Raw genomic sequence first — 44,597 nt, forward strand, 5'->3', positions numbered from 1 at the left:
CCAGAGGTCCTGGAGCGGGTCGTGGGTCACGACCGCTCATGATCGTCGAGCTGGTGACCCTCCGTGGCTCTGGCACCAAATGTGATCCAGAACCACTTTTCAGCCGTCGCCGACAGACGATCCGTCAGAACTACTGTGGCGAGAGCGACAGCAGGACCCCTGAAGAACGCTACTGGCCGCGAACCATGCCGTGACAGGGGGAACACCCGACAGGTCATGTTGACGCGTGCCTGTCCGGCGGGCTTCGGTGTCGCACGTCGGCGCCGGCCCGCCCACCCCCGAGGCGAAACGGATCTCGCCCACCTTCGCCGCCAGCAGCGCCCCAGCCGGGCGGTGTCAGCCGTGTGGCGCCTCGTGTCAGCGACGGGGCCGGGGGGGTGTCGCCTCGTGCCAGTGAGCCGCTCACGGAGGCGCACAGGGGCCGGGCGGGTTCCCTACGGAGGTCCCGGCCCAGCCTATTACCCATGCTGCCGCGGCTACCAGCGCATACCGAGAGCGTCGAGTTCCGCACGCCGTTCCGCGCCGAGTTTGTCGGCCCGGCGGCGGGCGTTGTCCACGAACAGGCCCAGCTTGACCTCTGTCACCGACCCGTCGGGCTCAGCGAGCCGCTCAACGTGCCCCCTGCCAGCCTGGAGGCTTCCCTCGCGGGCGTGGAACTGCCTCGCGGCCCGAATGCTGACCGCCCACTTGTCCGCCCGCGTACGGGGCGCCGAAGGCGCCTCGTCAGGCTCTGCCGGCTCCAGGTGGAGCATGTTCTCCAGCATCCAGACCTGCGCGGGCAGCAGCCCATCCCAGCCCAGGCGCTGCGCCTGGACCCACGCGCCCAGGTCCTCGCCCTGGACGGTGCCCTGCCCCGGAGCGGGCAGTGCCTGGCCTGCCTCGATGAGCCTGCGGCACGGCCGGTAGCAGCGCTGCCAAGCCACCGGCCAGGCCGGGCACCAGGACGCGTCGATCGCCTCCAGCGCATCGCGGCGCTCCTCTGACAGCGCGCCAGCGGTGGAACCGACCGGCAGCCCCGCCTCGCGCCGCTGCGCGATGGCATCCGCGAGCCGTCCGGCGGTCCGCTGATTCTTCGCCCAGGTGTGAGGTCTCAACTTTTCATGGGGGTGACGGCAGCGGCGGGCTTGCGGTGAGCAAGGCCGCGGCGTGAGAAGCGCGGCCAGCAGATCTCGCTGTAGACCGCCGAGAGTGCGGTAAGGCAGCGACAGCCAACCTGGGGTGGTTTGCATGCTTCCGGCCGAACCTCTTCAACCGCCTCGACAGAGGCAGTCACGTCGCTCATCAGGTGCTACTTCCTTGATCGAGAGTTACACCGAAGACCGTACAGGCCCCGGCCTGACGTGCACGGATGAGAATTTCGACAAGGGCACGCCCCGAGTGCTACTGCCACCGCCAGATGCTCGGCGCGATCCGGTGCCTGGTCGACAACGGCGTGAAGTGGCGGAACCTGCCCGCGGACTTCCCGCCCTGGAAACGCGTGTACGCGTTCTTCCGCCGCTGGCGGGACAACCGTCTGATCCGCGAGCTCCACGACCGGCTACGTGACCCGGTAAGGAAAACGGAAGGCCGGAACACCGAGCCGACCGCGGCCGTGGTGGACTTGCAGTCGGTGAAGGCCGACGCCACCGTCAGGAACGACTCACGCGGCTTCGACGGCGGCAAGAAAATCAACGGGCGCAAGCGCCACCTGATCGTGGACTGCCTCGGGCTGCTGCTGACGGTGCTGGTCACGCCGGCTTCCACGACCGACCAGGAGGCCGACGCGACGATACTCCCCGTCCTGCGGGAAGGCTTCCGGAAACTGCGGCTGGTCTGGGCCGACAGCGGCGATGCCCCCATCCGTATGTCGGCATTGACGATCACGGCCGACCCGGGTGGGCTTGGCCGGAGCCTGCCCCGGGACGGGCGGTCGGATCCTCGACCGCGGAGTGCAGGGCGCGGAGTTGCAACGGCCGGGCGGGTCACGCCACGCCCGGCTCGGGTACCGCGGCCTCCCGGGCGCGGGCGACCAGGCGGGCGGCGCCGACAAGGCCGGCGGCACCGGCCAGGCCGCGCTCGAGCACCTCGGAGGGGTCGTCTCCGCCCGCGCCGCGCACGGCGTCGGCGAAGTGGTGCATGTCCTTCTCCATGAGCAGGTGAACGTGCTCGGCCAGCTCCGGGGTGATGTCGCCGCCGAGGGCTCGCAGCGCCGAGCTGCCGCCGCTGCTGGTGTTGATCACGTCGATCAGGGCGGGGAGGTTCAGGCCGACCCGCGACGCCAGACCGAGGACGTCCTCGGCGTTCTTCATGTTGGTGATGGTCAGCGCGTTGTTGAACAGCTTGGTGAACTGCCCGGCGCCGACAGGGCCCATCAGCGTGACGGTGCCGCTGAACGTGTCGAACACCGGTCGGGCCCTGTCGAACACGTCCTGGGTTCCTCCGGTGAAGGTGGTGAGGGTGCGGGCGCGGGCGCCGGGGCTGCCGCCGCTGACGGGCGCGTCGAGGTAGCCACCTCCGGCCCGCGCCACGTGTTCGGCGATACGGACCGCCTCGGCGGGGTCGCCGGTGCCGTGGTTGACGATGATCGTTCCGGGGGCGATCGCGGCCAGCAACCCCTGACCGTCCAAAATTTCCCAGATGTCCGCGTCGTCGCGCAGACACAGCCCGATCAGCTCGGCGGACGCCCCCAGATCCGCCACGCTGCCGTGAACGGTGTGCGGGACCCTCTCCACCGCCGCCAAGGAGGCGGAACGCCGCGCCCACACGTGCAGCTCGAAGCCATGCTCGCCGATGGCTTCCGCCATCGGGCCACCCTGGTCACCGAGACCGATGAAACCGACCCTGCTTATTGTCGCCGTCATCACTCACTTCTTTCGTTGTTTTCAATGGTTCAGGTGAGGCACGGGGGGGGTGGGGGGATCCCGTGGTGCTCAGCGGACGATGTCGCTCGCCAGCTCCCAGAGGCGCTGGGCGTTCTCCGGGTCCAGCGCATAGGCGGCCACGCCGGGGACGCCGAATTCGGTGGGCCGGGCGAGGACGACGGGCGCCTCGTTGACGTCCTCGAAGTAACGGCCGCCGACGCCTTCGACCAGCGGGGAAGCGGCGAGGAACACGGTGGTTGCGGCGCCCTGCCCGATCGTCTTGCGGTAGGGCTCGGGGGCCCGCAGACCCCCGGTGTGGCGCTGGAGGTTGGTGGCGATCGCACCGGGGTGCAGAGAATTGGCCGTGATGCCGTCGCCGGACCAGCGGCGCTGCGCCTCGACGGCCAGGAGGACATCGGCAGTCTTGGACTGGCCGTAGGCGGCGAGCGCGTCGTACGGGCGGAAGCGGAAGTCGATGTCGTCGAAGACGACGGGGGAGAAGAGATGGCCGCTTGAGGAGACCGAGACCAGGCGCGCGCCGTCGCCGTCGGCGAGGGCGCGGTGCAGCCCCAGGGCCAGGGCGAAGTGCCCCAGGTAGTTGGTGGCGAACTGCTGCTCGTGGCCGCCGATGCCCCGCTCGAGCTCCGGCGGCATCATGATGCCGGCGTTGTTGATCAGGATGTGCAGCGGACCCTGCCAGGCGGCCGTGAACGCCCGCACCGACTCCAGGTCGGCCACGTCCAGGCGCGCGACATGGATTGCCTCGTTCCCGGTGGCCCTGCGCAGGTCGGCCGCGACCCGCTCGCCGGCCTCCGGACGGCGGACGGCGAGCGTGACCTCGGCGCCGTTGGCCGCCAGAGCGCGGGCGGTCTCCACGCCGATGCCCGAGCCGGCCCCCGTGACGATCGCCCGCCTGCCTGACAGGTCCACGCCTTCGATCACCTCCGAGGCGGTGCTGTCGCGGTCGTACGGGGTCGTGAAGAGCTGAGACATGTGAAGCATTCCTCCGGTCGTTCCGAACGTGCACCCTCAGCCTGCGCCGAACGCCGTGGGACGCACCAGGACGGGCTGAGACTGGGACTGACAGGGCCACTCACGAGCCCGGAGCGCGCTCGTAAGCTGGAACGATGACAGCCGCCGCAGACGCCAACGCACTGGGCCGGTATCTGCGCGCCCGCAGGGAGCTGGTCCGGCCCGACGAGGCCTGGGATCAGGGTCACCGGCGCGTCCCGGGGCTGCGGCGCGAGGAGGTCGCCTTCCTCGCGGGGATCAGCTCCGATTACTACAACCGCTTGGAGCAGGGCCGCGACAAGAACCCCTCGGAGCAGGTCCTGCGCAGCATCGCCCGCGCCCTGCAGCTGGACGAGGAGGCGACGACCTACCTTTTGGAGATCGCCACACGCAAGAGCCCCCGGCGCAAGCGTCCCCGCAAGCCCGAAAAGGTCGGCGACGGCATCCGCGCGCTCATCGACTCCTGGCCACTCACCCCGGCGTACGTCCACGGCAAGTACATGGACGTCCTGGCCGCCAATAGCCTCGCCATCGTGCTCTCACCGTTCAACGCGCCCGGGCGCAACGGCATTCTGGCCGCGTTCCTCGAGCGGGAGATGCGGGAACTCCACCGGGACTGGGAGGACATGACCGCCCGGGTCGTCCCGTACCTGCGCTCGGTCGTCGGCGCGGACATCGAAGACCCGCGTCTTGTCGAGATCGTCGGAGAGCTCTCCCTGCGCAGCGAGCGCTTCCGCACTCTCTGGGCCCGGCAGGATGTCAAGCACAAGACCACCGGCACCAGCCTCCTCCAGCACCCGCAGGTAGGCGCTCTGGAACTGCACTACGAAAAGCTGCTGGTCCCGGGCACTGATGGGCAAACGCTGGTCACCTACCACGCGCAGCAGGGCAGCCCCTCCGAGGAATGCCTGCGCCTGCTCGCCAGCATGAACGCCCCTGACCATGTCAGCGGTACAGGGGCCGCAACCGACGGGACCCGAGGGCCTGGGCGCACCATGCCCTGACAGGGCCGCTCCCGGGTGTCTCTGCCGGTGTATGCATCCCTCCGGCAATCGGACCCGCGAGACCGGGATGCAACATGCACTCGGGCGGGATTGCCACTCGGTGCTCATCGACCCGGATACGCGACCCGGCTCCAGGACCGCACGGGGCATTTCGTATTCCGGATGATTCCCCGTAGATAACCGTGTTTCCCTTGGACGGCGTCGACGTCCTACGGTCGATGACGTGAACAATGAGCTCTTTCAGCGTGGCCACTGATTCCCAATCACGATGTCAAGTCGCTGTGTGTCTGGTTCATGCGGCCATGGAAGTGGGTCGAGGCGCGACGGTTTCGAAGGTGCGGTGGTCGCGTATCAGCGCCCACAGAACGTTCAGGCGTCGGCGGGCGAGCGCGAGCACGGCCTGCTTGTGGGTCTTCCCTTCGTCTCGTTTGCGCTGGTAGAACGCTTTGGACTCCGGGCAGTGGGTGGCTGCGACCTGTGCGGAGAGGTAGAACATCCGCAGCAGGCGCCGGCTGTAGCGGCGCGGGCGGCGCAGGTTGCCGCTGACCTTTCCCGAGTCGCGGGGGATGGGCGCGAGGCCGGCGACGCCGGCGAGGCGGTCGGGACTGCCGAAAGCCGTCATGTCACCGCCGGTGGCGGCGATGAACTCGGCGCCGAGCGTGGTGCCGATGCCGGGCATGCTTGTGATCACTGTCGCATCGGGATGCTCACGAAACCGGCTCTCGATCAGGGCCTCGAGTTCCGCGATCTCCTGGTCGAGGGCCATCATCTCCCTGGCCAGGGTGTGGACTATCTTTGCGCTGGTCTTCTCTCCGGGGACGGCGGTGTGCTGGGCCTCGGCGGCGGTGACCGCGGCGTCGGCGGCGCTCTTGGCGTAGCTGCTCACACGGACGCCGTGGTTCTTGAGCCAGGCCGCCAGGCGACTCCGGCCGATTCGCCGCAGTGCGGCCGGCGTCTGGTAGCCGGTCAGCAGGATGAGGGCCGTCTTGGATGTGCTGTAGTCGAAGGCCCGCTCCAGGGCAGGGAAGTATTCCAGTATCTGCGCGCGGAGCCGGTTGATCGCGCGGGTGCGGTCGGCGGACAGGTCCATGCGGCGGGCGGTGAGGATCTTCAGGTCGACCGCGATCTCACTGGTCTCGGCCAGGGGGTGGAGGTCGCGGCGCATCCTGGCCTGGTCAGCGATGACGAAGCCGTCCTTCGCATCGCTCTTCCCGTCGCCTTTGTAGGCGGCAGAGGCGTGATGGATGGTGCGTCCGGGGATGTAGACCAGCTGCTGCCCATGGCTGACCAGCAGAGTGATCCATAAGGCAGCTCCGCCCGCGTTGAGGTCTACCGCCCAGGTCACCGGACCGCCATCGGCCAAATCCAGGACGTCGCCCAGTAGTTGCAACAGGTCTGCCTCGTCGTTCTGGACTCGACGGGAGAGGAGCTTCCTCCCCTCAGCATCGAGTGCCGTGCAGTGGTGCTCGGCCTTGCCCGCGTCCGTCCCCGCCCACAGTTGCGGCACCCGGTCCTCCTTCGTCGTGGGGGTGTGCCCAGCAGACGACCTCGCCGACGCATCCATACGAGCGATTCAGTTCGCGTATCCCAATCAGCGGCCGAGTCGTCGCGGGGTGCTGGGCGGCCAATCAGTGGAAGCCACAACCACGGCTATCGGGTGACAGCCATACCCAGCACCCCTGGGTGTCCTGATCGTACGAGTGACCCGGATCAGCCCACGAAGAAAGGTATGGATCGGGTGACGGGATCGATGCCCGCAACGCACGAGGCTCCTGTGCCGTTGGGGGAGGTGTTCGAAGTCTCAACCCACCGGCACAGGAGCCGCGTTGGTTCCGTATTCTGCCGCACTCGACCTGCCCCACGCCTTGGTCGAGTGAGTCTCAATGATGGTGTCAAGCCGATTGGGTGGCTGGTGGGGTGAGCGTGAAGTGCCTCCTGTCACGGAGCATGGCCCAGAGGACGTCGACTCGGCGGCGTGCTAGGGCGAGCAGCGCCTGAGTGTGGATCAGTCCTTCGGCGCGCTTTTTGAGGTAATAGTTCCGGGATGGGCCGGGGCGCATCATGGCGGTTTGGGCGGCCATGTAGAAGACGTGCCGCAGACGGCGGTGGTAGCGCTTGGGCCGGTGGTGGTTGCCGGTCCGGCGGCCGGAGTCGCGCGGCACCGGGGCCAGTCCCGCGTGAGCGGCCAGCCGGCCGGCGTCTGCGTAGCTGGACAGGTCTCCGACGATGGCGAGAAGCTCGGCCCCGAGGACGGGCCCCATGCCCGGCAGGGATTCGATCACTTCGGCGCGCTCGTCGAGGCGGAACGCCTCGCGGATCTCCCGGTCGGTGTCTTTGATCAGTTCGTCGAGCATGAGGAGCTGGTGGGCGAGGTCGCTCACGAGTTTGACGGCTCGCTTTTCGCCCGGCAGAGCTGTCACCTGGGATTGGGCAGCTTCGAGCGCACGGGCAGCGACCTCGTCTGCACCACGGACCGCACGTCGTGCCAGCCAGTCCGCGAGCTGCCTGACGCCGGCTCGTTGCAGGGCGGCCGGGGTCTGGTACTCAGTCAGCATGACGACCGGTCCCCTGGCCGCTGAGTAGTCGAAGGCCCGCTCCAGAGCGGGGCAGATGCCAACCAGGGCATCGCGCAGGCGGTTGATCAGTCGCACCCGGTCGGCGATCAGATCGGCTCGATGCGCGGTGAGTAACTGGAGATCAGCCACGGTCTCGTTCGGCAGGCTCAGGAATGCGAAGTCCCGGCGCATGCGCGCGGTGTCGGCGATGACCAGGGCGTCCTTGGCGTCGGTCTTCCCTTCGCCGCGGTAGGCGCCGGACATGCGGTTGACCGTGCGTCCAGGCACGTACACCACGCTTTGGCCGTTGGCGATCAACAATGCAAGCAGCAAGGTTGAGGCCCGGCCGCAGATGTCGACCGCCCATCGAACCTCGTTGGCCATCTCGCATGCTGCGACGATCAGGTCCAGGATCTCGTCTTCGCCATTGACGACCTTCCTTGAAAGCACCTTCTCTCCGGTGGCGTTGACTCCGACAGCCCAGTGATGGGCCTTGCCCGCGTCGATGCCGATCCATACTTGCTCATGACGTTCAGTCACCGTCGTCGCTCCGTTCCCCAGGAAGCAGCACCTTCAGGGTCCGGGAACACTCCGCCGCCAAGCCCTTAACCAGCGATGACCGCAGTTCTCAATCAGCAGCCGGAGCGTCCCGGAGGACCGGGCAGCCACTCACTCGGAGCCATCAACGGCAGGTCACCATCAGCTACACCCAGTCCTCCCGGACCGCCACCATTCTTAAGGGGTCACCATGCTCATCGTCACCCGTGAGGGTGACCGCCGCTGCAAGCTCCCACCGCACCAGCGTGCCCTGGTCGGCCTGGTATACCTGCGCCGACACGACACCCTCGCCCAGCTCGCTGCCGGGTTCGGCATCTCCGTCGGCACCGCCCACGCCTACACGACAGCCGTCGTCGACCTGCTCGCCGACCGCGCACCCGGTCTGCTGCGCGCCCTGCGCGAGGCTAACCCGGACTACGTCCTCCTCGACGGCACCCTCGCGGAGTGCGACCGGGTCGGCGACAGCCGGGCCGATTTCTCCCACAAGCACCGCCGACACGGGGTAAACGTGCAGGTGGTGACCGACCCGGTCGGCCAGTTGCTGTGGATCTCGCCGACGCTGCCCGGCCGCGCACACGATCTCACCGCGGCCCGCGCCCATCGGATCATCCGGATCTGCGAACGACAGGGCGTTCCCATCCTTGCCGACCGCGCCTACATGGGAGCCGGCCCCTGGGTGACGACGCCCCTCAGACGCCCACCGGGACGCGACCTCACACCGACCCAGCAATCCGTCAACCGAGCGCTGTCCACAGCACGGGCGCCGGTCGAGCGTGGCATCGCACGACTGAAGTCGTGGCGGATCTTCCGCAGGTCCCGGTGCAGCCCGAATCGAATGACGTCCATCGCCGCGGCCGTCCTCACCCTGGAGCGGCACCGCTGAAAGAGCTCCCTGACCAGCAGATCCGTCGCGATCACCGAGGTTCTCTCGCCGCGCACAAACCGCTCGCCGGCCTCGTACGGGATCCGCTCCCGAAACCGCCGGCGCTGCGCGGTCAGCCCACCGCCCTGTGCGTACCGCATGCCACCGGCCTACCGCAGGGATCAGCACACATCACTCCCGACAACAACCCGAAGAGATCAGTAGGCGTTGGCGCTGGCGTGCCCATGGGTCGATGACGATCCGCAGTGCATGGCGCAATCCTGCGCCTGCCTTGATCGGTGCGTGCCTGCGATCGGCTGACCGCAGGCACGGCCCGCCCCTGCCGACTGTGCCGGGGCTGCCTCGGAGCAGATCAGCGCGCTTCCGAGCCTTTTGGGGCTACTGGAACGTGCCGCCGGTGACCAGGAGGCTCTGTCCGCTGACCCATGCCGTCAGGTCGGATGCGAAGTACTCGGCGGCGTCCGCGACGTCGTCGACGGAGCCCATCCGGCGGCCGATGCGGCCGGACTGGGCGACGAACTTGCGCACCGGGTGGTCGGGGTCGAACGCCGTGAAGACGCCCGCGGCCTCGATGGCTGTTGGAAGGACCGAGTTGACGGTCACGCCCCGGTCTGCCAGCTCTTGTGCCAGGACTCCCACGGCGTAGCACGGGGCGGTCTTGCTCGAGCCGTAGAGGCCTTCGCGGGCCACCGGCACCGCAGTGGTGCTCGACCCGACGTAGATGATCCTGCCGTTGTCCGCGACGGTGCGGGCGGCGGCCTGGAGCGTGAAGAAGGCTCCCTTGGTGTTGATGGTGAACAGCCGGTCGAAGTCCTCTTCGGTGATGTCGACGAAGTCGATGCCGATCTTCTCGACGCCTGCGTTGGCGACGGCGATGTCGATCTGCCCGAACCGTGCGACGGCCTCGTCGAAGAGTTGCCGGATGTCGGCGACGGAGGACACGTCCGCCTGGACGGTGATGGCCTGCCGGCCGAGATTCTCGATCTCGGCGGCGGTGGCCTGTGCCGAGTCCTTGTCGGAGGAGTAGTTGACCACGATGTTCGCGCCGAGGCTGGCGTAGCGCAGGGCGATGGCCCGGCCGATGCCTCGTGCGGAGCCTGTGATCACTGCGGTCTTTCCCGTCAGATCGGTCATGGGAATCGTGCCTTTCCGGGACGCGTGTGGATGATGGTGCGACTGCTTCGTGGCCCTGAGAGGGGCTCGGGGTGGCAAGAAGGAAGGGAGTTGCTGCGTGGCTGGTGTGCCGGGCGCGACGTCTGCGGCGCGGGCTGGTGGGCGCTGACTGGTGGGTGGCCGGTCAGCCCTGTGCGATGCGTGAGATGTGCTGCCAGTCGGCCCAGGTCTTGAGCCGCTGTGCGTACAGCGGCTCGACGATCTCGAGGGGCTCCGTGCCGAAGAACACCCGCAGCGGCGGGTTGTCGGCGTCGACGACCTGCAGCAGGGCGGCTGCCGCGTCGGCAGGGTCGCTGTAGCGGGCGTCGCCGAGTCGGGTTGCGATGGCCGCGCGGATCTGGTCGTAGGCGGAAAGCTGTGCGGCGTGCGTCGCGGAGGAACCGGCCCAGTCGGTGGTGAAGCCGCCGGGCTCGACGATGGTGACGTGGATGCCGAGGCCTGCGACCTCCTGGGCGAGGGACTCGCTGAAGCCTTCGAGCGCCCACTTGGAGGCGTGGTAACCGCCCAGCGAAGGGAACGCGGCGACACCTCCGGCCGAGGACACCTGCACGATGTGGCCGCTGCCCTGTTCGCGCAGGGTCGGCAGCACGGCCTGGGTCACCCAGAACGCGCCGAACAGGTTGGTCTCCAGTTGGTCGCGCAACTGCTGCTCGGTGATCTCCTCGACCATGCCGAACAGGCCATAACCTGCGTTGTTGACGACGATGTCGAGACGGTCGAACGTCTCGACGGCGGCGGTCACGGCGGCGGTGACGGCTGCCTTGTCCGTGACGTCCAGCGCCAGCGGCAGTACCCGATCGGCGCCGTACTTACCGACGAGGTCCGCCAGCGAGTCGATGTTCCTGGCCGTCGCTGCGACCTTGTCGCCGCGTTCCAGCGCGGCCTCGGCGAAGGCACGGCCCAAGCCGCGCGACGTACCGGTGATGAACCAGACCTTGCTCATGATGTCTCTGCATATCCATGTTTGATGGTCCGGGCGGGCTGTGCCGCCCGGGTCGAATCCCCCCGCGGCTGTTCCTGGGGCCCGCAGGCCCGAGGAACAGCTCTGCCTGTCGCGGGCGCGGCCGGTGCGGACACCGGCGCGCCGGGGAGAGGTGCGGCGGATGTCACCGCTCTTGGATGAAGTGCTCGGACACCGTCCACAGGCGTGCTGCGTTGTCCGGGTCCAGGGCGTACGGCGCGACGCCGGCGACGTTGGTGCCGCGCTCCGTGACGGGCCGCGCCTCCGCACAGTCCTCGTAGTAGCGGCCGGTGACCCCGGCCACGGTCGGTGAGGCGGCCATCAGAACCGAGGTCGCGGCGCCCTGTTCGACCGTCTTGCCGGGCGGGAAGGCGAGCTCGCCGGCGGCGAGCAGGCCCGCCACGGCCTCCATGTCCGTGTTCCGGGCCAGTCCGGTGTCGCCGACGTTGCCCGGCATCACCGCGTTGGCGGTGATGCCGTCGCCGGCCCACCGCTTGGCGGCCTCGACGGCGAAGAGGGTCACGGCGGTCTTGGACTGCCCGTATGAGGTCCACGGGTCGTAGGGGCGGTAGCGGTAGTCGAGGTCGTCGAAGACGACCGGCGAGAACTGGTGGCCGATGGAGCTCACCGCGACGATGCGGGCGTCGCCCGCGGCGGCGAGCGCCGGGTGCAGGCCGGTGGCGAGCGCGAAGTGGCCCAGGTGGTTGACGCCGAACTGCCATTCCCGGCCCTCGGGCGTCCGGGTGATCTGCGGCGGGGACATCACGCCCGCGTTGTTGACCAGGATGTGCAGCGGGCCGTCCCAGTCCGCGACGAACTGCGCGATCGAGCTGCGGTCGGACAGTTCAAGCCGACCGACGGACAGCTTCCCCGCACCGTCGGGCAGGTCCGCCGCGATGCGGGCCGCCACCGCGGCGCCCGCGTCAGCGTCTCGGACGGCCAGGGTGACGTCAGCACCAGCCGTGGCGAGTGCGCGAACGGTCTCCACTCCGATGCCGGAACTCGCGCCGGTCACGACGGCCCGACGGCCGTGCAGATCGACACCGTCGATGACCTCGGCGGCCCTCGTGGTCGCTCCGAACGTCTGCGCTGTGGACATGGGGTTCTCCTGTCGGGAAGGGCCGAGGACCACCGGGGCGGCTCACTTGCCGCGCTGATGCGACACCTCGGCGAGGGTGGGTGTTCGTAGCGGTCGCGCCGCTGCTCGGATGGATCGGTCAGACGGGAGGCAAGCGAGCCGACGGGGACCGCCCGCGCGCCCTACCTGCAGAAACCTCGCGTTCTGCCGTCCATCTCCTCCATAACTAACTGGATAGATACCCAGACCGTAGGGACCGTCGCCCACCTTTGTCAATAACTAGATAGTTACTTGCTAGACTGAAGGCATGCCACGGGACTCCAGCCTCACCCGGGCGCGCCTGCTCGACGCCGCCTTCGCCGAATTCGCCGCTTACGGCATCGCCGGTGCTCGGGTGGATCGGATTGCCGAGAGTGCCGGAGCGAACAAGCGGCTCATCTACGTCTACTTCGGGAACAAGGAACAGCTCTTCGACGAGGTGCTGCAACGAGCCATGGCCGAGGGAGCCGAGTCGGTGCCGTTCGACGTCGACGACCTGCCCGGTTACGCCGGCGCCATCTTCGACCACCTGGTCGAACGGCCGGAACTGATGCGCCTTCGACTATGGAAACAGCTGGAACGCCCCACCGCCGCTTCACTGGAACCTGAGGCATTTCGACAGAAAAGTGCCGAGGTGGGCGCCGCGCAGCAGCGCGGCGACGTAGCCCAGGGCATGGCGCCCGAGGACCTACTCACCATGGTGCTCGCGGTCGCCCAGGCCTGGTTCCTGGCCGCCGAAGGTGACGGCGCGGACACCAGCGGCAACCAGACCTGGTCGGACGAACGACTGGCCACGCACCGTGCTGCAGTGGTCGAGGCCGCGCGCCGCATCAGCAAACCGAAGGGCACTGCGGCGTAACGCCATCTCCACACCGAAACACCCCCGCACCCGACAGTCCGCAAGGAGGGCAACCTCACCGTCGGGACGCCACCGAGCCCGACGACCGCTCCGGCCCCGCAACGCCAGTTCTGTGGAGCCAGGCCTGCGTTCGATCCGACAGATCGAACGTTTCTCGCCGCGCTGCCGACGCCGCCAGGTGCGACGTCACGCGCGGACGCTGCCCGCTCGGTTTCGGGCCGGGCGGCGTCCGCGCTGTGGTGTGTCAGGAGATGGCCTTGATGCCGTCGGCGGCGCAGGAGGCGTCGATGTCGCCCGTGGGGGACCCGGAGACGCCGATCCCGGCGACAACGCCACCGTCGAGGGAGATGGGCAGACCTCCGGGGAGGATGTTGAAGCCCTGGATGGAGACCGCTCCGGGGTTGCAGCCCGAATCGAACGACGTCAATCGCAGCAGCGGTCCTCACCCTGGAGCGGCAACGCTGAAAGACCTCAATGATCGCCGTGATCCGCTGTGGCCGGGAACAGCGGCCGTCGCCCGGCCGCTCGTGCCCCGCCCCGGCCTGGATGACATCGGATTGCTCCTCGGGGACATATCACGGGGAACGCCCATCGAGGTGGCCGACGGCACGGTATCGGCCGTCGAGGACATCACCGCCGGCCACAAGGTCGCGCTGCGGGACATTCCCATGGGCGCTCCTGTCCGCAAGTACGGCGAAATCATCGGCGTGGCGCTGGCCGACATCCCCGCTGGCAGGCACGTCCACGTGCACAACCTGGGAATCGGCCGGTGGGAGGAACCACGAGCGAGTACATCGCCGACGCGTACGCGACCTCTCGGTGCGGCTCCCACCCGAGACCATTTCCTCGGATACCGCCGTGTGGACGGCCGCGCGGCGACCCGGAACTACATCGTCGTCGTCCCGACCGTAAACTGCTCCGCCACAGTGGCCGGGATGATCGCGCGGCGGGCCGACGACCTGCACAAGGGGACACCGGGCCTCGACGGCATCATCGCGCTCCCGCACGACCTCGGCTGCGGCATGGGAAAGGGCACTTTGGGGGACGACATCCTGCGGCGGACTCTGCGCGGTCACCTCGGACATGCCAAAGTCGCCGCGGCCCTCGTGATCAGTCTCGGCTGCGAGGTGAATCAGCCGGAGAATCTCCTCGCGGGCGACGACGCGGGGGTCGAGACGCTCACTCGTCGCATGAAACCCGGTGTTCACTCCCGGGGATCAACCTCACTTCCTGAACTCCTCCGGATACGGAGACTGGCGTCCCACCTGGACATCCCTCCCTGGACCATCAAGATCCATTGTCAGGGTGTCCACTCCAAAGGATCAGCCTCATAACGACTTGGTCCGGTACCATGTCCCCGGCCCCGGCTGTGACGTCTCGGGCAACGGCAGCGACGAACGCCTCCGCGCTCCTGGCCGCGAACGGCCCGCTTCAACACTGTTCAGGGACGTCCTCGGCAGCGCCGCAGTGCGGGGCGCCGTCTCCCGCCCGGCGTATTAGTTCGGCGATGCAGGCGAAGGGCACCAGGACCAGCCGCGTGTCACGCGACAGCGCCGCGAGCCTTGGTCGCAGCTCGACCGCTGCAGGGTCGAAGGCGCCACGGCGCCCCCTCAGATCCGTCGTGTCGCCTGCTGGGAAACCATGCCCCGCCACACATGGGCGGCAACCCCGGCGCCCTTCATCGGGCTCGAGCAGTTCCCTGCGGGCGCACAGATACCGGCCCAGTGCGTTGGGCGTCTGCGGCGGCCTCCGCGACCGCCGGGTGTCCGGCCCCTGACCCCGACGTCAGCCTGGGACGGCGCCGGGCTCGCTCCAGTTGCCGACCCGGACCGCAATCGCGGGGGCGCCGACCTGTGTGGCCGCGTCATTGCGCGGCGTGGACGCCGTCGAAAGCGATGGCGAGGACGCGGTCGCGCTGGGCGTCATCGAGGAAGTTGGTGGCGGTGATCCCGGCGACCATCCGCAGCAGGTCGTCGAAGCCCATGTCCGTACGCGCCTGCCCGGCCTTCTGCGCCCGCTCGAGCAGCGGGCCGCCCGCCTGGTACATCGAGTCCTGGCAGGCCAGGAAGACCTCCGACTCGTTGCTGAGCGCGTCGCGGATGGCCCGCTGGGTCACTCTGTAGTCCACGAACCGGCGCAGCCACGAGGTCAACGCCTCCCACGGTTCCAGCGCGGCGACGTCCTGCGCCATCCGGCACAGGGCGTTCACCTCGTCCGCGTAGACGCTCTCGAAGAGATGGCGGCGGGTGGGGAAGTTCCGGTAGAGCGTGCCGATGCCGACGCCCGCACAACGGGCGATGTCTTCCAGAGAGGCCTCGGCGCCGTTCTTGGCGAACGCCTCGCGCGCGGCGGCCAGCAGGGCGTCGTAGTTGCGTGCGGCGTCCCTGCGGTGCGGGCGCTGCGACGCCACGATCTCGCTGAGGGGGAACGGCTGGTCCGTCACTGCTGCCTCCCTGGCCGGAACATGGCCGCGACCGTCCCGCTCGTCACGTGGGTGACCTCCGGACGCAGGTTCTCGATGTGACCCGATACCTCGCGCAACTCCCCAGCGTGGCGCCGCTAGTGACGTCCAGCGGGACGGCGTGGCTGTCGTCGTATGTGGCGCCCCGGCCCCCGCCCGAACTGGGCATGCCGGCACAGGGTGGGTGGGGAGGCACCAAACGGCGGGGCGGGCTGCCGCATGGATGAGTGTGGTGCGGTAGTGGACGGCCGCCGGCAGCACCTGCTCGGCCGGCGGCCGCTGCCGCGGACGACCTCACCCACAGTTTCACCGCCCCGGTCCCGGACCGTCTTCGACAACCGACCGAACCGATCAAAGCGCAACCCTCGAACCATGACCGGATGTCGAACATGCAATCGACATCCGGGCCCGCCCGGCCACCGGCCGTCATGTCACGGAATGAGCAGCAGCTTGCCCACGGTCCCCTGGGATTCGAGGTCACTGTGCGTTTGGGCGGCGTCCTCCAAGGGGTACGTCCGGTCGATCAGGACGTCGAGTGTGCCGTCGCTGACCCACTGCATCACCTGGGATGCGCGCTGCCGCCACTGGTCGGTGGACTCGTGGGGGGCATCGCCGCGGACGTGGACCAGACGAACTCAACCAGCGCAGCCCGTACCGGGTCGCCGAGACCTTCGTCCAGTTGAACGCCATGTTCCCGGGGCGGATCGACCTCGGTCTCGGCCGAGCCACGGCCGGTCCGCTGCTCGACCTCGCGCTGCAGAGTTCCCGCCAGGCGGTCGCCACGCCCGAGCCCTACGACGACAAGGTCGTCGAACTACTGCACTGGTTCGACGGCTTCGAAGACGGCCACCCGTTCGCGCAGGTGCCGTTCTTCGACGGCGTCGCCGGTCGGCCGCAGACATGGATCCTCGGCTCCAGCCCCGCCAGTGCGGTCGTCGCCGCTCGCCTGGGCCTGCCATACACGTTCGCGGCATTCCTCAACCCCGCCGCGGCGCACATCGCCATCGCGACCTATCGCACATGCCCGAGCGGCGCACCCACGACTACGTGCGCAACGGCCTGACCACGCTGTTCGCCGCGTTCGATGTCGCCACGGGTGAAGTCATCACGGCCCTGCACCGCCGGCACCGGGCCGTGGAGTTCAAGAAGTTCCTGATCCGGATCGACAAAGAGGTGCCCGCTCACCTGCAGATCCACCTGATCGTCGATAACTACGGCACCCACAAGACACCGGCGATCAAGGCCTGGCTGGCCAAACACCCGCGGTTCGAGCTGCACTTCACCCTGACCGGCTCCTCGTGGATCAACCAGGTCGAGCGGTGGTTCGGCTACCTCGCCCACCAGATGATCCGCCGCGGCGCACACAAGACCATCCACGCCCTGGAAGCCGACATCCGGGCATGGGTCAAAGCCTGGAACGAAGACCCCAAGCCGTTCATCTGGACCAAGACCGCCGAAGAAATCCTCGACTCACTCGCCCGCTTCTGCCGACGGATCTCCGGCGCAGGACACTAGATGCCGTGCGCGGTGCGATCACCATGCTGGTGATTCACAGGGCCTTGAGGAGCGTGGCGTTGGCCAGCCCACCGGCCCAAGACGTTGCCCTGGCCCTCTTTGTCGGTTGGGCCAGCGGGACGCAGGCGGCTCTGACCACTGCGGCCCTTGGGCTCGTTCTGCTCGGCGCCGTGCTGCAAGTCCAGGGCAGAGCGACCGCGCGAGCCCGTCGCCATGACAGCGAGGCCTGGCGGAGACAGCGCCATTGTGTGCCCCTCGCGTGCCCGATAGGGCGGGAAATCACGGGGACTGGCGGCGAATCACGGGCGCCACGCCACAGAGCGGCAGGTCGGCCATGTCCCAGGTCAGGCCGCATCCGCATACGCGGTCTTCCAAACTGGGGCTCTGGGTGAGTGGGGCCGGAGGGTCCTTCCGCGGCTGGCTTGGGGGGCCGTATAGAGGGTGTGGGGACGCGGGCGCCGTCATGTGCGTTGGATGACCAGCACGGCCACGTCGTCGAGGTGGTCTACCGCGACCGCGGCGTCGAGGATGCGGTCGGCGGTCTCCTCGGCCTTCAGTCCGTCATAAAGGGCCGCGCCGGCCACTGTTCCGGCTCGCTCCAGTCCGGCTTCCAACGTCAGGCCCGGTCCTTCGACCACGCCGTCGGTGACCATGACCAGGGCACTGCCCTCGTCCAGGGTGAAGGTCTCCTCGCGATACTCGGTGTCGGGCACGACTCCCAGGACCGGCCCGCCCGGCAGCTCGCGGACGCTGTGGCTGCCGTCCTCGCGCGCGCACAGCAACGGCACATGGCCGGCGCTGGCGCCGGTGACCCGTCCGTCGCGCGGGTCGAGATGCAGCATGGTGCAGCTGGCGAATCGTGCCGCATCCATCGTGACGAGCAGCTCATTGGTGCGCGTCAGCACGGTTGCCGGATCCGGTTCGTGGGCGGCGATCGCGCGCATGGACAAGCGCACCTGTCCCATGAAGGCGGCGGCGTCCACGTCGTGCCCTTGGGCATCGCCGATCTCTATTCCGATGGCGCCGTCGGGCATCATGAAGGCGTCGTACCAGTCTCCGCCGATATCCAGCCCGTCCCGGCTGGGCCGGTAGCGGGCGGCGACCTCCAGACCCGGGAGGTGGGCGGGCAGCGTGGGGAGCATGGTCTTCTGCAGCGCGGTGGCCAGCTCGACTCGGGCCTGTTGCAACCTGATGCGCCTCAGTGCCTGGCCTGCCAGGTCGGCCAGCGTGCCCATGAGGGTCTGCTCCTCCAGGGACGGCCGGTGTCCGCTTCGATAGGTCATCTGCCACGCCCCGAGGGGTTGGTTGCCGGTCTCGCTGAGGGGGGTGATGGAGATGGTGTAGTCGAAGCCGAGCCGGGCGAACCACGGCAAGAGGACCCCATGCGGCCAGCGGCGGATGTACTCCTCCTGGTCGGGGATGAACTGCGGCTTGCCGCTGCGGATGGCCTCGGGTAGCGCGCTCGGTTGGTCCAGCGGCATCCCGTGCAGGGCCTCGGCCTCCCACATGCCTATCCCGGCATCGGTGGAGACGCGCAGGCGGCCTTCGTCGACGAGTGCGAGCAGGGCACCGCTTGCGCCGAAGGTCGCGGCGAGCCGGGTCAGGACGACCTGTCGCAGCTCCTGCTCCGTGGCCGCAGTGATCAAGGCGGAGGAGAAGTCGGCGATGTCCTTGGCGCGCTGCCGCTCGGCAGTCAGCGCGGCCCGCGCCTTCTTCTTGCGCTTCTCCTGCTTGGTGTCGTCGCGGACCACCCCGAAGATCCGCTCGGGGCCGCCATACCCCAACTGGATCCGACGGGTCTGGGCGGCCAGTTGGTGCCAGCCCTCGTGCTGGGTGAGGTACCGCACACTCACCCAGGGGGACTGGTCGGGGGGCGGGCGCAGGAGCTGCCGGAAGGCCTCCCGGTCGTCGGGATGCACTGCCGAGATCACACTGGAAAGCAACGTAGTGGGAACCGGCAAGAGTGCGGCCAGGGCGGGTGCGCCACCGAGCCATTCCATACTGTGGTCATAGGACGAATACATCCACAGTCCGAGGTCGGCGGCCTCGGTGGCCAGCCGGAACGGGATCAGCAGGCTGGCCAGGTCGTTTCGCGCATCCAGTGCGTGCACCCAGACCAGCTGCTCGTCACCGGCGGGATCCTTCACCTGCCGCGCCTCGATCAAGCAGGCAACGGACGCTCCGCCCGGCCCGGGGAACTCCAGCACCCGCATCGCGACCGTCCTTGTCCTGGCGGCGGCCACCACGAGACTCTCGGCCGACATCCGCTGACTTGCGGGCCACAGATCACCGAAGCCACGTCCCAGGCACTGCTCCGCCGGCCTACCCAGCGCCGTGGCCATCGCAGCGTTGAGACCGTTGATGACACCGTCCAGCGTCACAAGAGCCGCCGGGTCAGCACTTCGAAGGAGTTCGTCCGAGGCGTCCATCTGTGGCCCCCTGGCACATGGCAAAACAGCTCTCTTCGGTAATTTTCGCGCATTTTGCTGCGTGATCTTTGATAAAGGGTGTGTTTGGTCGCATACGTCGAGTGACGACGGCAGGGAACCGGCGGGAAAGGTCGACGGCCGCCCGCGAAGAAGGGGCGACGGATGACGCCGGACCAAGCGGCTGGCGGACGGGGGCCAGCCGCCCCGTTCCTCGCGCACATCGCCGACACCGATCCGGCCGCCGCCCGGGCATGGCTGGCCACCCCGGCCGACAAGGGCCTCTCTCGACGCTGCGCCTAGCGGTCCAGTGGGCGCGGGCCGTCCCGCGCGCCGAGCGGACGCGTGAGTGGATCCTCGCGGTGGAGGGCCTGCTGTCCAGCGTGATCGAGGACGAGCACACAGGCCATCGGGCACTGCACGCCGTCGCCGAACGCGCGGCCGCCGTCGAGGCACAGGCCGCCGAGCCGGCCGAGGCCGGGGACGTCGACGCTACCGAAGTGGCGATCGGGGCGACGGTGGTGCTGGCACGCTACGCAGCAAGGGGGTGATACGCGCGCGACCACTTCAGCTCCGGCCCCGCCGCCGGGCACGCTCGACTTCGGCTGAAATTTTGGCGGCAGCAGGGCTGGCCAGGAACACCCTGGCCGGCACCGCTGCTTGCCCGTAGGGCGGCTACGCCCAGCGGATCGGCCGCATCGCCTCGCGTCGCAGGCATTGCACCGGCAGGGAGGCTTGGCGAGTCTGCGATTGCTCTGAGCACGGTCCAAGACCTCGTGATCCCCGGCTGGGCTGAGGACCTGGAGCGCTACGTGACCCTCATGGAAAACCTGCTTGTCACGCCCGTAGTTCCCAGCCTGATCCGGCGACTGCCCAGTCATCACAGAACCATCACCCGAGCGCCACATCCGGCGAATCTCTGCCCTAGGATTCCTCCCTGCGCCACATCACCTGCGCTTTTCATGGGTCGCGCATAGCCCGGCTCCCTCGCCCCATGGAAGGCGCTCATGACTCGCTGGCTCGCTCTCAGAGGGCGTTTGAAGTGAGCAGATTGCCTTTTACGTCCTAGTACGTTCCTCGCCAGGTGGGTGTCGTCTCGTCCGTTATGCGCCTGGCGAGGTTGTCGATCGAGGCGATGTGGATCATGGCCTCGGAGCTGGCGGTGAGGGTCTCGTAGTCGCGGGCGAAGCGGCGGTGCATCATGATCCAACCGATACTCCGCTCCACCACCCAGCGCCCTTTCACGACCTGAAAGCCGCGGCTCTTCGGATTCCGGTTGACGACTTCGACGTCGATTCCGAGGGTGGCGCCGTGCTCGACGACGGCATTCTTGAAGCCGGTGTCGACCCAGCTCTTCGAGATGGTCGGGTACGTCTCCTTCGCCTGGTCGAGGAGGCGGGTTCCCAGGGCGTTCTCCGAGAGGCCGGCGGCGGTGACGGTCACGGCGAGGATGAGTCCGATCGTGTCGGTGAGGATGCCTCGCTTACGGCCCACGATTTTCTTCGCGGCGTCCGTTCCCTGGCTGGTCACGGGCACGTTGGTGGAAGTCTTCACGCTCTGCGTGTCGATCACGGATGCGGTCGGCTCGGGCTTGCGCCCCTCTTTCACTCGCGCCAGTCCGGTCAGGTCGTAGTTGAGCTGGGCGAAGATTCCTTCGTCGCGCCAGGCGGCGTAGTAGGCGTAAACGGTGCCGTGGTTCGGGAAGTCGTGCGGGAGGTATTTCCAGGGGATTCCGGTGCGGTTCACGTAGAGGATGGCGTTGAAGACGTCCCGTAAATCGACCTTGGCCGGCTGTCCGGTTGGTCTGCGGTCGAGTCGGGCCTTTCTCCAGGCCGTCAACGTCGGCTCGATCAGGGCCCATCGGGCGTCGGACAGGTCGCTGGGGTACGGCTTGCGCTCGCTCGCGGCGTAGCGTGACCACGTGCGAGGCGGAGGGCTCGGTTCCGTCGTTCATTGGGCGATTCCACGGCAAGTTCAAACCAGACGGACTTCCAGGCATGGAAGCGAACGAGATGGATGGCCGAGCCTCCGCCCTGGAGACCGCCATTCGCCGCCCATGGGGTGAAGGCCCTCAGAGTAGGGCAGGAGCGAGAGCTGCATTTAGGGCTTGACCTGCATAAACGCCCTCTCAGACCTCGACGTCTGGCAGGTGCACTGACCGCTGTTGAAATCTGCGTCGCGGCACTCCTGGTGGTCGGGTGTGGGGAATCGGCGCCTCAGCCTGCAGTTACGGTCACGGCAACCGTTACTGCGACTACCACCGCAACGATCACTGCTACCCCGCCAGCCCCGGCCTCAGGGTCGCCCACGCAGGAGACAACGCCCCCGGCCACCAAGGCCCACGTTCCACAGGGAGAGCTGGCGCTGGTCGAGTGGCATGATCAGGCAGCGACGAACAAGTGCGTGCAGGTGATCTCCTAATGCGGCTTTGGTCGAGCGTCTGCGCGCTGGCTCTCCAGTTGCCGTTGGTGTGCGCTCAGCGCTTTCTGGAAGAGCGGGTGGAACGGCCCGTTCTTCCAGGAGGAGCGCACCATGGCGCAACCGGTTAGTCGGCCAACGATCAGCGCTGAGCAGTTCAGCCGAGTGTGTGACGAGATCAGGAGCACGGCAGCGCCCGAGAAGAGCGCTCAGTCCATCCGGGACTGCGCTCTGCGCATCGTGCAGACCCTGGGCCTGGCGCTGTCCACGGACGACCTGAGCAGGCTCCTCGCCGAACTCATGGCCCCTGGGGCGGCCCCACCCCCAGGGAGCCCTCACTACACCCGAGAGGCCATCCTGGACATGCCTGACGAACAGCAAGGAGAAGACGAAGGTCCAGTCAGGTAGAGCGCCGTCACGACTGATTGCATCCTCAGCTCGCCGGAGGACGCTTGGTCCCCACCGCCCCATCATCGATGGCAAGCAGTCAACAGCAGCTGGTACAGGACAGCGGAGGACAGGCCCGGGCACACCTTGGGCGGTACGGCTCGCCCCAACACCGAAGCCGGGACCCCGGTGGCGACTTACCTTTGAGCGCTCATCTGGGCAGGAGCATGTACCCGGCCGGTCGCCACCGTCTCAGTTTCCGTCTCATTCACCGCCGTTCGCGGACGTTCAGGCGAGACCAGAGGCCCACTCCCGCACTCCGACCATGCGCCCATGAACCCAAGTGAACGCTCCCGCACACACCCCAACACCCCACCACCACAGTTGGAAAGCGTGCCCTTCGGGCGGCGCGCTCGACGTCCTGACCCGCGTGTGCCCGGATGGAATCCGCATCTCGGGACGGAGAACTGCGCACGGAGAACGCACTGGCGAAGTTCGGAGACCCGGACGCTGAGCACGACAAGGCAGAGGCCGCAGCTCGGCCAGCTCGTGCTCGGCGGTCGTCCCGGTAGGAGTGGTGGTTCCGGCCGTCATGGCCGTATGGCAGCGCGCGGCGGGCCGCCGGGACAGGGCCGGAACCGAGCCGTGCGGTGGGCGGTCGCTGTTCGTCGGCGAACGGTGCGGCGAGCGGTCGACCACCTACGGTACGACCGTCACCGGCCAGCGCCCCGCCTTCACCAGCCGGATCGCGACTGACCCGATGATGCGGTGGCCGGCCTGCTCGGAGGCGCCCACCACGACCGCGTCCGCCTTCAGCTCGTCGGCCGCCTCGACCAGACCGTTGTAGGGGTCGCCGCGGAACGTGTGAAACTCCCAGCGCACATCGAAGATCCCCCTGACGCGCTCAGCGGCCTCGCGGATGTACTTGACCAGGTCCTCCGCGATCTCGTTGGTCGTCTCAGCCACCGGTACCCCGAGCGCCGCCCCCGCCGCCATCACGGGCTGCACGTACACGATCGCAAGCAGCGCGCGCTGTCGTCGGGCGAGACCGCCGGCATAGTGCGCCGCCCGGAGCGAGGAGTCGGAGCCGTCGACCCCGACGACGATGACCTTGGGCCCGTCCGTTCCCCGCTCGAACTGATGTGAGTGTTCTTCCTTCACGGCTTGAGGCTATCGGAAACCGCAGGTCCGAGGCCCGTGCGGGCGCCGGGGAATTCCACACGGGGCCGACGGGGCGGGTGGGCGTCACGCCGAACGTCCCGGCCCGACCATCGACGGACGCCGGGCTCCGCCACTTCCTAGGTGCTCTGACCGCTATGGTTCGCCGGGTTGAGAGGGAGGACCGGGGTGTTCGTCGAGATCGTCTTCGTGGGGCTGCCGATCGACCGTGATGAGGTCGAGGAGGCTTTGGAAGCGGCGTTCGAGCTCGACGGCGAGGTCACCGGCGCGGGCAGTGGCATGGATCGTTGCCATCTTGACCTTGAAATCGTGGAGGGCTCGGACACGACTGCGGCCCTGGAGCGGCTGCGGGCGGTGCTGTCCGATCTGGGGGTCGCGGACTGTGCGACCTCGAACGTCAGCGAGTGATCAGGCTGCCATTCGCGCGCGTCCGCCCCAGCGGATGCCCATCTCGCTGCGGATCCGGGCGCGTTCACGGCGCTCGGCCGCCAGGACTTCTCGGTGGCGAGCGTTGGCGTTGCGCCAGCGCAGGTAGGCGTGCAGTGCCCGGGTCTGGACCGTGTGGTTGCGGTGGTTGGAGTTGGCGATGGTGAATTGCCGCAGAGGCCCGAAGTGGGCCTCGATCGGGTCGGCCCAGGACGCGCAGGTCGGGGTGAAGCACAGCTCGACCCGGTGCTTCCTGGTCCAGCGACGGATCTCCTGGCCTTGTGGGCGGACAGGTTGTCCAAGATGACGTAGACAGGAGCGCCGTCCGGCCGGGCCGCGCGGATCGTCCTGAGGGCCGCCAGCGTCTTGCCGGCGCCCTTCCTGCGCCGGTTGACGCCCCACAACTTGTCGTCGCCGACCGAGTAGCAACCGTGGAAGTAGCGGACCCCGTGGGTGCGGTGGTAGGTGGCCGAGTACCGCTCGGGGTGGCCGGAGGGGGACCAGCCCGTGCCTGCGGCGGGCCTGATGCCGAGGGGACCGAACTCGTGCACACTACCGGGTCGCGCCCCAAACTCGTCGTCTCGTCCGACGGTCGCGGGGTGGTCGGCACGGCCGCTGTGCGGAGGGCCGCGCGAGTCTCGGCCTTCTTGCGTTCCCGGAGCCCCGGGGCTGCTGCCTGCATGGAGACCCGGTCCTTTCCGCAAGGCGCGAGTGCCGGCGTATCCGCTGGCTTTATACTGCACTGATGAAAGTTTGCATTACTGCAAACTGTCTCGTAGCGTGGTGACGTGACAGGGGCATATGGACATATTTCAGGTAGTTCCGTCCATAAACAGGCTTCTGTGAACCGTCTCCGCCTAAGGACAAAAACATGGGTGTGCAGGTCAGGGGGGTCATCGCAGCCCGCGGCACCGCCGTTCGGTCGCTCAGGCAGGTGATCGCCCAGAAGCGGCTCTCCCAGCGGATACGGGAAGAGGGCCGGCCTTTCTCGCCGGCGCTCCTGTTTCCGCTGCTCGTGATCGTGCTGGACTCGGTGGCGGCCTTCTTCGCGCCCCACCTGCAGTTCTACCGGTTGATCGGGGCGGCCCCGGCGCTGGCCGCGGCGATATTCTCCGTGGCCGGCACGCTGGGCATCGGGCTGCTCGCCCTGATGGCCGGGTTCGCCATCGCCGCCGCCGACCACAATCTGGGCCACGCACCGGGCAATTTCACCCTGCTCGCGATCGTGGTCGTCACCCTGGCCGCCGCCTACGCCAGCCGGGTACGGCAGAACCGGGAGCACACCCTCGCCCAGGTCCGCTCCGTGGCGGAGACCGCACAGCGGGTGCTGCTGCGCCCACTCCCGCAGCACCTCGAAGACATCGACGTCGAGGTGCTCTACCAGGCCGCCGCCGCGCAGGCCCGCATCGGCGGCGACTTCTACGAGGCGATGCAGACCCCGTACGGGGTGCGGCTAATCATCGGCGACGTCCGCGGCAAGGGACTTCCGGCCGTCGAGGTCGCCTCGGTCATCCTCAGCACGTTCCGGGTGCTGAGGATGAGCGCACCCGACCTGCCGTCCCTGGCAGGACATATGGAGACCGTCATGAGCCATTACTCCCGGAACGGCCCCGACGACGGGCTGGAGCGCTTCGCCACCATCGTGCTCGTGGAGATCCCCGCCGGGGAACCGATCGCGCGCGTGCTCAACTGCGGGCACCCCGCACCCCTGCTGTTGCACGGCGGCGAAGTGCGCGAGGTGGAGCCCAGCGCGCCGTCACCACCCATCAACATGGCGAACCTGCTCGGCCACCCCTATCAGGTCGACACCATCCCCTTCTCCGCCGGCGACCGCCTGCTGCTCTATACCGACGGCGTCAGCGAGACCCGCGACCGGACCGGGGCGTTCTACCCCCTCGCCCAGCGCGTCCGCCGATGGGCCCTTGCCCCGTCCCGCCAACTCCTCGACCACCTCCACCAGGACCTGCTCGCCTACTGTCACGGCACCCGCGACGACGACCTCGCCGCCCTCGTCGCCCACCGCGTCACACCAGCCGGCCGGGAACCGACGGAACTCGACCGCGCTATCCCCGCACAGCGCGGCCCCACTGGACCATCCGGCGCGCCTACTGCCGGGCTCTCTTAGCGGCGCCCGAATGGCGTGATCCGGCCGTCGCCAGCCTCTCCAGCAAGCGGGCGGCCGGCGGCGCTCGCCGGGTCGGGTCAACTCGGGGGAAGGCCGGCGGCGAGCCGGTCAAAGGCTTCACCGACAAGCGCTTGCAGGCCTGAGGTCCCGGTTTCCGGTGCCCAGACGCTAAAGGCCGCGCGGAACGCTGACGCCGCGGCGCCCGCGAGGAGCTGCGAGTAGAGACTGTCGCCCGTCTGCCCGGCGCGTTCGGCGAGGGCATCGGCGAGCCTGGTCTGGTTGCGGATCATCCCGTGGACGATCGTGGTGCGCAGTTCGGGGTATGCCGTGAGCACCCTGTCACAGGCCTGCCAGCCGGTGCTGGCGGCGAGGCTGGGGAAGGTCTGCTCGATCGCCCGGCGCACCGCGGTCAGCGGCGGCTCAGCGGCCGGGCGCGCGGCCAGTTCCGTGATGACTTCTTCGATGAGGTGCTTGTCCCAGGGCAGGAGCGCTTCCTCCTTTGCATCGAAGTAGTTGAAGAAGGTTCGCGCGGAGACCCCGGCCGCCTCGCAGATGTCGCTCACCGTGACGGCGGCGGGGCCACGCTCGAGGAACAGGCGCACGGCCGCTGCGCGGAGGGACGCGCGAGTCTCGGCCTTCTTGCGTTCCCGGAGCCCCGGAGCTGCTGCCTGCATGGAGGCCCGGTCCTTTCCGTAAGCGTATCCGCTGTCATCATACTGCACGGGTGTAATTTTGCACTACTGCAAGTTTTCTCGTAGCGTGGCGGCGTGACACAGGGGCAGATAGACAGAAAACGCGTCGGCGAAGCCGTGCGCACGCTCGCGATGGGCCTATGGCTCCCGGCGCTCTTCCTGGTGGGGCTGCTCTTCTCTTACCTGCCGGCCTTCCATCACCCGGCGCCGCATCACGTCAGCATCGCAGTGGCCGCTTCGCCGGCCACCACGGCGCGGCTGCAGCAGGAGCTCGACGTGACGGCGCCGGGTGGCTTCACCCTCCGGCCTACGGCCGGCGCCGCCAGGGCCCGTGCTGCCGTCCTAGACCACAGCGTGGTCGCGGCATACGTGCCAGGCGGGCACCATCCGCGGCTGTACGGGGCCAAGGCGGACGGCGCCGCCCTGGAGACGGTTGTCCGCCAGACCTTCGCCGCCGTTGCGGGACGGGCCGGCCACACGCTCGCCTTCCGCGAACTGGTCCCCACCGTGCCGGGCGATGCCTCCGGCTCCAGCCTCCTGTACGTCGTCCTGGCCTGCGTTGTCGCCGCCTACTTCATGGTGATCACCATGCAGCGCGCGGTGGGCTTCGGCCGGTGGGCACACGTGGCCACCAGCGTCGGCTGGGGGGTGGTGGTCACCGCTGTCGCCTACCTCGCAGCTGCCTATGTGGTGCAGGTGATCCCGCCGAATCCGCTGGACCTGCTGTACCTGCTCCTGCTGACCCAGGCCGTGTCGCTGACCGCCTATGGCCTGGTGCCCTTCTTCGGCGGGTTCTTCCCCGGGATCGCGATCACGTTGTTCGTCCTGCTCGGCGTGCCCAGCAGCGGCGCCGCTGTGCCCGTCCAACTCGTGCCAGGCTTCTTCGCCTTCTGGCACCCGATCCTGCCCATAGGGAACGCCGCCGATGCCCTGCGCAGCGTCAGCTACTTCGGCAACAGCCAACTGTTGCGGCCCACAGCGGTGCTCTGCGCCTGGACCGCTGTCGGCGTCATGCTCATCCTGCTCGGCTACCTCAGGCATCAACGGCGCCTGGCGCGGGAGGCAGCAGGCCAGACCATGACCGAGTATGTCCCCGGACCCCCTGCGGAAGATCCCACGGTGATGCTGCCCGAGCCCGTCGCCCTTGCCCGACACCAGCACCATTTCGGCGACGAAGAGCCGATGTTGACCGGGCGGGTCACCGATCCGTCCGGTCAGCCGCTGCCAGGCACCACGGTCACCGTGATCGACCCGCGCGGCCGCCAGCTTGTCCGCACCCGCACCGACCGGAACGGAGAATACGCGGCCACCGGCTTCAGCGATGTTGTCGCCTTGGTGATTGCCATCATGCCGGGCCGCCCAGCCGCGGTCGCGCAGCTTCTCCTCGATCCAGCGGCACCCGTGAACCAAGACCTCGTCCTTGGCGCCCCAGCTTCCTGAGACCCGTGCACCAGAGGGTTCGGGACCTCGAGGACGGGTGACCCCGGCTGGCTGACCGACCCGGCATCGGTCCCGGGCATCGACCCAGGACTGCGGGGAGACTGCCGCTGTACGCCGACCCGGCAGTGGTGGGTGAGGAAGTCCGCGAGGGCACGGGCGAAAGGGCCCATCGACCGTCCGGGGCGGCGGGACCGCTCCAGCAGGGCCTGGGGCGAGTTGGAGTGCTCGTCCTGCAGGAGGCGGCCGAGGTCGGTGATGAGACTGCAGGCCCGGGAGACGCAGAGGCGGGCCGCGACATGCGCGACGAAGTCGTCCAGCCATGAGGGTGGGGTGGCGAGCTGTTCGCGGAGGTGTTCGCCGCGGATGAAGGGACGGCCGGGGTGCTATTGCCGGCAGGCCGAGCACAGCCCAAGGCCGGCGTGCTGACACAGCTGACCGCACTCGCGGCAGTTCCGCGGCGGCTGCTTGTCCTGCCGGGGTCGGGAGCACCGAATCATGAGGCTTTCCTACGTGGCCTTGGGGTGGAGGCGAACAGTCTCCATGAGCGTGCGTGACATCGGTTTCCGGCAGGGGCAGTGCTGGCGTGCCACAGCCGTGCCAGATCGGGCGGTCAACCACGGTCAACGGCGGTTCGCCGCAGTCGCGCTGCCTCGCCAACCTGGGAGCTCACCAAATCCGCCATGGCCTGCGCATCCTCCAGGAGCCCTCACCAGGCTTACAAAGCGGTCATCCTCTTGAGCCCCGGTCGAGGCCCCTCCTGGCAAGCACCTTGCGATGCACGTGACCGGGTCGCCTACGGGCCCTTCGTGTGCATGTCACACAGTTGAAAGTTGGGGACACACGGCGCGCGAACGACTCCGAACCGTCATCACCGGTCCGCGGCGGGATGCGGCCCCCGGCGTGCCGTGCTCCACTGAAAGAGCAAAAGTGGCGGCGTGCGCGCGTGTTGGTGGGACGAAACGGCCGATCCGCAGGGTTCGGAAGGAGCGTCCACGTGAAGATCGTCGTGGATCTCACGCGGTGTCAGGGATACGCGCAGTGCGCCTTCGCCGCGCCGGATGTGTTCGTCATCCGGGGTGACGAGGCGCTGCTGTACGACACCGATCCGGACGACGCGCAACGAGAGAAGATCGCGCGGGCCGCGGCTGCGTGCCCGGTGCAGGCCATCTTCCTCGACCGTGAGGACACCCAGCGCCGGCCGGCCGGGCCCGAGGTCGGGGCTGCCCCAAGCCCTGAGCAGTCCCTCAGGCGCGCCGGGCGCATCGTCATCGTCGGGGCGTCCCTAGCTGGCCTGCGGGCCGCGCTCGTGTTGCGCCGGGAGGGTTTCACCGGCTCGCTGACCGTGATCGGGGACGAGCCTCATCCCCCGTACGACCGGCCGCCGCTGTCCAAGCAGGTCCTCCTGGGGCAGGTTCCGGCGCGGCGGACCGCACTGCCCCGCCGCGACGAGCTCGACGCTCACTGGCGGCTCGGGGTCGCGGCCACGGGTCTTGACCTGAGCGGCAAGCAGGTGCTCCTGGCCGACGGCGAGAAGGTGGGCTTCGACCGGTTGCTCATCGCCACCGGTGTGCGGGCCCGCCCGTGGCCGAACGAGGCGGAGGCCGGGCTCGACGGCCTGTTCGCACTGCATACGCCGGAAGACGCGGACGAGCTGCGGCAACGGCTGGCAGCCGGTCCCGGCCGGGTGCTGGTCATCGGTGCCGGGTTCACCGGCTGTGAGGTCGCCTCCGCCTGCCGCGAGTTGAACATTCCGGTGACGGTTGTCGAACGGGGTCGGGCCCCACTGCTCGGGGCCCTGGGCGCGGTGATCGGCGGGGTTGCGGCGCAGATCCAGCGCGACCACGGGGTCGACCTGCGGTGCGGCGTTCAGGTCGAGGCGGTGGAAGGCGATGACAGCGGGCGGCTGCGGCGAGCCCGTCTGTCCGACGGCAGCACCGTGGACGTCGATGTGGCGGTGGCCGCGCTCGGCAGCATCCGCAACGTCGAATGGCTGGGGAGCTCGGGGCTGGCGGCAGGGGTCTGGGGGGTGGCGTGCGATGCGGGATGCCGCGCCGTCGACGTCAACGGCGTCGTGACCGACGATGTGTTCGTCGCAGGCGACGTGGCCCGCTGCCCACACCCCGTCTACGACTACCAGTACCTCGCCCTGGAGCACTGGGGCAACGCGGTCGCCCAGGCGGAGATCGCCGCACACAACATGATCAGCGCCCAGAGCGAGCGCTGGCCGCACCTGGCGCTGCCGGAGTTCTGGTCCACCCAGTTCGGCACCGAGATCAAGTCCGTCGGCGTCCCGACCTATGCCGACCAGGTTGTCATCGCCCAGGGATCGGTGGACGAGCGCCGTTTCGTCGCGGTCTACGGCTACCGCGGGCGCATCACCGCGGCGGTCGCCTTCAACCAGTCCAAGTGGCTGGAGTTCTATAAGGGGTTGATCGACCGGGCGGCGCCGTTCCCGCCCTCCTTCCACACCGTCGACCAGCCCATCGACCGTCGCCCGGTCGCGGCCGAGGTCCCAGACCGGCCCACCCCTGAGGCCACCGTCGTGGTGACCGGCCACGGACCCAGCGAACGGCGAGCCACGTTGGTCCGCAGAACATACCTGTGACCTGCCCGAGCCACCGCACGTCCAGATCCCCGAGGGGCGGGAGACGCCCACCATGGCCCAGACCAGCATCTGGCAGCAGATCCTCGACTACTCCCACCGCGCCGACCCCTATCCGCTCTACGCCGAGCTGCGCAAGACACCCGTGGTGCGGGCGGAGGACGGGAGCTATGTCGTGAGCACCTACCGGGAGATCGTCGCCCTGCTCCACGACCCACGGCTCAGCTCGGACCTGCGCAACCTCCCCGAACCGGGCGCCGACGCGCCAACACAGGCGCCCGAAGAGGGCCCATCCCAGCTGCCGCCCACCTTCATCGAAATCGACCCGCCCGAACACGACCGAATCCGGCGCTTGCTGACGCGGAACTTCGGCCCACCCCACCGCCCCGGTCGCATCGACAGCATGATTCCTGACATGTTCGGGATCGTGACGAGCGAGATCGACGCCTTCGCAGAAAAGGACCGGTCAGGCACGACCCGGGTCGACATCGTCGACGACTTCGCCTATCCGTTCCCCGTCACGGTGATATGCGGGCTGCTGGGAGTGCCCCGCGAGGACGAAGCGCGCTTCCAGGCGTTGTCCGACGCAGTCGTCAGGGCCGCCGACCCGACCACGGGGGGGCTCGCGGAGCGGCGGCGCCGACGCGCCGAGGCCCGCGCCGGCCTCGGTCAGTACTTCGCCCAGCTTCTCGACGCCCGCCACGGCCGACGGAGCGACGACCTGCTGTCCGGGCTGATCGGCGGTGACGGTGCAGAGGCGCCGATGCCACGGGAAGAGGTGCTGAGCAACGCGGCCCTGCTGCTCACCGCCGGCCACGAGACGACTGTCAACCTCATCACCAACGGCATGCTCACCCTCCTGCGGCACCCCAAGGTGCTCGACCGGCTGCGCCGCGGCGACGAACCCGATCTGGCCGCCCGCGTGGTCGAGGAACTCCTGCGCTACGAACCACCGGTGCAGTTTCTGTCCAACACCCGGAACACCGTCGACGACATCGAGGTCGCCGGCACCACCATCCCGAAGGGCTCACCGGTCACCCTCGTGCTGGCCGCCGGCAGCCGCGACCCGGACTTCGTCCCGGACCCCGACCGCTTCGATCCGGACCGCGAACACAACGAGCACCTTGGTTTTGGCGGCGGCGTCCACTACTGCTTCGGTGCCCCACTGGCCCGTCCCGAGACGCAGATCGCGCTCACCGAGCTGGCACGCCGACTCGACAACCCCCGCCTCGTCGCCGACCCACCGCCCTACCGCACGAGTCCGGGCCTGCGCGGCCCCCGGCACCTCCTGATCGAGGTCGACGGCGTCAACCCCGTACAACACCGGCCCTCGTGACCAGGCACCGCACCCGGCAGACCACACTCCGCCGTACGCCGACACTTGGCCCTCACGATGAACGCGTACTGACAGCCACACCGACCATGACCAGCCACAGTGCTCAGGTCGCCCCGGATTGCTCACTCTCTACCGACGCGACGAGTGCCCATCAAACGTGTCAGGGAGGGCGCAGGCCGGGGGCACACAACATCGGTGAGGTATCCGGTCTGCACAGGAGTGCCGTGCAGCTCCTCAGGTCTCTTGGCCCCACCCCATCGCCTTCTCAATCTTCCTGTCCTACCCGTCGATGCAGTCGGCATAGCGGCGATGGTCGCTCGCCGCCGGGGACATCTACACGAGGGTCCTCATCGCCCCTACGAGGGATCACAACACCACGACCGCGTCATGGCAGGCTGTGACCTGCGGCAGGAGCGCCAGCTGCGACATCCCGTCCGGCTGGGCGTAGCGGGTGGCGAAGGCGAAGAACACGAGTCGCGTGAGGCCCTGCGCCGCGTCAAGGTCGCTCGCATCCTGGGGTGGCCCTTCTCGAAGCCCGACAACCAGGTCAGTATCGAAGCGATCCGCCCAGGAAGACCACGGGTCGCCGTTCATGGGCCACGTTGGGTCTTGCTCCCTTGTAGGGAGGGCGGCGCCCGGCCGGTGTTGGGCAGTGAAGTCGCCTCGACCCCGGCTGAGTTCGTCCGCCCCCTGAAACAGTCGGACCGAGGTGTGTCCTGGTTCCCGGATGCTTGCGGATTTCCGCTGCTCGCCCTGCACCGGGTGTCCGCGGCCTGCCTCCGACCGCGAGCACCCGGCGTGTTGCCCGGCGTCGTCCACCCGGTCACGACGTCACCGTCTCCCAGAGCCGTACCTTCGCCGCCTCCTGCGTACGACGAGCACTCCGACCGCCGCTGCCAGCAGTGCAGTTGTGGCCGATGCACCGACGACGACGGAAGTCAGTTCAGCGGTGGGCCACGATCACCGGAGCCTGAATATCAGCATCTGTGTCAGTGGCGGATGGCAGCATCGGGCACATGGCGGACACCACGGCATTCGACTGGCGGTCTTTCCTGGTCAGGTGGAGCGGGGAATGGGCGGATTCCCTGCGGGACGGCGAGACGCGGAGCGAGGACGACGAGGCCGCGTGGCGGGCGCGGTGGCTGGGGTTCCCGCCCGCGTCCGAGGAGCGGATCGCAGCCATGGAGGAGCGCCTCGGCCGACGTATGCCCCCGTCGTACCGAGAGTTCCTGAAGGTCAGCGACGGGTGGCGGCACGCGGGCGGGTTCGTGTGGCTGCTGGCGGGGACCAAGGACGCGCGCTGGCACAACGACGAGTCGGGACTCGCGGACATGTTCGAGGAGTACCTGGACGAGGATGCCGGGCCAGAAGAGCGGCGAGAAGCGGACGTCTGGCGGCGCGGACTGCAGCTCGACATCGAGTCCGACATCACTTACGTCCTCCTGGATCCCGAGGACGAGGACCAAGACGGTGAGTGGGCCGTGTACACATGGGCGAGCTGGCGAGCCGCGCCACCCGAGCGGCACGCCAACTTCCTGACTTTTATGCGGGAGATGTACCGGGAGTTCCACAGCCTGCAGGCACATCGGAGCGACGGGAGGCCGGTGTTCGTCAACGACACGACGCGAAGGCTGGACGCCCTGGTGGAGGAGGCCCGGCTCGAGGCGCTACGCGGCGGCTGGGAACGGGCCGGGAAGGCGCTGGACGAAGCCAAGGCGTACGGCCGGCCGCGGGCCGCCGGGCTGGGTGACCAGATACGCCGCCTGCTCGGACAGACCTACATGGTGTACTTCGATGGCCTGGTGACGAACCCGCGGTACGCGCCCGAGCTACTGCCATTGCTGGTCGCCGAGCACGCGGCGCACTCGTACCGGGACGACTCCACGCTGACGTTCCATCTTCAGGGCGCCGACGACGACCTGAAGTCACTGGCTTACACAACGCTGGCTCAGGTGAGGACTGGCACGTACCGGTACACGGTGACCGGACCGTTCGGGGAAGCGGTCGAGCGGGCGCGGGAGCTGGCGCGGTGGGGAGACTCCGACGGGGCGTGGCGGACACTGATCAACGCCATGCCCCTGTGGGAGCCCCTGGGACCGGACCACCTGGCGCCACTGGGGTGGGTGGCCGACCCCGTGCTCGGGCCGCTGCTGACCCCGGAGCGAGGCCGGGAGCTGCTGTCCACTCCAAGGGGCGGGCAGGCCGGCGAGGCGCCGAGGCCGACGGCCGGGCTCGACCCGGGCGACCTGGCGTGGCTCGCGGAGCCGGATCCGGGCGACAACCGCACGTGCTACCGGTTCGTCCTGGTGGAGCGTGTGGAGCCGCAGGAGTTGCCCGGACGTCTCGTGGACGGGGACGGCACCGTGCTGAACAAACCCATGACCTTCTGGGAGGCCCGCCGCAAGTCGCTGCACAATCAAAGGGAGTTCTCGTCTTACGACGACAGGGCTCTCTTGGCGGTTGGCCGGGCCGGCACCGGCTGGAGCTTCGCCTTCGACGGCGACCCCGCCCCGTTCGACCGGCGGCGATTCACCTCCCCAGCCGCGGCCGCCAGCAAGGGCACCCGTGCGGTCGTGGTGTGGAGCGGCCTGAGGACCCGGCACGGGGAGCCGTTCTTCCACCTTTCGGTGGCGCGAGACGGAGTCGAGGAGTACGCATTCACGTACGCGGAAGGAGAGATCCAGAAAAGCGGAGAGATACCACCGGCGCTGGACCCAAGCCGGTTCTTCGGCGACTTGGAGGACGGCACCGAGTCAGAACGGTCGCTGCTGGAAGCGGTGGGCGGGGAGTTCGGTGTCCATCTTCCTCGTCACACAATCGTGAACGGGCGGCTGCACACGTTCGCCACCCGGTCCTGGACGCGGCCACCCAGCGACGGAGAGACGTACGCGGTGATCCGCATGCACTGGGGAGCCGCGTGCCCGGCGGACGGCGAGCGAACGGAAGACGACGGACCGGGAAGCAGGTAGAGACCGGCCGGGCCGCGCAGATCCTCGATGCGGCTCTTGGGCTCGCCGAGTACGACCTGCGGCACCAACCCCGACCTCATGGCGGGTCCGGACGCGACCAAGCCGAACGCGCGGCCCCTCAGCCGTACGCCTGGCTGAGGGCACCACGCGGTCGCGATCTTGCTTCAGTCCGCCTCGACCACCGCCTCGAACTCAAGGGGCAGGTCAAGCTCGGTCTGCATCGTGAAGACGGCATCCATCAAAGTCCTCAAGCGCTCCGGAGCGTCGGGCATCACGTGCGCGTAGGTCTGATGGGTGATCCTCGGGTCGCGATGCCCCAGCCACTCAGCCATGTCCGTCACTGGAACACCCTTCGAGAGGCCGGCGGAGGCGAAGAAGTGCCGAAGCCAATGCGTGGTGATCCTGCGCGAGACGCCCGCCGCCTTCTTCGCTTTACGCCAAAGCCGGTCAACGAGGGAGTACATGAGGATGTTGGTGCGCCCGATGTTGGAGAAGAGGTAGTCCCCCTCCAGCCGGTTGAGCCCCTCCTCCACGCGAAAGGTGCCGTACAGCCGGACATGCTCCTGCACCTTCGCTGCGATGCTGGGCGGAACGGGAACCGCACGGCCCTCATCCAGATCACGCCACTTGAGGTGGCGGATGCAATGGGCGCGCCCCCTGCCCTTGGTCTTGGCCTTCTGGACTGCGGTCTTGGGCTCCTCATTCTCTCCGTCCTGCGTGACCTGGCGGTCGACGTAGAGTGTTCCGCCCTCAAAGTCGAACTGCTGCAACGTCACGGCGCACGCCTCACCGATGCGCAGCCCACACCCAGCCATGAGCCACACGAGCAGCTGGTAGGGCCCGGGGAGGTGCCGCTCGATCGCCTCGATCTCTGCCAGGCTCGGAAGGCGGATCGTCTTCTTTACCCTCCGCTTCACCCGTTGGCGACCGGTACGGACGTGCTGGCACGGATTCTTGGTTATGTACTCGTTGGCGACGGCGAAGCTGAAGACACCCGCGAGCGTCTCATAGCGATTGATCGCCGTGCTCTCCTCATAACCACGCTCTTCCACCATCCACTTCAGCCACGCATTGAGATGCTTCGGCTTGACGGCACCGATGGCAGTGGCCCCAAAGTAGGGCTCCACGTGGAGGCGAAGGCTCGTTTCGTACTGATACCGTGTTCCATTCACCCGGCTCCCGGAGTCAATGAACTCGCGGTACACCGTCACGAGAGGGACAAGCAGACCCGTGGGAGCGATGTAGGTTCCGAGATCCTTCTCCCGCTCTACCTTGGCGGCAAAGGAGTCGGCGGCTCCTTTCTTCTCGAACGACCTCTCTCGCTGCCGTCCACCCCGCCCGCCAGGTTCCCGATAGCGCACCGTCCAAGCGTGGCCGCAACGAGTAGCAATACAGGGGTAATTGCCACTCTTCGCGTCTTCCTTGCATTTTTGGAAAACCCGAGCCAACCTATCGGACCACCTGCCAGCCCACCAACAAGACGCATATCATCAGGTTATCCATATCTCCTTTCCAGGTACGCGACCACGTCGCGCTCGCGAAATCTCAGGAGGCGGCCGACTTTTTGGGGTCGCAGACCCCAAGCTCGGTACTTATTCTTGATCGTCAACTCGCTGACCTTCAACCAATCAGCCACTTCAGCCGGTGTTAGAAGCCGATAGCTTCCACCCTGCGCCAAGATCACACCTACAATCTCCACGGGTAAAGATCAGTCGGACTACGGGGGGGTTCCATCCTTCTCACTGAAGGATCTAGGGCGGCAGCGCCAGCTCTGTCCAGTCGCTGCGTCCATCAGGGAAGCAGCAGACGGTCTCTTCCTATGCGTTGTTTGCGGCGCTATCTACTGCGCCCGCTACGGCTCCCCCCGCCAAGGGCGACCTAATGCGGACTCACTCAATGGTCATCGCGATCGCCGGTTTGGCTAACCGGCGATCGTGGTCTATGTTGCGATCGCTCTCCGCTTGGGGGCGTGTCCCCAGCTGCCAGTCACACCTCCGCATGGACTAGGTGTGGGCAGCCCACGTGTTTAATGTGCCCGGAGCGAAGAGGGCGGAGGCGACCAGCCGAACAGACCGAAGGCGTACGTCGACAGAAGGGAACTCCTCATCGGGTCACCCGGTGGGCCGCTTATCGACCTCGTGACCCGGGGGTGTTGTACATTGACATAGCCCCAGGAGGGGTTCCAGTCTTTCGAGAGTCTTTCTCGTCTGCCGTGGGCGAATGCCAAGTCGACCGGATAGTACGGAAAGAGTGCGCTTCGTCGGCCAGGACGACATTCGGCCCCGTCCAGGAGCCGCCACCGCTGCGTCAGGCACCCACAGACGCCGGGTGGGAAGGCGGGCGTTGCTGGCCTGCCCGGCAGTCAGGACGAGGTCAGCGGTCGGTCCTGTGCACTGCATCTGGTTCTTCGCCAGCCGCACCGGATCGGCCTCGATAGGGTCGAAAGCGGCGCGGCGCATGACTCTTCAAGCCCTCCAGAGAGGTCACCTGTTGGCGAGACCACCGTGCACTACCGAATCACCCTTGACTGCAGTGCAGGGATAGCAGCGATCTTGGCCTGGTCAAGGTGGTTCCACAGGATCCCCTTCGGCCGATGTGGGGCTGTGCACTCGATGACCTCGTCGGCGTAATGACCAGGTCGACCTTCACGTCGTGATCGGTGACCGGAATGGGTGCATCAATCACCTGGAGGCTGTGAACCGTGGTCACGACGAGGGTGCCGGGTCCGATGAGGCCAGCTTCCGTCAGAAGCGCGAACTCCAGGTCGGAATAGCTGGCGCCTTTGCCGATCCGGGCACCGTCCCGAGCACGACCTCGTTGATGAGAACCTGCCACCGCGGTGCGGAAGCGACGCGCCACCCCGCATGGCCCGCCGCCACCTGACTGGTACAGGTCGTGGTCGAGCCTCGCTCGCCTTAAGGGGTGGCGACCGGCTTTCGGTGTGCCCTGGACGGCTGGGTAGGGTCGCAGTACCCGAGCTGGAGAGGTAGTTGCATGGCCAACGATATTGTGATTGCGCAGACGACCAGCGACGACGAGGGGCAGGCGAAGAGGCTGGCCCGAGGTGCTGTCGAGAGCAAGCTGGCAGCGGGCGTTCACATCGATGCGCCAATCACCGCCTTCTACTGGTGGAAAGGGAAGGTCGAGGCGGCGCAGGAGTGGCGCATCTCTTACATGACTACGACGGACCGTCTACCCGCGCTAGAAGCGTGGGTGCACGAGAAGCACTCGTACGACGTCCCCCAATGGATCACACTGCCCGTAACCGGCGGGTCGGAGGCGTACCTGTCCTGGGTCTTCGAGGAGGCGGAATCGGACTGAGGAGCCACGGGCCGGGCGTCGGCGGCGTTGGCGCCCTGGGCGTGCCGCGTGCCACCCGAGGTGGATCAGGATGCGAACCGCCGGAAATGAACGGCAAGCTCGTGTTCGCTGTCAGGAAGCAACGCTGCAATAGCCGCCGCCCGCTCCTTGCCCATGGTGTTGCGCTTGGCCTGTGCCGCCGCAGCAAACTGGCGTGCCACGTAGACGCCTTGGTCGACGTCACCCCCACGCAGTAGGGCCGAAGCGAGATCACCGAGGACCACGACGCCCCCGTCCGGTAGTGCGTCTCCGAGGCGGTCGACCGCGGTATCAGCTGTAGACGTGAGCTCGGGACGCCTCAGCTGGCCGTACACGGACAGGGCCAACGAGTCCATGCGGTATGGGGTCACGAACCTGACCCATGCCTGCTCGCTGGCATGGTCCGCGAAATCGTAGGCGAAGCGCGCTCGGTCTAACGCCCGGAGCGCCCCCACCTCGTCGCCGGCCGCCGCAGCTTCTTCCGCGTGCCTACCGAGAACCCAGGCGGCAGCAGTAGCGTTACCGTGGCCTCGCACGTCGTTGGCGGCTTGGGAGAGGAACTCCATCCTCGCCTTTGGCGTCAAAGCGCCGTAGCTGCTGTAGGTCAGGGCCAGGGCTCGGAGTGGAGGATGCCCGGCAGCCGCCGCGCACTGCGACGTGACTTTGTAGTAGGCGCTGGCTTTGTCGTGCTCCCCCAGGTCCCAGGCCACCCAACCGGCCAGAGCGGCGGTTTCTCCGGCGGCGATGGTGAGAGCGCCTTCGTGATCGCCTGCACGAGGCAGGGCCGCAGTGATCGCGTCAAGATGTGACTCGACCGTTTTCTGTAGCCGCCGCGCGCTGAGGTTGAGTTCCTGGACGTGCAGTTCAGCGGCTCGGTCGATGAGCGCGGCGGCAGCGGGCGAATCGATCTTGGTCCCCTTGCTGAGGGCGAAGGCGAGGCGCCCCCAGGGCTCGGCGGCCGCGCTCACGCCGATGGTGGCGCTAGCCAGGAGCGTGCGACGCTTCACGGCGTCTTGGTCCTCACCTGCATGGGCATCCCCCTTCCTCTTCCGAGCGCGGGCGGCCTTGGCCTCTCGCTGTAGTTCCTCGAAGGGGACACCGCAGGCCGCCGCGATGTGGCCGATCGTGTGGTTGGTAGGAATGTTCTCGAAGTTCTCATAACGGCTGATCTCTCGGCGGGTCATGGTGTCCCGGCCGGAGACAGCGTTGATCGCCTCCGCCTGCTCCTCCTGTGTCCGGCCCGCCTCCTGCCGAAGCCGGAGGAGCAGGTCGGCGAACGGGTCTGGCATGAGTGTGACCTCTGTTGGTGGGCGGAATCCAATCATGGCCTCAATTCCCCCCTACAGTTTCCCCCTTGACATATTTTTCCCCCTCTGGATTCCCCTGGTCGACGGCGTCGCCGCGCGGTGCCATAGCCCACATGACCAGGCTCCAAGAGGCGGCCCCGCCCGGCGGGGGCATCCGTAGCTGTGCGGCTACAGCAGGCGCGTCATGCGTCAGGCCGGTTCAGGAAGACGAGCCCGGCGCATGGGCGAGGGCAGAGGTACCGGCGGCATCCCATACCTGTCAGGCGGCCCTTCTCCCCGACCTCGCGAAGGTCGGGGAGATGCGGCGCATAGCCAGGGCGTTCCTGCGGCGGTGCCGTGTTTCGGAGCCGGTGGCGGCGTTCGTCGCGCTGGCCGTTTCGGAGCTGGTCACCAACGCCGTGGTCCACGGTGAGGGCGAAGTCGTGCTCCGCATCACGGTGGCCGTCGACGTGGTGCGTGTCTCGGTAACCGACCACAACCCGGCGCCCGCTGTGCTCAGGGAAGCCGGACCTGACGGTGAATCGGGGCGCGGGATCCGGCTGGTCGATGCGATCTCGGACGCGTGGGAGAGCAGCGGCGAGGAGACGTGGTGTGAGTTCCGAGACGCGAGGGCTGCAGCTTGAGCCAGACCTCCAGTTGGTTCCCGACGATGCAAATGGCAAGCCGGGCAGCTCAGTCGCTTCTGTCACACAGGGCGCTCCGAGGGCCGTTCGCTTGCCTTCGCCCAGTAATTCGGTTCGAGCATCTCACCGGGCCAGGCGGGCTGACGGATCGGGCCACGAGGCCCCATCTGTTCGAAGTACGGTGCCAAGTCGATCACGGGCGTTCCGTCTACAGCGTCGAGATCGGTGACCAACAGGTCCCGCCCCTCGACCTTGAGCAGCCGCGGGTAGCTGATCGCCAGTTGATTGGGACGCCGATGGTTGCGGTGGACGAAGGTACCGGTCGGCGGCCAGTCCGGATTCCCGCGGGGGCTGCGCGCGTGGAGCTGGACGTCTTCGGGTCGCGCCAGATGGAAGCGCCACGTCACCGTCAGGTGGGAGAACTCATCGATGCCCTGGAGGGTTTCCAGGGGGTATGCGTCGTTGAGTCGGATGACCGACTCAACCCCACCCTGGTAGTCATCCTGAACGCAGGTGTGGCCGCCAACGACCGTTGCGATCGATTCGACCTCGTACGTCGTCACCGGTACTGGGTCCTCCCCCTTGGAGACGCGGATCCACGAGCTGCCGTACGGGGCCCTGAGCCCGTGTCGCGGTCAGCCTATGTCCCGCAGCATGTTCCGCGCCCGGTGGTCCAGTTCGGTGAGGTGGCGACCGAGGCGTTGCCGGTCAGGCGGCAGCTCGCTCTGAATGCGGACGATGCCGTCGCGGGCACGACCGGACTGCGCTGGACATCTGTCATGGCCGCGCCCGGCAGGAAGCCCTTCGTGACGCCGACGAGAACGGCCGCTGCCTGGTGCTCGTGCAGTCGCTCACCCAAGAGGGACGAGGGGCCTGGCCGGGTCGAGGACGCCGACGCCATCACATGGTGTGAGCTGAGATTGGCGGCAAGCTGATGACAAGCAACCGCAGTACGAGGTGCGCCCCGTCATCGCCTGATACGGGCAGCGCCCTGATGGCCGGAGCCGTCTCTCACGGCAACCGATGCAGGATCGACTGGTCGCTCACGGCTCCCGAATCACGCTGGCATAGCACAGCGGAATCCAGTGTCGTTGTCCTTCATCGAGGCAGCGGCAGTGTTCATCAAGGACGGCGCAGCCCGTTCGATCGGGGACGTGAACGCCGAGCCTTTCAGGTGGTACCGCCCGTTGCCGGGCTCCTCTTCGGTGGAGCACCACTCCCAGACGTTGCCGCACATGTCGAAGATGCCGAATGGGCTGACGCCGGATTGGTAACGGGAGACGGGGGTCGTCGCGTCGATGCCGGCCTCGACCGTGTTCGCCTTCGCGGCGGTCGGTTCGTTGCCCCAGGGGTAGATGCGCCCGCGCGGTCCGCGAGCCGCCTTCTCCCACTGCCGAGCGGTCGGCAGAGCTTTGCTTGCCCAGCGGGCGTAGGCGGTCGCGTCGTGCCACGTCACCCACACCACGGGGTGGGTGGCCAGGGCGGCGGGGCAGCGGCCGTCAGGCCAGTGCTGGGGTGGCCGGTGATTGGTGGCCTGCACGAACTTCGCGTAGTCCTCGTTGGTCGTCGGGTAGACGTCGATGAAGAACGGCTCCAGCCACACCGCGCGGTTGTCGGGGCCGGAGAGGTAGATGCCCTCTTCGACGAGGGTCATGACCTTCCCGTCGATCGAGTGCCGGCGGGTGCTCGGGTCCTTTCGCAGCAGTTCCTCGGCGCGCTCATCATGCTCAGCAGCGGCACGTTCGGTCAGGAGCGTGGCGAACCGCTGCTGGACGTCGGGCTCGGCTTGGGCCAGGAGAGTATCCAGGGCTGCCTGGTTGTCGAGCTCGAGTTCGATGGTCTCCGCCCGGCTCTTCCAGCGAGGGATCTGACGGGGGTTGACTCCCACCAGTTCAGCGAACTCCTTCTGTGTTTTCCGCATGGCCTTGCGCAGCAGCTCGGCTTCACGGCCGGTCCACCTAGTCACCCCCGCCATGGTGCTGCTTTACAGCGTCTCGCCGGGGATCGACAGGTACGCCTCCTGGAGCCGCGTCAAGACGGGGTGTTCGACGGGGAGCTGGGTGTCGTCGATCGCGGCCAAGGGGCGGACGCCGATCGAGGTGTTCGTGGCGAAGGCCGCAGCCATGCCTTTCGCCTGTTCCAACGTAACGGCGGCGGTGCGGTGTTCGACTTGCTGCTGGAGCAGGGTCATGGTGACGCCGGGCAGTACGGGGGCATCGGGCCACACCACGGTGCCTTCCTGGTCGATGAAGGCCACGTTCCAAGTACCGCCCTCGGAGACGAAGCCGTCGCGGCCGACGAACAAGGCGTCGTCGAAGCCCGCTCGCTGGGCCGCGCCCCTGATGTGCAATGCGCCGAAGAGGCCGACGTGCTTCACCTCGGGGAGGTCACGCTCGTAGACCAGGCTCTGGGCGCGCAGCGGAGCCGGCGGCAGGGCGCCGGCTCCGCGCACGGACACGAGAACGTGCGGTTCGTTGGCGTCGGCCGGGTGGCCCAGCTCGACCTTCGGGTCGTAGATCGTGACACGGACGACGCACGGATGGGGCTGTGCCTCCAGGGCCTGGCGGACGTACTCGCGCACGCGGTCGGTGTCCAAAGCCGCATGCCACACGATCTTGCAGTCCCGTGCGAGGCGTTCCATGTGCAGCGTCAGGCCGCGGATGGTGCCGTCGGAGTCGACGCGCATGGACGTGAAGTGGCCGACGTTTGTGAGCGCCAAGGGAAGCAGGTCGTCTACGGATACGGGCGTTCCATCGAGAGTCACCATGGCGCCCAGCATGTCAGGCCCCTTTGCTCCGGCGGCACCCCAAACAGGGTTACTGACGAGTCAACGTCATCTGAAAGTCATTCCCCAGGCTTCACCGTGAGGTGTTCTCTAGTCACCGCGCAATCACGTCGAGTGATCGGCGAGGTGATCAGCGCAGCGCGATGTCACGACGCCGCATGCCGCGCTCCCGTGTGCCACCCGCCGGGGAGGACACGGTTGCGCCCGACACCAGGCGTCTCACCGACCACGGCCAAGCCGAGTTGGCCTCATGCGAACAGGAGTTGTCTCATGCGTCGTCGGCTGACTTTCCGCCGGGACGCCAGCCAGCGCGTTGGCCCGGGCGGACAGGGCGCTGTCGGTGCCGAACCAGGCCCTGACCGCGATCGGTCGATGGCCGCAGCGGAGACGGTGGCGCTCGTGCTGGACGAGGAGTCGCCGCTGCCGGAGAGCGCCGCCGACGTGGAGGAACTCGCGTGCCGCCTTCGCGGTCACGTCAGCCAGCTCGGGCTGGTTGTGCCCCCGGAAGCACCCGTACTGCGCCGCGCGCAGCAACTCGCCTCGGCGGGCATCCCCGAGGGCTACATGCCCAGCAGGGTCCATCTGGTCAGGCTGGCCGAGGCAACCCAAGACCTTATCGCTGCCGTGCAGGCCCACGACGTGCCCCCTGCGAAGCCGGTCCAGACACGGCGCTGGTGGAAGCCGCCGATCAACGTGCTGCGCGGCGCGGTCTTCGCTCTCGCCCTCGCCTGCGTGGTTCTGGCCGCGTCGGTGCCCCGGACATGACCGCCGCCGGGGCAGTTCTGATCGCGCTGATTCTCGGTCCCATGGCGTGGCTGGCTCTTCGTGGTGATCGAGTAAGCGGCTGCATCGCTCCACGGGAGCTCGACCCCACGCAGCCCACACCAGACCTGCGCAGACCTGACGCCGCAGCACGCCTAGCCACCCCCACCCTGACGAGGATTCCCATGCCTGACAGCGCCTTTGCGGCAGGGCCGGCCGCCACCGGCCACCGCCGACGGCGGCCTCCGATCGACGCGTTCACGCTGCACCATGTACACCGCGCCGTCGCACTGCCCCTAGTGCTCCTTGCCGCACTGCTGGATGCCGCCTTCATCCTCTGGTCGGTGTCCGTGGTGGGCCCCGGCTGGCTCCTCGCTGGCCTGGTCTGCGGACTGGCGGGGGTCGCCACGCTGGCGGCTCGCGGAGCGCGAACGGCTGCAGGGGCCGTGCAGACGGCTGCGGAGCATGCCCAGGCAGCGGCACTGGCAGCGATCGCAGGAGCAGCGGCGGCCGTCGAAAAGTCGGTGCAGTGGTCGGCAGACGAGCTGTGTCACGGGGGACGGCCGCCGCTGCCGGACCTGCGGGTGCCACCATCGGCCAGTCCGAACGCCGAGATCAACAAGGCGTTGAGTGCCCTGCAGGTGCAGGCCATCGCGTCGCTGATACGGGTGCACGACGAGTCCCAGTCCGTCGTCCTCCTGGAAGTGCTGCGTCGCCTGGCCATGCGCGAGCACGCGCTGGTCGGCAAGGCGCTTGAGTCCTCTGAGTCAAGTCAGGGAGCTGCGAGGCGTTGGGCGGCAGGGTGGCTGCAGGGGTCGTAAGGGGTGGCGTTGTGCCAGCAAGC

General features: G+C 68.1%; 39 protein-coding genes and 5 pseudogenes. 19 read left to right on the top strand and 25 right to left on the bottom strand.

The window, feature by feature from the left end:
• Positions 1-476: 476 nt before the first annotated feature.
• On the bottom strand, positions 477-1,094 hold the full coding sequence (locus tag ACWCQS_RS44175; RefSeq protein ID WP_351222007.1) for a helicase associated domain-containing protein: 618 nt from the start codon (positions 1,092-1,094) through the stop codon (positions 477-479).
• Between the two features lie 302 nt (positions 1,095-1,396).
• On the opposite strand from ACWCQS_RS44175, the pseudogene ACWCQS_RS44180 reads away from it, so the two are divergent.
• Positions 1,397-1,768 (top strand): annotated as a pseudogene (locus tag ACWCQS_RS44180) (transposase); the annotation flags it as partial.
• 193 nt (positions 1,769-1,961) lie between these two features.
• On the opposite strand, the gene ACWCQS_RS44185 reads toward ACWCQS_RS44180, so the two are convergent.
• Both ACWCQS_RS44185 and ACWCQS_RS44190 read right to left on the bottom strand, forming a co-directional pair.
• Entirely contained in the window at positions 1,962-2,840 is an 879-nt protein-coding gene (locus ACWCQS_RS44185) for an NAD(P)-dependent oxidoreductase (protein ID WP_351222008.1), read from the bottom strand.
• A gap of 69 nt (positions 2,841-2,909) precedes the next feature.
• Positions 2,910-3,833 (bottom strand): SDR family NAD(P)-dependent oxidoreductase, encoded by a 924-nt coding sequence (locus tag ACWCQS_RS44190; RefSeq protein WP_351222009.1) that lies wholly within the window; start codon positions 3,831-3,833, stop codon positions 2,910-2,912.
• Between the two features lie 134 nt (positions 3,834-3,967).
• Here ACWCQS_RS44190 and ACWCQS_RS44195 point away from each other — a divergent pair, with 134 nt between their 5' ends.
• Positions 3,968-4,855 carry a helix-turn-helix transcriptional regulator gene (locus tag ACWCQS_RS44195; protein WP_351222010.1) on the top strand — a complete coding sequence of 296 codons (888 nt, stop codon included), beginning with the start codon at positions 3,968-3,970 and terminating at the stop codon, positions 4,853-4,855.
• A gap of 292 nt (positions 4,856-5,147) precedes the next feature.
• Here the strand turns inward: ACWCQS_RS44195 and ACWCQS_RS44200 are convergent, their stop codons facing one another.
• Together ACWCQS_RS44200 and ACWCQS_RS44205 are read right to left on the bottom strand one after the other, a co-directional pair.
• Positions 5,148-6,362, bottom strand: coding sequence for an IS110 family transposase (locus ACWCQS_RS44200; protein WP_451009763.1), 1,215 nt, complete (start codon positions 6,360-6,362; stop codon positions 5,148-5,150).
• A 385-nt stretch (positions 6,363-6,747) separates the two neighbouring features.
• Positions 6,748-7,950 (bottom strand): IS110 family transposase, encoded by a 1,203-nt coding sequence (locus ACWCQS_RS44205; protein ID WP_451009764.1) that lies wholly within the window; start codon positions 7,948-7,950, stop codon positions 6,748-6,750.
• A 208-nt stretch (positions 7,951-8,158) separates the two neighbouring features.
• On the opposite strand from ACWCQS_RS44205, the gene ACWCQS_RS44210 reads away from it, so the two are divergent.
• On the top strand, positions 8,159-8,851 hold the full coding sequence (locus tag ACWCQS_RS44210) for a transposase family protein (protein WP_351222013.1): 693 nt from the start codon (positions 8,159-8,161) through the stop codon (positions 8,849-8,851).
• A gap of 11 nt (positions 8,852-8,862) precedes the next feature.
• Here ACWCQS_RS44210 and ACWCQS_RS44215 read toward each other — a convergent pair.
• The 4 genes and pseudogenes from ACWCQS_RS44215 to ACWCQS_RS44230 form a co-directional block, all read right to left on the bottom strand.
• Positions 8,863-8,991: pseudogene (locus tag ACWCQS_RS44215) on the bottom strand (IS630 family transposase); the annotation flags it as partial.
• A 238-nt stretch (positions 8,992-9,229) separates the two neighbouring features.
• Positions 9,230-9,985: an SDR family oxidoreductase gene (locus tag ACWCQS_RS44220; RefSeq protein WP_351222014.1), complete on the bottom strand. Its 756-nt coding sequence runs from the start codon at positions 9,983-9,985 to the stop codon at positions 9,230-9,232.
• Positions 9,986-10,148: 163 nt separating this feature from the next.
• The gene (locus ACWCQS_RS44225) at positions 10,149-10,967 is read right to left on the bottom strand and encodes an SDR family NAD(P)-dependent oxidoreductase (RefSeq protein ID WP_351222015.1); all 819 of its coding nucleotides are present in this window, start codon (positions 10,965-10,967) and stop codon (positions 10,149-10,151) included.
• Positions 10,968-11,130: 163 nt separating this feature from the next.
• Positions 11,131-12,084: an SDR family NAD(P)-dependent oxidoreductase gene (locus tag ACWCQS_RS44230; protein ID WP_351222016.1), complete on the bottom strand. Its 954-nt coding sequence runs from the start codon at positions 12,082-12,084 to the stop codon at positions 11,131-11,133.
• A 286-nt stretch (positions 12,085-12,370) separates the two neighbouring features.
• Between ACWCQS_RS44230 and ACWCQS_RS44235 the strand changes: the two genes are divergently transcribed.
• Complete coding sequence (locus tag ACWCQS_RS44235; protein WP_351222017.1) at positions 12,371-12,961, top strand: TetR family transcriptional regulator; 591 nt, start codon at positions 12,371-12,373, stop codon at positions 12,959-12,961.
• 244 nt (positions 12,962-13,205) lie between these two features.
• Here the strand turns inward: ACWCQS_RS44235 and ACWCQS_RS44240 are convergent, their stop codons facing one another.
• The gene (locus tag ACWCQS_RS44240) at positions 13,206-13,346 is read right to left on the bottom strand and encodes a heme-binding protein (RefSeq protein ID WP_451009770.1); all 141 of its coding nucleotides are present in this window, start codon (positions 13,344-13,346) and stop codon (positions 13,206-13,208) included.
• On the opposite strand from ACWCQS_RS44240, the pseudogene ACWCQS_RS44245 reads away from it, so the two are divergent.
• Positions 13,346-13,426, top strand: a pseudogene (locus ACWCQS_RS44245) (IS5/IS1182 family transposase); the annotation flags it as partial. The gene ACWCQS_RS44240 and the pseudogene ACWCQS_RS44245 overlap by 1 nt on opposite strands.
• 131 nt (positions 13,427-13,557) lie before the next feature.
• Positions 13,558-14,295, top strand: a complete 738-nt coding sequence (locus ACWCQS_RS44250) for a UxaA family hydrolase (protein WP_451009771.1) — start codon at positions 13,558-13,560, stop codon at positions 14,293-14,295.
• 530 nt (positions 14,296-14,825) lie between these two features.
• Here the strand turns inward: ACWCQS_RS44250 and ACWCQS_RS44255 are convergent.
• Positions 14,826-15,404 carry a TetR/AcrR family transcriptional regulator gene (locus tag ACWCQS_RS44255; protein ID WP_351222020.1) on the bottom strand — a complete coding sequence of 193 codons (579 nt, stop codon included), beginning with the start codon at positions 15,402-15,404 and terminating at the stop codon, positions 14,826-14,828.
• A gap of 449 nt (positions 15,405-15,853) precedes the next feature.
• Positions 15,854-16,051, bottom strand: coding sequence for a zinc-binding dehydrogenase (locus ACWCQS_RS44260; protein WP_451009772.1), 198 nt, complete (start codon positions 16,049-16,051; stop codon positions 15,854-15,856).
• On the opposite strand from ACWCQS_RS44260, the gene ACWCQS_RS44265 reads away from it, so the two are divergent.
• Both ACWCQS_RS44265 and ACWCQS_RS44270 read left to right on the top strand, forming a co-directional pair.
• Positions 15,991-16,485 carry an LLM class flavin-dependent oxidoreductase gene (locus ACWCQS_RS44265; RefSeq protein WP_451009765.1) on the top strand — a complete coding sequence of 165 codons (495 nt, stop codon included), beginning with the start codon at positions 15,991-15,993 and terminating at the stop codon, positions 16,483-16,485. The two genes, ACWCQS_RS44260 and ACWCQS_RS44265, sit on opposite strands and share 61 nt — an antisense overlap.
• Positions 16,443-16,937, top strand: a pseudogene (locus tag ACWCQS_RS44270) (IS630 family transposase); the annotation flags it as partial. The gene ACWCQS_RS44265 and the pseudogene ACWCQS_RS44270, both read left to right, overlap by 43 nt.
• 461 nt (positions 16,938-17,398) lie before the next feature.
• On the opposite strand, the gene ACWCQS_RS44275 reads toward ACWCQS_RS44270, so the two are convergent.
• The gene (locus ACWCQS_RS44275) at positions 17,399-19,585 is read right to left on the bottom strand and encodes a SpoIIE family protein phosphatase (RefSeq protein WP_451009766.1); all 2,187 of its coding nucleotides are present in this window, start codon (positions 19,583-19,585) and stop codon (positions 17,399-17,401) included.
• 32 nt (positions 19,586-19,617) lie between these two features.
• On the opposite strand from ACWCQS_RS44275, the gene ACWCQS_RS44280 reads away from it, so the two are divergent.
• Complete coding sequence (locus tag ACWCQS_RS44280; RefSeq protein WP_351222023.1) at positions 19,618-19,914, top strand: hypothetical protein; 297 nt, start codon at positions 19,618-19,620, stop codon at positions 19,912-19,914.
• 514 nt (positions 19,915-20,428) lie between these two features.
• Here ACWCQS_RS44280 and ACWCQS_RS44285 read toward each other — a convergent pair.
• Positions 20,429-21,238 (bottom strand): IS5 family transposase, encoded by an 810-nt coding sequence (locus ACWCQS_RS44285; protein ID WP_351222047.1) that lies wholly within the window; start codon positions 21,236-21,238, stop codon positions 20,429-20,431.
• Positions 21,239-22,867: 1,629 nt separating this feature from the next.
• Entirely contained in the window at positions 22,868-23,329 is a 462-nt protein-coding gene (locus ACWCQS_RS44290) for a universal stress protein (RefSeq protein WP_351222024.1), read from the bottom strand.
• Between the two features lie 186 nt (positions 23,330-23,515).
• On the opposite strand from ACWCQS_RS44290, the gene ACWCQS_RS44295 reads away from it, so the two are divergent.
• Positions 23,516-23,755 carry a hypothetical protein gene (locus ACWCQS_RS44295; RefSeq protein ID WP_351222025.1) on the top strand — a complete coding sequence of 80 codons (240 nt, stop codon included), beginning with the start codon at positions 23,516-23,518 and terminating at the stop codon, positions 23,753-23,755.
• Here ACWCQS_RS44295 and ACWCQS_RS44300 read toward each other — a convergent pair.
• Positions 23,756-24,321: pseudogene (locus ACWCQS_RS44300) on the bottom strand (transposase); the annotation flags it as partial.
• A 323-nt stretch (positions 24,322-24,644) separates the two neighbouring features.
• Here ACWCQS_RS44300 and ACWCQS_RS44305 point away from each other — a divergent pair.
• A complete protein-coding gene (locus tag ACWCQS_RS44305; protein ID WP_351222026.1) occupies positions 24,645-25,898 on the top strand; it encodes a PP2C family protein-serine/threonine phosphatase in 1,254 nt (417 codons plus the stop codon).
• A 77-nt stretch (positions 25,899-25,975) separates the two neighbouring features.
• Here the strand turns inward: ACWCQS_RS44305 and ACWCQS_RS44310 are convergent, their stop codons facing one another.
• Positions 25,976-26,620: a TetR/AcrR family transcriptional regulator gene (locus ACWCQS_RS44310; RefSeq protein ID WP_451009767.1), complete on the bottom strand. Its 645-nt coding sequence runs from the start codon at positions 26,618-26,620 to the stop codon at positions 25,976-25,978.
• A gap of 45 nt (positions 26,621-26,665) precedes the next feature.
• Here ACWCQS_RS44310 and ACWCQS_RS44315 point away from each other — a divergent pair, with 45 nt between their 5' ends.
• The 3 genes from ACWCQS_RS44315 to ACWCQS_RS44325 all read left to right on the top strand — a co-directional run bounded on the left by ACWCQS_RS44315 (position 26,666) and on the right by ACWCQS_RS44325 (position 31,968).
• Positions 26,666-28,030: a carboxypeptidase regulatory-like domain-containing protein gene (locus ACWCQS_RS44315; protein ID WP_351222028.1), complete on the top strand. Its 1,365-nt coding sequence runs from the start codon at positions 26,666-26,668 to the stop codon at positions 28,028-28,030.
• A 994-nt stretch (positions 28,031-29,024) separates the two neighbouring features.
• Positions 29,025-30,635: an FAD-dependent oxidoreductase gene (locus ACWCQS_RS44320; RefSeq protein WP_351222029.1), complete on the top strand. Its 1,611-nt coding sequence runs from the start codon at positions 29,025-29,027 to the stop codon at positions 30,633-30,635.
• Between the two features lie 52 nt (positions 30,636-30,687).
• Positions 30,688-31,968, top strand: a complete 1,281-nt coding sequence (locus ACWCQS_RS44325) for a cytochrome P450 (protein ID WP_351222030.1) — start codon at positions 30,688-30,690, stop codon at positions 31,966-31,968.
• Positions 31,969-32,334: 366 nt separating this feature from the next.
• On the opposite strand, the gene ACWCQS_RS44330 is transcribed toward ACWCQS_RS44325, so the two are convergent.
• Complete coding sequence (locus ACWCQS_RS44330; protein WP_351222031.1) at positions 32,335-32,562, bottom strand: hypothetical protein; 228 nt, start codon at positions 32,560-32,562, stop codon at positions 32,335-32,337.
• Positions 32,563-32,984: 422 nt separating this feature from the next.
• Here ACWCQS_RS44330 and ACWCQS_RS44335 point away from each other — a divergent pair, with 422 nt between their 5' ends.
• Entirely contained in the window at positions 32,985-34,937 is a 1,953-nt protein-coding gene (locus ACWCQS_RS44335) for an SMI1/KNR4 family protein (protein ID WP_351222032.1), read from the top strand.
• A gap of 164 nt (positions 34,938-35,101) precedes the next feature.
• Here the strand turns inward: ACWCQS_RS44335 and ACWCQS_RS44340 are convergent, their stop codons facing one another.
• The 3 genes from ACWCQS_RS44340 to ACWCQS_RS44350 form a co-directional block, all read right to left on the bottom strand.
• The gene (locus ACWCQS_RS44340) at positions 35,102-36,298 is read right to left on the bottom strand and encodes a tyrosine-type recombinase/integrase (protein WP_351222033.1); all 1,197 of its coding nucleotides are present in this window, start codon (positions 36,296-36,298) and stop codon (positions 35,102-35,104) included.
• Between the two features lie 134 nt (positions 36,299-36,432).
• Positions 36,433-36,636, bottom strand: coding sequence for a helix-turn-helix domain-containing protein (locus ACWCQS_RS44345; protein WP_351222034.1), 204 nt, complete (start codon positions 36,634-36,636; stop codon positions 36,433-36,435).
• A gap of 818 nt (positions 36,637-37,454) precedes the next feature.
• Positions 37,455-38,036: a 5-formyltetrahydrofolate cyclo-ligase gene (locus ACWCQS_RS44350; RefSeq protein ID WP_351222035.1), complete on the bottom strand. Its 582-nt coding sequence runs from the start codon at positions 38,034-38,036 to the stop codon at positions 37,455-37,457.
• On the opposite strand from ACWCQS_RS44350, the gene cutA reads away from it, so the two are divergent.
• Positions 37,932-38,258, top strand: a complete 327-nt coding sequence (cutA, locus tag ACWCQS_RS44355; protein ID WP_351222036.1) for a divalent-cation tolerance protein CutA — start codon at positions 37,932-37,934, stop codon at positions 38,256-38,258. The genes ACWCQS_RS44350 and cutA overlap by 105 nt on opposite strands.
• 65 nt (positions 38,259-38,323) lie before the next feature.
• Here cutA and ACWCQS_RS44360 read toward each other — a convergent pair whose 3' ends face one another.
• Positions 38,324-39,565, bottom strand: a complete 1,242-nt coding sequence (locus ACWCQS_RS44360) for a helix-turn-helix transcriptional regulator (protein WP_351222037.1) — start codon at positions 39,563-39,565, stop codon at positions 38,324-38,326.
• A 131-nt stretch (positions 39,566-39,696) separates the two neighbouring features.
• Between ACWCQS_RS44360 and ACWCQS_RS44365 the strand changes: the two genes are divergently transcribed.
• A complete protein-coding gene (locus ACWCQS_RS44365; RefSeq protein ID WP_351222038.1) occupies positions 39,697-40,206 on the top strand; it encodes an ATP-binding protein in 510 nt (169 codons plus the stop codon).
• A 62-nt stretch (positions 40,207-40,268) separates the two neighbouring features.
• On the opposite strand, the gene ACWCQS_RS44370 is transcribed toward ACWCQS_RS44365, so the two are convergent.
• From ACWCQS_RS44370 to ACWCQS_RS44380, 3 genes are all read right to left on the bottom strand, one after another.
• On the bottom strand, positions 40,269-40,769 hold the full coding sequence (locus tag ACWCQS_RS44370) for an SAM-dependent methyltransferase (RefSeq protein WP_093593298.1): 501 nt from the start codon (positions 40,767-40,769) through the stop codon (positions 40,269-40,271).
• 494 nt (positions 40,770-41,263) lie between these two features.
• Positions 41,264-42,181, bottom strand: coding sequence for an SUMF1/EgtB/PvdO family nonheme iron enzyme (locus ACWCQS_RS44375; protein ID WP_351222039.1), 918 nt, complete (start codon positions 42,179-42,181; stop codon positions 41,264-41,266).
• A gap of 9 nt (positions 42,182-42,190) precedes the next feature.
• Positions 42,191-42,985 carry an aminotransferase class IV family protein gene (locus ACWCQS_RS44380; protein WP_451009768.1) on the bottom strand — a complete coding sequence of 265 codons (795 nt, stop codon included), beginning with the start codon at positions 42,983-42,985 and terminating at the stop codon, positions 42,191-42,193.
• A gap of 378 nt (positions 42,986-43,363) precedes the next feature.
• Here ACWCQS_RS44380 and ACWCQS_RS44385 point away from each other — a divergent pair, with 378 nt between their 5' ends.
• Both ACWCQS_RS44385 and ACWCQS_RS44390 read left to right on the top strand, forming a co-directional pair.
• The gene (locus ACWCQS_RS44385) at positions 43,364-43,756 is read left to right on the top strand and encodes a DUF6415 family natural product biosynthesis protein (RefSeq protein ID WP_351222041.1); all 393 of its coding nucleotides are present in this window, start codon (positions 43,364-43,366) and stop codon (positions 43,754-43,756) included.
• 182 nt (positions 43,757-43,938) lie between these two features.
• Positions 43,939-44,574 carry a hypothetical protein gene (locus tag ACWCQS_RS44390; protein WP_451009769.1) on the top strand — a complete coding sequence of 212 codons (636 nt, stop codon included), beginning with the start codon at positions 43,939-43,941 and terminating at the stop codon, positions 44,572-44,574.
• Positions 44,575-44,597 lie beyond the last annotated feature (23 nt).

The sequence above is a fragment of the Streptomyces sp. NPDC002076 genome (genome assembly GCF_053593835.1).

Coding starts and splice junctions, on each gene's coding strand:
- ACWCQS_RS44185 (WP_351222008.1), bottom strand. CDS start 2,840: ATGACGGCGACAATAAGCAGGGTCGGTTTCATCGGTCTCGGTGACCAG.
- ACWCQS_RS44190 (WP_351222009.1), bottom strand. CDS start 3,833: ATGTCTCAGCTCTTCACGACCCCGTACGACCGCGACAGCACCGCCTCG.
- ACWCQS_RS44195 (WP_351222010.1), top strand. CDS start 3,968: ATGACAGCCGCCGCAGACGCCAACGCACTGGGCCGGTATCTGCGCGCC.
- ACWCQS_RS44210 (WP_351222013.1), top strand. CDS start 8,159: ATGCTCATCGTCACCCGTGAGGGTGACCGCCGCTGCAAGCTCCCACCG.
- ACWCQS_RS44220 (WP_351222014.1), bottom strand. CDS start 9,985: ATGACCGATCTGACGGGAAAGACCGCAGTGATCACAGGCTCCGCACGA.
- ACWCQS_RS44225 (WP_351222015.1), bottom strand. CDS start 10,967: ATGAGCAAGGTCTGGTTCATCACCGGTACGTCGCGCGGCTTGGGCCGT.
- ACWCQS_RS44230 (WP_351222016.1), bottom strand. CDS start 12,084: ATGTCCACAGCGCAGACGTTCGGAGCGACCACGAGGGCCGCCGAGGTC.
- ACWCQS_RS44235 (WP_351222017.1), top strand. CDS start 12,371: ATGCCACGGGACTCCAGCCTCACCCGGGCGCGCCTGCTCGACGCCGCC.
- ACWCQS_RS44265 (WP_451009765.1), top strand. CDS start 15,991: ATGCGCGCTGCCGCCACTGGTCGGTGGACTCGTGGGGGGCATCGCCGC.
- ACWCQS_RS44280 (WP_351222023.1), top strand. CDS start 19,618: ATGGCTGGCCACCCCGGCCGACAAGGGCCTCTCTCGACGCTGCGCCTA.
- ACWCQS_RS44305 (WP_351222026.1), top strand. CDS start 24,645: ATGGGTGTGCAGGTCAGGGGGGTCATCGCAGCCCGCGGCACCGCCGTT.
- ACWCQS_RS44325 (WP_351222030.1), top strand. CDS start 30,688: ATGGCCCAGACCAGCATCTGGCAGCAGATCCTCGACTACTCCCACCGC.
- ACWCQS_RS44330 (WP_351222031.1), bottom strand. CDS start 32,562: ATGAACGGCGACCCGTGGTCTTCCTGGGCGGATCGCTTCGATACTGAC.
- ACWCQS_RS44335 (WP_351222032.1), top strand. CDS start 32,985: ATGGCGGACACCACGGCATTCGACTGGCGGTCTTTCCTGGTCAGGTGG.
- cutA (WP_351222036.1), top strand. CDS start 37,932: ATGGCCAACGATATTGTGATTGCGCAGACGACCAGCGACGACGAGGGG.
- ACWCQS_RS44360 (WP_351222037.1), bottom strand. CDS start 39,565: ATGCCAGACCCGTTCGCCGACCTGCTCCTCCGGCTTCGGCAGGAGGCG.
- ACWCQS_RS44365 (WP_351222038.1), top strand. CDS start 39,697: ATGACCAGGCTCCAAGAGGCGGCCCCGCCCGGCGGGGGCATCCGTAGC.
- ACWCQS_RS44375 (WP_351222039.1), bottom strand. CDS start 42,181: ATGGCGGGGGTGACTAGGTGGACCGGCCGTGAAGCCGAGCTGCTGCGC.
- ACWCQS_RS44380 (WP_451009768.1), bottom strand. CDS start 42,985: ATGCTGGGCGCCATGGTGACTCTCGATGGAACGCCCGTATCCGTAGAC.
- ACWCQS_RS44385 (WP_351222041.1), top strand. CDS start 43,364: ATGGCCGCAGCGGAGACGGTGGCGCTCGTGCTGGACGAGGAGTCGCCG.
- ACWCQS_RS44390 (WP_451009769.1), top strand. CDS start 43,939: ATGCCTGACAGCGCCTTTGCGGCAGGGCCGGCCGCCACCGGCCACCGC.